Source organism: Blautia sp. HCP3S3_B11, assembly GCF_052064435.1.
Taxonomy (GTDB): Bacteria; Bacillota; Clostridia; order Lachnospirales; family Lachnospiraceae; genus Blautia_A.
In genome coordinates this window covers 1-57,671 of record NZ_JBQHVP010000008.1, presented here as the reverse complement: position 1 = coordinate 57,671, position 57,671 = coordinate 1, and the positions used below count along the sequence as shown (strand labels likewise).

Sequence of the window (57,671 nt, the reverse complement as noted above, 5' to 3'; positions counted from 1 at the left end):
TGGTGTGGATATAGCGGTGCCCACAGGGACAACCGTGCTGGCAGCGATGGATGGAACGGTTACAACAGCAACCTATGATGCTTCTTATGGTAATTATGTTGTGATAGAGGACAGCAATGGTTACTGCACCAAGTATGCACACATGGATACATTAAGTGTCAGTGCCGGACAGACTGTTACACACGGAACAACCATAGGAACAACGGGAAATACGGGAAGCAGTACCGGAAGCCACCTTCATATCGAGTGTTTGTATAACGGGGAGTATTATAACCCGTTATTTTACTTTGATGTGGGTGAGGAAACTCTTTATGGAGAAAGTCCGGGTGGTGGCGGTTCGCCGGGAAATGTCATACCACCTGATTCCTATGATGATGCAACAGTACAGGCACTAATGGAGGAAGCAGCAAGATATCTTGGCTATCCGTATGTTTGGGGCGGTTCTTCTCCGTCCACAAGTTTTGACTGTTCCGGCTTTGTATGCTGGGTATTTACCAACAGCGGCGTACATAACCTGCCAAGAACCACGGCACAGGGCATATATGACCAGTGTACTCCGGTGTCAGCGGCAGATGCCAAGGCTGGGGACATTATATTTTTTACAGGTACTTACAATTCGCCGGGACCTGTCAGCCATGTGGGTATCTATTGCGGAAACGGTGTGATGATACACTGCGGTGACCCAATCAAATATGCTTCTATCAATACACCATACTGGCAGAGCCATTTCTACAGTTTTGGAAGATTAAATTAAAAGCAGGAAGTGAGGATAAATGACAAAGGAAAGAATTGAAAAAGAGCTTCTGAAAGTCCGGGAGCAGCTTGCAGGATTGCAGGCAAGGCAGAAGGACTTGGAGGAGCAGTTACAGATGGCAGAGGATGCGGAGAAGATGAAATTCATTGAGAAAAATAAAATCTCTCTGGAACGGCTGATTTTACTGAATAAAGTCAGTGAGGAAGAAATTCTGCATCTGTTAAAGAAAAAGGAACAGGAAGAACAGACACAACAATCAGAAAAGGAGGCAGTAAGCCATGAAAAAAATGAAACTATCATCTAAGGCGGTGTTATCGCTTGTTTTATCAGCAGTTTTGTTCTGTATGCCCGCTTTGGGATTTGCCATGAACGGGAATTATGCAGTGAGTGTTCATGCGGAGGATACAGAGCCGGAAAGTGGTTCTGAGGAAAACAGAACCGAGAATGATACAGAGCCGGAAACAGAAAGCGGTTCTGAAGAAAACAGCACGGAAGAGCATATGGTATCCGGTGGTGATGTAAAAGAACCGGAGTGTACCTGTGAGGATAAATGTGGTGCGTATGAATACGACCATAATTGCGAAGTATGCGTGAAAGATTATAAGCTCTGTGCATATAAAAAGCCGAATGTCACAATCCAGATCAATCAGCCGGATGGGTGGCATAATGACAAAGCAACCGTGACATTTACGGTTGCGGATGTGGCACACACAGGAAATTTTGAAATTGCCAAGATTCAGGCGAAGGTAGGACAGAATGGAAGCTGGACGGATGTGACAGAGGACAGAAAGCTGGAGGTTTCTGAAAACTGTACGGTGTATGTGCAGGTCACTGACCAGAAGGATCATACCTATGAGAGAAGCCGTGCAATCAAATGTTTTGACACCACAAAGCCTACGCTTAATGCTGCGGTCAGTGACGGACTTCTGAGTGTACAGGTACATGATACGGATTCCGGAGCGAAAGCAGTCTATGTTAACGGATATGAATTTACAGACCTTACAAACGGAACTTTGAATATCCGCCTGCAGCAATTTGATGCGGGGTATGAGTATTTTACCATTTCTGCAATGGACAATGCCGGAAATATGTCGGAGGTCTACAAGACGAAAAATCCATACTACAAAGACCCGGCAGATGAGAGTGATGACAATCCGGCAGAACAGCTTCCGGTCAATGCAGAAGCTACAAAGCCGGGAAGTGCCACAGGAACCGTAACGGAGCATACCAAGACAGACAGTAATGGGAATACCACTTCACAGACAAATCCTGCGGAGCAGAAGAAACAGGCAATGGCGGAAGCGGATGCTTCGGAGAAAGCAGAGAATGAGGATAAGGAGAGTAAGCAGTCCGAGCAGGGCAAGGAATTTTATACCATTCAGACAGCGTCGGACAAGGTGTTTTATCTGATTATCGACAGGGATGGAGAGGAAGAAATGGTCTACTTCCTGACAGAGATTACGGAAAATGACTTGCTGAATACCACATCTGATAACAACGAAACCTTACCGAAAAACTCTGCCGCATTAGAGTCTGCAATCCCGACTTCTGAAAGTGCATTGCCAAATAATAATGCAGAACAGGAAAATAAGGAGGAGGAAGCTGCGGAAGATACAGAGGGAACCGAAGAAGATACAGAAAGCACCGAGGAACCGGAAGAAACGGAGGTTAAAGAGCAGGCAAATCCTATGATTTCCTATATCCTTATGGGAGGTCTTGCAGTGGCAGTAATCGGAGGTGCGTATTATTTTAAAGTGGTACGCAAAAAGAAAGAGGATTTCATCGAGGATGAAGATGAGGACGAGGAAGATAACGAAGAATATGAGAACGAAGATGAGGAATCAGAGGGAAGTTCGGATGATGATTTCTTTGAGGAACAGGAGGAAGAATAATGCAGTTAGTGATAGCGGAAAAGCCAAGTGTGGCACAGTCAATTGCCAAGGTGCTTGGTGCAGATGAAAGAAAAGACGGATACATGGAGGGAAACGGTTCTATCGTTTCATGGTGCGTGGGGCATCTGGTTGAGTTGGCACAGCCGGATGCCTATTCTGATGCATGGAAAAAGTGGACTTACGACAGCCTGCCTATGATACCGGAGCATTGGCAGCATGAGGTCAAGAAAGACACGGTTGCACAGTTCAGGGTATTAAAGGAGCTGATGCATGATACTAAAGTAGACAGCGTGGTATGTGCCACGGATGCAGGACGGGAAGGAGAGCTTATCTTCCGTCTGGTGTATGAACAGGCGGGATGCAGCAAACCGATGAAACGCTTATGGATTTCATCTATGGAGGAAAGTGCCATAAGAGAAGGATTTGAGAACTTAAAGCCGGGAAGTGACTATGATCACTTATACCATTCCGCACTGTGCAGACAGGAAGCGGACTGGCTTGTGGGTATCAATGGGACAAGGCTTTTTACCGTTTTATATGGCGGCAAGGTGTTAAAGGTGGGCAGAGTACAGACACCTACCCTTGCAATGCTTGTAGAACGTGAAGCAAAGATTATGAATTTCAAGAAAGAGCAGTATTTTATGGCTCATATTCTCTGTGGCGGCGTGGATGCGGTCACAGAGAGGATTGACAGTAAAACAGAAGCAGAAAATGTTGCAGGAGCTTGTCTGAACGGACAGGCTCTTGTTACGTCTGTGGCAAAGGAAGAAAAGACGGTGGCACCGCCGAAACTTTATGACCTTACCACACTCCAGAGGGATGCCAACCGTCTATTCGGTTTTACAGCAAAGCAGACCTTAGAGTACACCCAGAGCCTTTATGAAAAGAAGCTGTGTACCTATCCGAGAACGGACAGTCAGTATTTGTCTGATGATATGGAGCAGACAGCCGGAAATGTTATTGAAGCAATTTTTGGTTCCATATTGTTTGAGGAAAATAGGATGTTCAATCCGGATATTAAGCGTGTGTTAAACAGCAAAAAGGTCACAGACCACCATGCGATTATCCCCACAATGGAGATTGCCAAAGCTGACCTTGCAGCCCTGCCGGAAACGGAGCGAAAGATTTTATCCCTTGTGGCCAACAGGCTGCTGTGCGCTATGGGGGAGAAACATCTTTATGAAACAGTCAAGGCAGAGTTTTCCTGTGGCGGTTACACCTTTGCCACTTCCGGCAAGTCGGTCTTAAAAAACGGGTGGAAAGATTTTGAAGATGCTTTTAAGCGTTCTTTTAGGACAACGGAAGATAAAGAGCAGGAGGATAAGAAACTGCCAGAGCTTTCAAAGGGGCAGACCTTTGACGGGGTACAGACGAAGATCAGCGAGCATTATACAAATCCCCCAAAGCACTTTACGGAAGATTCCCTTTTGTCTGCAATGGAGCGAGCCGGAAGTGAAGAAATGGGAGATGATGTGGAACGTAAAGGACTTGGCACACCTGCCACCAGAGCAGACATCATTGAGAAGCTGGTCAAGGACGGTTTTGTGAAGCGTGAGAAAAAGCAGATGATTCCCACAGAGGACGGAATGAAACTGATTACGGTGCTTCCGGATGTGGTAAAGTCCCCGAAACTTACCGCTGACTGGGAAAATGCCCTTACCCTTGTTGCAAAGGGAGAGTATTCCATGCAGGAATTTATGGATGGCATTGCGGATATGGTAAAGAACCTTGTGCAGACTTATCACAGCATTAGTGACGAGCAGAAATCCATGTTTGGAGGAAATCAGAGCGCACAGGAAGCCCTTGGAAAATGCCCGAAATGTGGCGGTGATGTGGTAAAGGGAAAATATGGAGCCTACTGCAAAAATAAGTGTGGTATGAATGTCGGCAAGGCTATGGGGACTGTACTTTCCGATACGCAGATTAAGAGTATGCTGGAGGGAAAAAAGACTTTCGTCAAAGGATTAAAGGGAAAGAAGGGAAGCTATGATGCCTACCTTATCCCGGAAGGAATTGAGGATTATTCCTATACCAAAGATGGTAAGGAAATCAAAGGCTCACAGTATAAGGTCAAGCTGGAGTTTCAAAAAAGCAAGAAATAATAGCAATTAACAGCGTAAAGGCGTGTGAAGTGTAACAGTTTCATACGCCTTGTTTTCGTAGGATAAGGGACACTTCGTTGTGGTTGAAAAGGATAAATGTTATAATCTCAGTGTTGCAGAGAGTGATAAATTGCAATTTAAAGGAGAGATTGTAAATGGCTATGAAGGATGAGGAATATTTGAAGCGAAACATTTTAGCAGTTTATTATAAACATGAACCTCAATACACGAACCTACCATATTACCGTTTCATGGGACAAAAGGAACTTGAAACATTATTTTTTAATAAGGTGATGTATTTTACAGACCCGGTTGAATGGAAAAAATCAAGTACTGGAGATGCGAACGAAACTTATTTTGAGGATTGGTTTAGAGATAAAGACAATATATATAAGGCATATAGATTGATTAAAGAATCATCGGAAAAGAGGTTAGGGCAATATTGCACACAACAATACATAATGGGTGTATATAGTGACTTTGTGGCAGCGGCAGCATTGTTGCAACAACGAACCTTTTGTTATTGTGTATCAAATAAATATGCAGATGCAAAAATGGTTCAGGAATACCATAAGAAATACGGAAGAAATTTTATTATAAAATACAAAAATGATTTTTATAAAAAACTTTCAATTCTTGATCAAGGAAATTATGTCCCAATGGGTATTTATCTGTTTGCAGATATTATGCCGATGGTATATATAAATTGCTTTGAAGATTATATCGAAAAGTATATTTGTGAAAGCCATACTTTGGATCAGGTTGCGAAAAATGCGTTTGATTTTGGTGCGTTTTTAAAGCATAGTAGTTTTAGTTATGAACACGAGATAAGAGTTAAATTAAGAATACATTTAGATGAATATTATAATTTGCAAACTTTATCAAATGAATTTTATAGAGTAGTATTTGCTTTGCAAAATGATGATGAGATAGTAAGTAAGAGCATGGCATTTATTGATTTTGTTGAAGATAAGGTAAATTATATATTTGATGATGTTCGTGATAAGATTAAAGATATTGCTGGTAAACAATGCTTTGAATTAAAGTTAAGTGCTGAAATCAGCATAAATGATATAGTTGATAGTATTGTATTACATGACAAAGCCAGTACTGAAGAAAAAAGCTTAGCATATAAGTTGAGGGATTCCAGTGGAATATCAATCATAGAAACAGATTTTGATAAATTTGCAAATGGATTTCGATTGACATGATATTGTATGGTCTATAAAACTAAATAACAGTCACAAAAGTAATGGTGACATAACAAGCGGTAAGACTTTCCAGTTTTGCCGCTTTTTATGTGATAAAAAAGGAGGACAAAATAATGAATGAAGAAATGAAAAATGTAACTGTAAACAATGCCGAGGTGCAGGATGCAGAGCCTGCAGCAAAAGCAAATGAAACTAAAGCAGAGAAATTTATCCGTCTTGGAGAATACCGCATGAATAAAGCGATTGATGCGCTTGGAAGGTTGGAACACCTTGCCAACAGGTCTGCTTATGAATATACAGCAGAGCAGGTAGAGGCTATGTTTGGTGCTTTGGAAAATAAGGTAGCAGATGTAAAAGCAAAATTTAATACAAAGAAACAGGATAATACATCTTTTTCTTTTGGAACACATGCAGAGTAAGGAGGAAACCAGGAATGAAACAGTTAGAAAAAGAAGTCACAGAAACAAACAAGCAGAGCATGATGAAACGTTATCAGCTATATGGAACGAAAGCATCAAAGCTGACAGACAAATCACAGAAGAATACCGGGAAGGGAGAGAGAAAGTAATGGAATATAAGGATTTTGTAGAACAGGTAAAAGAGCAGATACAGGATTTTTTACCGGAAAAATTTGCAGATGCAACGGTTTCTGTTCATCAGGTAGTAAAGAATAATGATTGTATTTTGGATGGTCTGACAATCCGGACAGAGGAAAGCAATATTTCTCCAACCGTGTATCTGAATCCGTATTTTGAACAGATACAGGATGGAGCTGAGATGGATGATGTGCTTGGGCAGATTGCAGCCACATATCAGGCACATTATATTGACCATGATATGGATGTATCTGCAGTTACTGATTTTGATAACGTAAAAGACAAGATTGTGTGCAAGCTCATCAATGAAGAAGCCAACAGGCAGTTCCTTGAGGACAAACCATACACCAAGGTGGAAGATCTGGCAGCTGTGTATCAGATTTTAATGGACAAAAATGCGGAAGGCACTGCAACCATAACGATTACAGATAATCTGATGGACAGGTATGGGATTACTCTTGAGGATTTGCATGAACAGGCTCTTTTGAACATGGATGTTTTACAGCCATACAGCTTCAAGGGAATGAGCGAGACCATTATTGAAATGATGGCTGGGGACATTGCAAGGGATACTGGCATGGACATATCAGAGGCAAGAGAAATGGCGTCCCAGATGATACCGGATGTTCCTGATACAATGTTTGTACTGACAAATGACACGAAGGTAAATGGAGCTGCCGCTATATTAAATGATGATACCAGACAGGAAATTGCAGACAAGGTTGGAGACTTCTATGTACTGCCTTCATCTGTGCATGAAACGCTGATTATCCCGAAAGATGCCGGAATGGAGTTAAGAGACCTTGAACAGATGGTGCAGGAAGTGAACCAGACACAGGTAGCACCAGAGGAACGACTTTCGGATCATGTGTATGAGTATGATGCAAAAGAACATGAGCTGTTCCGCAGTGACCGTGCCGAGGAACGTGCAAAGCAGAAAGAGGAAAAGCGTGATGAGAAGAAAGAACGTCCTTCACTAAAAGAGAGACTTGCAGAAAAGAAAAATGATGTAATTAAGATGGATGCTGACAGGAAACAGCCGACAGCAGATAAAAAGAAAGAAGCGGTGATTTAGCCACTTTATACATAAAACACAGGAAGGCAGCCACTTTGGGCTGCTTTTCTGCTATTAGGACAAAATGAATCGAAAGGAGTATCTATGGCAGGAAAATATCATTATATATCTGCACTGGCAGAAATGACAGCAGGAGATATTGTTAAAAACGAAAATGAATGGACCAGATTTCTGACCACGGCTGCAAGGCTGTATAAATATCCCTTTAACGAGCAGATGTTAATATACGCTCAAAGACCGGATGCAACAGCCTGTGCTTCTCTGGAAACGTGGAATGAAAAGATGAATTGCTGGGTCAACCGTGGAGCAAAGGGAATTGCCTTGATTGATACGGATAGCGAACGTCCGAGATTAAAATATGTCTTTGATGTATCAGATGTGCATAAGGCAAGGAGAATCGGGCGTGATCCTTATCTGTGGGAACTTAAGGAGGAACATAAGGCTCCTGTGCTTGCACAGCTTGAAAAGACTTATGGTGGAACCGATGTAAATATGCCTTTTGAAGAGAGGATTATGGAGATAGCTGACAGGATTGCCAAGGATTATTATGAGGAACTTTTACCGGAGCTAAACTATGTGAAAGAGGGCAGTTTCCTTGGTGATCTGGATGAACTGAATCTTGGAATCAGGTTGAGGGAAACGCTGGCTTCCAGTATCTCCTTTACCCTGCTATCCCGATGCGGTGCCGATATGGATTTGTGGAAAGATGACATGAATTTTGAATATATCCACGAATTTAATAATACAAAGTCATTAGCTGTCATTGGAAATGCAACTACGGAAATGTGTAAGCCCCTGCTTATGGAAATTGGAAGGACAATAGGGGCATACGAGCGTCAGATTGCAAGGCAGAATGCCTCAAATAAGGCAAGAGAAAAAGCGGCTGGGGAGTATATTGGAAGCCATGAGGAAAATGTTGAAAAAGGACTTGCAAATGCACCAGAAGCAGACTATAATGCTTTAAAGCGTGAAAGCGAAACAACTATAGAAAAACCAAGGGAAACTGAAAATTATACAGAAATGGAGGGCATTGCCAATGAAACTGACATACGAAAAGAACGGGGATTATCTGATTCCGAACCTGACAGCGAACGAGGAGCCGGAACAGGCACTGACCAAGTACGGACTGATGAGGAAGAACTTTCTGAAGGAACACAGGAGAGGGATTTATCAGGGAATGATACTGACAGGGGAACTGAAAGCACATTGTCTGCAGGTACAGGAGCAGGCAGAACAGAGAATGGAACTTCTGACCGGACAGATGGCGAAGTCGGAGGGAGTGAACGAGGAACTGAAAGCAGCCGATCAGATGGGCTGGGTAGCGAAGATGAACAACATCAGACACTCAGCGGAGGAAATCGTGCTGACAGAACTGATCTACATTTAAGCAGTGAGGAACAAGCTAATATTACCATGCAGGAGCCGGATAGTGACAGCAATTCATTATCCGGTTCTTTTTCGGATAAAACCGAAGATTTCACAGAGCTTCAAAAGGGAATCTTATGTTTTGATAATCACCTTATCCATAAAAGACCGGAGATTGCGGGATATTTCCAGTCAGAGCAGGATGCGGTTTTACAGACGGAGTATCTGAAAAATTCTTTCCGTATGGAGGAATTTACAGAGCTGTATATTGGGGATGTAAGAGCCGGGTATCGAGCTGATGAGGACGGGCTTACCATGTGGAAAGGCAATTATCTGACCCGTGAAGCAGAGAGCAGGTTGTCATGGGAAGATGCAAGATACTGGGTCGATTCTTATATCGAGGATGGTGTCTATTTACTTCCGGGGGAAGTAGCAGAGCAGATTGATACAGACGGAATGTTCAAACAGCTTGATCTTTTTACCATGTTTTCGGAGCAGGTCGGCAACATTGCCATGAAGCAGGCAGAAGAAAAAAGTGTTATGCCGACAGGCTTTGTACTGCCGGAGAAACAGATTGATGATATTTTAAGAAGCGGCGGAGGCAGGGATGACAGCCGCAAGCGTATTTATGCCAAGTACCAACAGAGAAAGACGGCGGAAGAAATGACTGCCTTTCTGAAAAAAGAGTATGGAACCACCGGAAAAGGCTTTGAGTTTGACGGAAAGCAGATAGCCGTATGGTTTGATGAAGGCGGCATGCGTGTTGGATACGGTACGTCAGCAACGGAGCATCCGATACTCACGATGGAATGGAAAGAGATTGAGCAGAATATCCGCAGGCAGGTAGAGAATGGCACATATATGGGTGCAAATGAAGCTTATCTTGTGGATGAGGTGGAGCGTAGCAGGATTGCAAACCATTTATTTTTCTTTTTCCGTGACGGTATGGGAGAAATGCCGGAAGAATTGGAATTAAAGGCGGGCAATTACCCGGATGCCCATGCAAGACTGGTGGAACTTCTTTCTACACCGGAAGAGGTGGAGAGGATAGCTGCCCACATGGATCATGCTCTGCATCAGTTGGAAACCGGAGAAAAAAGCCTGCGTTTCCGTTCTGTTATGCCAAAAGAGGAGCTTCGTGCCGAACTCGATAACCTTCTGGTAGACAGGCTGACATTTCCAGCTGCTGAACATGTGGAAATTAAACACGAGGATTTTATCACGCAGGATGAGATTGACCACAGGCTTGGCAGGGGAAGTGGTTTTTCAAATGGGTCTTTTCGTATTTATGATTATTTTAAGGAAGGGCATGACAGCAAAGAAGCAGCTAATTTCTTAAAGAATGAATATGGAACAGGCGGCAGTAGCCATGCACTTGCCGGAGCTGACCACAGCTATGAGGATCATGATGCAAAAGGAATAAAGCTGAAAAAGGGAAATATCGGAAAACCATACGCAGAAGTGCTGTTGTCCTGGAAGGTTGTGGAGAAACGTATCCGAAAGCTCATTGAAGAAGATAAGTATTTATCTACGGAAGGAAAAGAAGCCTATGTACAGTACAGAGTGGAGCAGGAGCAGAAGGCTTTGGAGCAGGCACAGGCAAAGATGGAGCATGAAACCAAGGTAGCCTGTAAGAATGCCATTGAAAAGGCAATCGCTGAGAAGTTTGACGGGTATCGTCTGCCAAAGGATACAGCGGAGGGAGTCATTCAGGAATATGGCTCTGAACGGGTAAGCTATGTGCTTGCCAATTCTGTCATGCACAAAAGGCAGGATGGACGGTTTTCTCCGGAGAATAAGGAGTGGGCAAAAGCTATTGAGCCTTATGCCATGGTGAAAAATGAGGATATGGTTGTGGATTCCCACCCGGCTGTATTAAATGGCTTTATCAACCAGACAAGACGGTATATCGAGCAGGAGAAAGAGCTTGCGGCACAGGCGGCTGAGAAAATCACGATTGATGGACAGGAGTGCATCAAAGTCGATGAATGGGGGACTGAGGAAGAAACCTATGTGCTTGGAAATTCCGTAACAGATAATCAATTTTTTTATGCAGAGGTAAATGGTGTTGCCTTTGAGTACGATTATCAGCCACAGCGGGGAGAAGTCGAGGAAGATTATCTCAACGAGATGACGGAAAGGGATATAGACCGTCACGAAACAGAGGTGTTTACACAGATTGAAGGAAGCGAAGATTATCCTGAAGGTGTTGAGGAATCACCATTAACGGCAGAGGATGTGCAAAATCTGGTTCTGATTAACAGGGAGTATTCTGCAGGGACCAGAACCACGGTTTATGATTTTGGGTGCGATATTCGTGGAGAACATGACACATTGCAATATACCTTAGAGCATCACGATGATGGGGAAGGTTTTACCATTCATACGCAGAAGGATGATATTTGGGAACGGATGTCTGAGCCGGAACTTGAGCGTCTTGAGGGCATTATCAGCCGTGAAGCTTTGTATTTTAAATACCATGATAAAATAGCAGATGCAAAAAGCGTAGAGGATATGGAGGAGATTCAGTTCAGTATTATGGAAGATGAGTCTCCTTATTTTTCGGCAGTTTCAGATAGGGTATGGAAAGAATTTAGCCAGAAGGAAAAAGAGCTGTCTGGAGAAAATAGGGAAACTTCCGGACAGGATGTCCAAAAGCCGGAGGAAGTGTCAGACACACCATTAGAGCCGGATATCAAAGTACCCGTGAAGCAGGCAGAACCGCAGATTGATAAGACCGGAGCTGTCAATTTCCGTATCACGGATGATGCTTTAGGAATTGGTACTGCAAAGGAAAAATTCCGCAGAAATGTGGAAGCCATACGCACGTTAGAGAAAATAGAAAGCGAGAACCGTATCGCAACACCGGAGGAACAGGAGATTTTATCTCAGTATGTTGGCTGGGGCGGGCTTGCGGATGCCTTTGATGAAAGCAAGAGTGCCTGGGCAAATGAATATCAGGAATTAAAGGGACTGTTATCGGAACAGGAGTATTCTTCGGCAAGGGAGAGTACCTTAAATGCCCATTATACAAGCCCTGCCATAATCCGCAGTATCTATGATGCCTTGGAAAAAATGGGATTTGAAAAAGGAAATGTGCTGGAGCCGGCAATGGGTATCGGAAATTTCTTCGGAATGCTACCGGAGAAGATGCAGGAGAGCAGACTATACGGTGTGGAGCTTGACGGCATTACGGGGAGGATTGCAAAGCAGCTATATCCGAATGCCGACATTAAAATCACAGGCTTTGAAAAGACAGATTATCCGAACGATTTCTTTGATGTGGCAATCGGAAATGTGCCATTCGGACAGTATAAGGTGGCGGATAAGCAGTATGACAAGCAGAATTTTTTAATCCATGACTATTTCTTTGCAAAGACCCTGGATAAGGTTCGTCCCGGCGGTGTGGTTGCCTTTGTTACCAGCAAGGGAACGATGGACAAGAAAAGTCCGGAGGTCAGAAAATATCTTGCACAGAGAGCAGAGCTTCTTGGTGCGGTCAGACTGCCCAACACAGCATTTAAGGAGAATGCCGGAACAGAGGTCACTTCTGATATTTTGTTCTTAAAGAAGCGTGACCGTGTGATGGATTTGGAGCCGGACTGGGTGCATCTGTCAGAGGATGGGAACGGCATTGCCATGAACAGCTATTTTGCCGAACACCCGGAAATGATCGTGGGAAAAATGGAAATGGTCAGCGGACCGTATGGCATGGAAAGTACCTGTATGCCCGATACTACAAGACCATTTGCACAGCAGCTGCAGGAAGCAGTCAGCCATATTGATGGAGAGATAGAAGCGGTGGAACTGGATGAGCTGGCAGATGAGCTTGCGGATACAACTATTCCAGCGGATCCGGATGTCAAGAATTACAGCTATACTCTTGTGGATGACAAGGTGTATTATCGTGAAAATTCCATTATGAAGCCTGTGGATATGTCCGATTCCATGCAGGAACGTATCAAGGGCATGGTGGGTATCCGAAACTGTACGCAGGAGCTTATCAATCTGCAATTAGAGGAATATCCGGATACAGTAATCAAGGAAAAGCAGGCGGAGTTAAACAGCTTATATGATGCTTTTTCCAAGAAACACGGTCTGATCAACTCGCAGACCAACAAAAGAGCATTTAATCAGGACAGCAGCTATTGTCTGTTGTGTTCTCTTGAAAAATTGGACGATGAGGGCAATTTCAAGGGCAAAGCGGATATGTTCACGAAGCGTACCATTAAAAAGGCAGAGGTTGTCACAAGTGTGGATACGGCAAGTGAAGCATTGGCAGTATCCTTGTCGGAAAAAGCAAGGGTTGATCTCGATTACATGGCAGAGCTGACCGGAAAAGATGTGGATACGGTAAAGGAGGAGCTGACAGGAATTATATTTCAGAACCCATTGACGGATAAATGGGAAACAGCGGATGAGTATCTGAGTGGAAATGTCCGTGACAAACTGGAAACAGCAAAGGTCTATGCAGAGAGCCACCCGGAATACGCCGTGAATGTGCAGGCACTTACACAGGTACAGCCGAAGGAACTGGATGCCAGCGAGATTGAGGTGCGTATCGGTGCCACATGGATTGACCCGAAGTATATTGAGGATTTTATGGGGGAGACCTTTGAAACGCCGCAGCATTTGTTAGACAGGAATGTCGTAGGAGTCCAGTATTCCGATGTGACAGGACAGTGGAACATAAAGGGCAAAAATGCGGACTATGGAAATTCCCTTGTAAATATGACCTACGGTACAAGCCGGAGAAATGCCTATACCATTCTGGAGGATTCCCTTAATTTAAAGGACAGCCGTGTTTACGATACCATAGAGGAGGACGGCAAGGAAAAGAGAGTCTTAAATAAAAAGGAAACCACCATTGCATCACAGAAGCAGGAAGCCATAAGGGAAGCATTTAAGGACTGGGTGTTCCGTGATCCGGAACGCAGACAGGTACTTGTGGCAAAATACAACCAGCTTTTCAATTCCACAAGACCAAGGGAATATGACGGTTCACATCTGAAATTCCCCGGCATGACACCGGATATTGAGTTAAAGCCTCACCAGAAAAATGCGGTGGCTCATGTACTTTACGGAGATAATACCCTGCTTGCCCATTGTGTGGGAGCCGGAAAGACTTTTGAAATGACAGCGGCAGCCATGGAGAGCAAGCGTCTAGGATTATGTCAAAAGAGCCTGTTTGTGGTTCCGAACCATTTGACGGAGCAGTGGGCAAGTGATTTTTTGCGGTTATATCCCGGAGCCAATATCCTTGCTGCAACAAAGAAAGACTTTGAGCCTGCCAACCGTAAGAAATTCTGTTCCAGAATAGCCACGGGAGATTATGATGCGGTTATTATCGGGCATAGTCAGTTTGAGAAAATTCCGCTTTCACAGGAAAGACAGGTAGCCATTATTGAAAGGCAGATTGATGAGATAGAGCTTGCCATTGCACAGGCAAAAGCCGACAACGGAGAACGCTACACCATTAAGCAGATGGAGAAATCAAGAAAATCACTTCTTACAAGGCTTGAAAAGCTGAATGATGCATCAAGGAAAGATAATGTAGTGACCTTTGAGCAGCTTGGCGTGGACAGGCTTTTCGTGGATGAGAGCCATAATTACAAAAATCTGTTTCTTTATACCAAGATGCGAAATGTGGCGGGAATCGCACAGTCAGAGGCACAGAAATCCTCGGATATGTTTGCAAAGTGTCAGTATCTTGATGAATTGACAGGCGGTAAGGGTGTAACTTTTGCGACAGGTACGCCGATTTCAAACAGTATGACAGAGCTTTATACCAATATGCGTTACCTTCAGTATGGTACGCTTCAGAAGCTGGGACTGGGACATTTTGACAGTTGGGCATCCTCTTTTGGAGAAACGCAGACAGCCATAGAGCTTGCACCGGAGGGAACCGGATACCGGGCAAAGACAAGGTTTGCAAAGTTCTTTAATCTCCCGGAGCTGATTGCACTTTTTAAGGAGAGTGCGGATATTCAGACACCGGATATGCTAAATCTTCCTGTGCCGGAAGCAGAGTATGAAAATGTGGTGCTAAAGCCAAGTGAATATCAAAAGGACATGGTGGCATCTTTGGCAGAAAGGGCAGAAGCCGTGCGTGACAGACAGGTACAGCCTTATGAGGACAATATGCTAAAGATTACCAATGACGGAAGAAAGCTGGCATTAGACCAGAGACTTATCAATGATATGTTGCCGGATGATGAAAATTCAAAGGCAAGCAACTGTGTGGAAAAGGCATTTGAAATATGGGAGCAGACAAAGGAGCAGAAATCAACGCAGCTTATTTTCTGTGACCTGTCAACACCGAAAGGAGATGGTACATTTAATGTTTATGAGGACATCCGAAACAAGCTGATAGAAAAGGGTGTCCCACCGGAAGAAATCGCATTTATACATGAAGCAAATACGGAGCTTAGGAAAGCGGAGCTGTTCGGAAAAGTAAGAAGCGGACAGGTCCGTTTTTTGCTTGGTTCCACACAGAAGATGGGAGCCGGAACCAATGTGCAGGACAGACTTATCGCACTGCACCACCTTGATGTGCCTTGGCGTCCTTCTGATATTGAACAGCAGGAAGGGCGTATTTTGCGACAGGGCAATCTTAATCCAAAGGTCAAGATTTTCCGCTATGTGACGGAAGGAACCTTTGATAGTTATTCGTGGCAGCTCATTGAGAACAAGCAGAAATTCATCGGTCAGATCATGACAAGCAAATCTCCGGTACGTTCCTGTGAGGATGTGGATGAAGCAGCACTTACTTATGCGGAGGTCAAGGCTCTGGCAACAGGAAATCCTTACATCAAGGAGAAGATGGACCTCGATATTCAGGTTTCAAAACTGAAACTTATGAAAGCAAACCATACCAGTCAGAAATACCGACTGGAGGACAACATCGCAAAGCATTATCCCCAGCAGATTACAATTTTAAAGGAGCGTATCAGCGGGATGCAGGCAGACATTCAGGCTGCGAAAGCAAACCTTCCGGTGGATAAAGAGCAGTTTTCTATGAAAGTGGGGGACAAGCTCTATACGGATAAAAAAGAAGCCGGAACAGCCCCTGTGGAGATGTGCAAAGAAATAAAAACAGTCAATGCCCCTGCGGTCATTGGCGAATATGCAGGTTTTAAGATGGCAGTATCTTTTGATGCGTTCAACCACAAATTTGTGATGAACCTGAAAGGTCAGCTTTCCCACAATCTGGAAGTCGGTTCAGACCCGATTGGAAATATTGCCCGTATCAACCATGCACTGGAATCCATGCCAAAGCAACTCATGGAAGCACAGACAAAACTTGAAACTGTGGAGCATCAGCTTGAAACCGCAAAGGTGGAGGTAACCAAGCCTTTTGCGCAGGAAGCGGAGCTTGCAGAGAAGTTGGAGCGTCTGTCTGCATTAAATGCCCTGCTTAACATGGATGAAAAGGGCAATGATGGGATTGATATGGATGATGAGCCGGAAGCTCCAAAGAGCGAAAAAGAGGTTGCAGACTGTCCGGCGAAGAATATTCCGATTGCAGAGAAAGCAGTGGGTACAGAGCAGGATAAGGGCATCAGACAGTATGCGGATGCACCTGCAGAAAGAGTGTCCCTGAAGGCGAAGTTGGAGGTGATGAAAGCAAAGGTTGCCGGAGCTGAAAAGCCGGGCAAACAGATGGACAAAGGAAAAGAGGTGACTATATAACTGAAAAGCATACTACAAAAAATTCACAAAAATTTTGTTGCAAAAGCTGGGATAACATCATAAAATATAGTTGAAGAAGTATGAATAAGAGAAGATAAGCCACACTAATAAAGGAGGTGTTTTTATGGCAACTTCAAGTATCACTAAGAATTTTATCATATCCGGTCAGAAACAGGTGGAGATGTTTGCTGATGCGATTGAAGCATCTGCCAAAAACCGTCCTGTACGTGTTCCGGTATCCGCAAGGGAAATAACGGAAGAAGCGGAATTGATAGAATTTATGGAAAAATGGGAGAAGGCAAATGTTGGAAACAAATAAATTTTCTGTTATCAACATACGGCGATATCTCAATAGTGATAACCCAAAACTCGGAGAGAGCAGGCTTCTTCAAGTTCTCTCCGGTTTTTCTTGTCCGAAGAACCCGGATGTTGAACGCTTTCTAAAGAAAAGCTCCATAGAATTTACAAAAAAGAACCAGTCTGTTACATATCTTGTCTTTGATGTAAGCAGCATGGAATTGGTAGGATATTTTACCATAGCATTGAAGCCGCTGACAGTCAGAGGTGAAACAGTAAGTAATACAGTTAAAAAGAAGCTGATGCGTGTCAGTGAGCTGGACGAACAGTCACAAACATATACAATGTCAGCATATTTAATTGCGCAGCTTGGAAAGAATTTCAAAAATGGAGCAGAAAAAAAGATTACTGGTGAGGAATTGCTTGAACTTGCTTGGGACATTGTTGAAAAGATGCAGTACATGGGTGGTGGAATGGTAACCTTTCTGGAAGCAGAGAACAGTGAGAGGTTGCTGTCATTCTATCAGGCGAACCGTTTCCAGACATTTGATACCCGGCAGACCGCAACGGATTCGGAAGAACCTCATGAGCTTGTGCAGCTTTTAAGGTTGCTCTAAAAGCAAACTAAATATTAACCATAAAGGTGTATGGAAAAAGAGAAATCAAGTCCATACACTTTTTTTAATTTTGAGATACCGTCTTGTGAATTTACAGGGCGGTATTTTTGCGTTTGAAAAGGAGAAAAATTATGGCAGACGAAAGAACAGAAAAACAAAAAGTACAGGAAATCACAGACAAGCTGGAGGAAGGGTTAAAGGAACTATTTGAGAGCGAAAAGTACAAGACTTATCTTTCCACCATGTCAAAATTTCATAATTACAGCTTTAACAACACTTTACTTATCGCCATGCAAAAGCCGGAAGCAACGCTTGTAGCTGGATATAAAGCATGGCAGAAAAATTTTGAAAGACACGTCAATAAAGGAGAAAAGGCAATCCGTATTCTTGCCCCGGCTCCTTATAAAATCAAAGAGGAACGGGATAAATTAGACCCTGTGACGGGAGAGATGATGTTTGACGAAAACGGTATGCCTCAAAAGGAGCAGGTAGAGGTCACGATTCCGGCGTTTCGTGCTGTGTCTGTATTTGATGTATCGCAGACAGACGGAAAGCCAATTCCGGAACTGGAAGCACAGGAGTTGTTATCTACAGTGGAGGGATATGAGGACTTTGTGCAGGCACTTATGAATGTTGCCCCGGTTCCTATTGGCTTTGAGGATATTCCAGGCGATTCCAAAGGATATTTCCATACAGAGGAAAAGCGGATTGCGGTGCAGGAGAATATGAGCGAGAGCCAGACTTTAAAGACAATGGTTCATGAGGTAGCTCATTCCATGCTACATAATAAGGAAATCAATCGGGATGATTTGATGGAAGTACCTGCAAAAGACAGAAATACAAAAGAAGTAGAAGCAGAAAGCGTTGCCTATACGGTATGCCAGCATTTTGGCATAGATACCTCTGATTATTCCTTTGGTTATATTGCAGGGTGGAGCAGTGGCAAGGATATGAAGGAACTGAAATCTTCCCTGGACACCATACGAAAGACAGCATCGGAGCTTATTACAGGAATTGAAGGAGCGTTACAGGAATTGCAGCTAAATCGTGCCATAGAGAAGGAACAGAGTAAAGAGTGTATCCTGCTGATACAGAATGAGGATTTGACGGAGTTCAGCCTTGTCAATGTCCGTGGAATGGATACGCAGGAGCTTGTGGCTGCTCTTACTAACATGAGTGAGGATGATAAACTCAGTATACAGGCATACTTGGAAAGTAAAGGTGCATGGACTACAGAGCTTGGCAATGAGAAATCAAGAGAATTTGAGGAATACCACCTTGATGTTCGTTACAATTTTGATACGGATGAGATTACTGATGTAAAAGCAAAAATGACTGAACAGATTGACAGTAACCTTTCTGTGATGGGACAGGCAGAGAAGCTTATCAATCAGTTGGAAGCGGAGAAAACCATATTTACATCAGATGAGAGTAACTTGATTGTAAATTATGCTTATAAGCTCGATGATATGAATAAGACAAGGGAGCTTGCAGAAAAACTGGCATATCAGCTTGAGTATGCACAGCAGGATGTGGGTCTGACTATCATAGATGCACAGGCAGAGATTGATGCACTTCCAGACCCGATGATTGGTTTGTCTGAAATGCGTGAGTACGGTTATACATGGAATGAAATGCTACCACTGACGCAGGAGAAAGCATTGGAATTGTTTGACCATGATTTGCCCGTGTATCTGTTACACAATGATGGTTCGGAAACCACGGTAGAAGATAGAAAACAGATTACGGAGCATGAAGGAATTTTTGGCATTGAAAAAGGTGATTGGGAAAATGAAAGAAAACTTCGTTCTATGCAGGCTGAACTTTCGGACAATGAAATAAATAAAGAAGCAAAGCTTTTGTACGGCAGTTCTGACAAGTACGGTATTTATCAGTTGAAGCATAATCCGGAATTAGATCATTTGCGGTTTGAGGGCACAGAGTCTTTAAAGCGTATGGGTATTACAAAGGACAATTTTGATGCTATCAAGCCAGAAAATTATGAACTGATTTATGTAGGAAATCTGTCTGAACTGCAAGAGCAGACAGAGGGCGAAATGCTGGAAGCAATCTATGAGAAATTCAATATAGACCACCCGGAAGATTACAGAGGGCATTCCCTGTCTGTCAGTGATATTGTGGTCCTGCATCAGAATGGGAAAAACAGTGCTCATTTTGTGGATTCCTTTGGATTTACCGGACTTTCTGATTTTATGCAGACTTTGGAGGGAGTAAAAGAGCAGGAAGCGGAGATTGACACCTCTGGACAGGATGTCCAGAAGTCAGAGCCGGAGAAACAGGAGCTGGAGACTTCGGACAACACGTTGGAAGATGGGGATGAAATCATTGACCTTGGTGATGAAAAGGAACAGGTGCTTGCAGATATGAAGAAATCCTTGGAGATTGGGGAAGAAACCGAGCTTGCCTTTCAGATTGCAGACCGCTATATCAGTATCCAAGAGGTGGATGGAGGCTATGATTATTCCATTATGGGAGCCGATTATAAGGAGATTGACGGTGGAGTTTATGACAATCCGGATGTGACAATTAGGGAGGCACTGACAGACATCATAGATGATTTGAAATCCGCTCCAGACCATAACGGAGCGAAAGGGAGTATTAAGGAAAAGGATGAGCTGATACCGATTGATTATGATGGATTGATGGAAAAGGTTGAGGAAGCCAATGAAGTTGTACCAAAAAATCAAGAGAGCAGCATCATAGCAGATTTCAGGGCAAAGACCAATGAAATGTTCCATGACATTAGTGAAATGAATCCGGCAGAAATAGAAGAAACGATAAAATGCCATGTACAGGCAAAGATTGATGAGTATGATATTGATGCCACAATCATTGATGCTGTTGTTGTAGGAAGCAGGTGTAGAGGTTTGGAGAAGGACAGCTCTGATCTTGATGTGGTAGTGGAACTTTCTACGAATGAGAGAGAGGATGACTTATTCAATGCGTTTAATGAGGACGGGTTACATATCGGTGAGGTAAAGGTTGACATCAATCCGATTACTGCCCAACGTACCGGGACACTGGAAACGTATCTGCCACAGGCTGAGAAGTATCTGGAGAGCATCCGGCAGGAAAGGGAGCAGGAGCTGACACAACAGATGCATACACAGGGCGAAATGAAGAAAGAAGAGGTTGAAGTAACATTGATGGTATCCGAGTGTGGAGAATTTCATAATTTGGGAGAATTTTATGAGAATATTCCCACAGTAGAGGAGGCAATCGCTATCTGGAAACAGATACCGCCAGAACAAATGCATGGCATTCCTGCAATCGGCATCAATGTTCACAGACCGGGAGAAGAAAACTATATGGATGACGAAGTTGACCTGTTATCGGGTAACCGGATTGATCTGGAGATATTAGAACATATCCCAAGTATAACCGGTGAACCGAAGGCTATGGAAGTCATTGCAGAGCTTGTAGCAAAGCTGCCTGAAATGGAGATAGATGGTGTCATGTCTGAAGATATGGAAGCAAAGGTATGGGAGAAACGTATGCCGGATTTGACACCTGCAGAACAGCTTGCTGTGGAAATTGACCGTTTCAGCCATGATTATGATATTTATTCCTACCGCAACAACAACCCAAATATGACGGAAAGCGTGTCAGAGATTTCCGAGATGATAGTTCAAGGGAATACGGAGCCTATTACAGACTGGTTGAACGAGGTTATTTCCGAGGGAGCTTTGCCAGACGAAATGCAAAGGGCAAAAGTATTGCTGGAAAAATTGGCTGAATACAAGCCTCTTGCCAAGATTGAAGAAATGGAAGAACAAAATTATAACATGATTGACAATGTGCTGAATAATGGTGCAGAGAAAGCACAGAGGGAAGCAAACAAGAAGAATCAGGAACAATCTGCGGTAAAAGTTTCCTTAAAAGCTAGATTGGCTGAGAAAAAAGCACAGGTGGAAGGTTGTGGACAGGAACATGAAGTACAGGAAAATACAAAGAAAAATCAGAGGGAGATATAAGCGATGAATAATAAATTTACAGTAGAAGAAGTTAATTTAATCTGCATTTTTGAGTGTAAGAGCAGGACAAAGGTTATAAGTGATATTAAAAAAGCGATTAAGCATTTGGATGATGGTGAAATGGTAGAATTGTCAAATCGGGTAGTTGCCAAGTTGAATAATATGACAGATAAAGAATTCGCAGTGATGGAGTTTGTAGTAACGGAATAGAAATAGTTTTGCTGGCAGAGCATGGAAATGCATGTGTTTTGCCAGCATAAATTATATTAGCTTGACACAAAAATATTACGGGTGTAATATTTAACACGAGAGAATTTTTTTTAGTTTAAAATCTTACAAGTGTAATATTAAAGGTGAGTAGGAAATATATTTTGTAAAGAACGGAGGTTAGACAAAGGTGAAGCGTAGAGTAAGAAGGAAAAAGAAACAAAGAACGACAATTTGTTTGAAGGTATTTGTGTTGGGAATAACGTTTATTGGAGCTATTGTATGTATTGGCATTTTGTATAGAAAGCAAAATACATTGGTTTCTCCAGAAGAACTTTTAGTTGAATATATGAATCATATTCCAAAGCAGGAGTATGAAGAAATGTATGCGATGTTAAACATTGAAGCATCAAGAAATATAAGTCAGGATGATTTTGTAAAGCGAAATTCGGCTATTTATGAAGGTATTGAAGTGGACAATATGGAGATTGAAGTTACAGCATATGATGAGGAACGAAAAGCAGTAACTTATCAAACTTCTTTTGATACGGTAGCAGGTAATATCAGTTTTGAAAATGAGGCAATTTTTCAGAAGGACGAAGAGGGATATGAGTTGGTATGGGACGATTCACTGATCTTTCCGAAATTAGGTTCAACAGACAAGGTAAAGATTTCTACCACGCAGGCAAATCGAGGGGATATTTTGGATAGAAATGGGCGGGTTCTTGCCGGAAAAGGCGTTGCATCTTCGGTTGGAATTGTACCGGGAAAATTGGAAGATAGAGATGAAGCTATTCAGCAAATAGCAGAGTTGTTGGAAATTGAACCAGAAGTGATTGAAAAGATACTGTCTGCAAAGTGGGTAAAAGAAGATTCCTTTGTACCAATTAAAACGATTCCTAAAGTGGCAGAAATTGAGTTAATGAAAATCGAGCCGGATGAAGAGGTGTTGAAAGAGAATGAAAGACAAAAAAAATTGCTTGAAATTCCGGGAGTGATGATATCTGACACTGAGGTGCGAGAGTATCCATTAGGTGAGGCAGCTGCGCATTTAGTAGGTTATGTACAGAGTGTTACCGCAGAAGATTTAGAGAACCATGCGGGAGAGGGATATACAGCCAATAGCGTAATGGGTAAAAGCGGAATGGAAGGTTTATTTGAAAAAGAACTGAAAGGACAAAACGGCTGCGACATTTATATTGTAGATTCTAATGGGAACAAGAAAGCGGAACTTGCGAGCATATTTGTACAGGATGGAAAGGACATACAACTAACTATAGATGCTGAACTTCAGAGGTCATTATATGAGCAGTTTAAAGAAGATAAAAGTTGTTCTGTAGCGATGAACCCGTATACAGGAGAAGTTTTGGCTTTGGTCAGTACACCGTCCTATGATAATAATGATTTCATCATGGGGTTATCTAATGAACAGTGGACTGCACTGAACGAGGACGAGAATAAGCCGATGTATAATCGCTTTCGACAGGTATGGTGTCCTGGATCGACTTTCAAACCGATAATTGCAGCAATTGGGTTGGAATCAGAAGCAATTGATCCGATGGAGGACTATGGAAATGAAGGGTTAAGTTGGCAAAAAGATTCTTCATGGGGGTCTTATTGTGTGACTACACTTCATACATATGAACCTGTCATTTTAGAGAATGCATTAATTTATTCAGATAATATTTATTTTGCAAAAGCTGCATTAAAAATTGGTACAGAAGAGATGGAAAGCTCATTGACGGAACTGGGATTTAATGAAGAGATTCCATTTGATATTAAGATGGCAAAATCACAATACTCTAATACAGAAAACATTGAAACGGAAATACAATTAGCAGACAGTGGTTATGGACAAGGACAGGTTTTGGTAAATCCTTTGCATATGGCATGTATCTATTCTGCTTTCTGTAATGAGGGAAATATCATTAAACCTTATTTGGTTTATCAGAATGAAGCAGCTGTCACGTATTGGATGCCGGGAGCATTTTCTAAGGAAACAGCAAACCGGGTATTAGAAGGAACAAAAAGAGTTGTGAATGATTCTCATGGAACCGGATATGCAGCCCATCGGGATGATATTGTTTTGGCTGGAAAGACAGGTACCGCAGAGATTAAGGCATCGAAGGATGATACTTCGGGGACGGAACTGGGATGGTTTGCTATTTATACGACAGATAATACAGTGGAACACCCTATATTGATTATCAGCATGGTAGAGGATGTAAAAGGAAGAGGAGGAAGTGGCTATGTCGTTAAAAAGGATAGTGCAGTTTTGGAGGAGTGGTTTCATAGTAATTAGCATTATGACGTTGCTTAGCGTTTCTGGGTGTAGTGATATATCTTCGGAAGAAGTACCTTTTGTAGATAGTGAAGATGAGGTACAAGTTCAACAGCAGAATACGAAGGAAAATGAAGAGGAGATTATAAATACTTGTTTGCATCTTTATGAAAATGCAGCAGAGGAAAACAAGATTGCTGATTTAGAAGTGGTTCGCAGTATTGTAAATCAGTTTGGGGAAAATGGGTATTCCGCTGTTGACAGTAAAAACCAAGTTGATATGACCCAAGCGGATCAGGTAGTAGAATTTTGTGAGATTGTAGAGACACAGGGAGAAGCTGAAATAACAATTATTGAAGTTGGTTATTCAGGGGGATTTGTCAAATATGATTTGAATACAAAAGATGGAAAAGTCAATGTGGTCAATACCTGTTATAAATATGAAAACGGAAATATGCAAAGAGAGGCTACAATAAGCTATCAGGCTGAAAATTGGAGCTATACAAAAGAAGGATATCTTATGTTTTCAGGGGTCTGGTTCTCAGAAGAATTATATCTTCTTACATTAAGTGGAGCAGAGGAGCATACCGCATTACGAGTTCAGCCATTGGATGAAACATACCGGGAGTTGAGTCGGAAATATCTTCTTTCAATCGGATTTGAACAGAATAATATGTTTCTTGTAGATTGGAGTGAGGATGATTTTGGAGAATTGAATTTCTACGATATGTTTGACCTGCTCTATCCAAAAGTTTATGGGACAAATATTCCTTATGTTGCAGATGACAATTTGGGAGTTGGCGCTGTTTATCAAATACCCAAGGATGATTTTGAGCGTGTTATCCTGCCCTATTTCAATATTGATAGTGAAACATTGCAATCCAAAACCATCTATAATGCAGAGGATAAAACATATGAATATAAACCGAGAGGATTTGAGGAAGTAGAGTATCCGGAATACCCATATTCAGAGGTAATCGGATTCACAGAAAACGGTGATGGAACACTTACTCTGACAGCCAATGTGGTGTTTCCGTATGTGGGGGATTCTAAAGTATATGCACATGAGGTTGTAGTTCGTCCTTTAGAGAATGGAGGAGTACAGTATGTGTCTAACCGAATTATACCATCAGAGGATAATTGTGAGGAAACATGGCATACACCTCGCCTGACAGCGAAGGAATGGGATGAAATATATGGAGGTAAATGATGGAAGATGTGAAATGGCTGTTTAGAAAGTGCGGATTTCCAATTTTGATATTCTTGTTTGTTGTTATAGTTGGTACGGTCTGTTGGGAAAAATTGAAAACGGAGAAACCTCAAAATGTAGCAGAGGAAGTATGGGAACCTCCTGTAGAAATCGAGAACAGCGAAGAGGTATCGGTAGAGGAAGCAGATACGGAATCTTCTATGGAGTCTGTATATTGGTTCGTGCCTCAATCTGAGGAGTGTTTAATTACAGATGAGGAAAAGAAAGAATTACAAAGTATGGTATTATCAGCAGCTGAATCAGTCAGTGAAATATATGTGGATATAGTAATTTCAGATGCACCAAACTATTCTTCTGGTATTAGTGACTTCACTGGCGAACAGCGAAAAGTTGTTGTAGAACACTTGGGCAGTAAAGGATTGGTGAGTGTAGAAGAAGATACTTATATGCAAAATTCAGAACTAATTGAGAATTTTTATTCAGATTATTTGAATGGTCAAGATTCGATGATTACAGTGTTTGAGGTAGAGAAAGATGGATTGATTGGAGCAGTAACCTTTATTTATCGGAAAGGAAAGTTACAGAACTATTATATTGGGGTTCGATGGAAGCAAGGCGGAGTGCCCGAAATACAAGGAACTTCTGTAAGTGATGTGGCTGAAATAAAACTGACAGAAAAAGGATATTTTATCTATGCCTATAAAGAAGTTATGGCTCATGCAAGTCTAAGGCAGTATTGGAGGATAAAACCTCTTTCCGAAAGATGCAGAGAACTAACTGAGAAATACATTTCGGGATTAAGCTATGTAAATTATAATATGCTCGTTGTAAACTGGGATAGCAGCAATGTGGAAGACATATTGATGCCATGTATGTTTGAAGATATTTATCGTATTCACACGGGTGAAAATTTAAAAACTGAAGATTGGAAGATTCCAGCAAAAGAATATGAGAATATAATGACCATTTATTTTCCGGTATCTGTAGAACAATTAAGGAAAAATTGTAAATATGACGAGAGTAGTAATAGCTATGAGTATGAAATGATTTACGCCAGTCCATATCCACCTTTCGGGGAAGTTGTTGACTATACGGAAAATGCGGATGGAACGATTACACTTATCGTGGACGGAGTATGGCCGGATTACAATTCTGACCTTGCTTTTAGAAATAAGATTGTAGTTCAGCCTTTTGGAGATGGGACTTTCAGATATCTTTCTAATTCTATAGAGCAAATAGAATTGGAACTACCACCTATAGCAAGAAGGAAAGGGTGACATTATGGAATTAAGCAAAAAATACTTTATAGTGCTTATAATATTTATAATCGGGTACTTCATATGTGCATGTGGAAAAGAAGATAATAATGCAAGTGAATCACTTGTAGAAGATACAAAAGAATCAGCTTATATTGAGAAAACAAAAGGGGCTGAGGAAGAAGCGGCAGAGCAATGGTCAAAAGGCTATGACCTTCCTGTGGATGAACAGGAAGCGAAAGAAGCTGAGAATGATTGCATAGCGATGATTGAACTTATCTCTGATATTTATGAAGGGGCAGATAAAGGTTCGGCATCCAATGTTGTATTGAGTGATAAGATAGTCTTTGAAATGCAAAAAAAACTGGCAGAGACGAAATGTTCAATTACAACATTGATAACATACTCAAATATGGAAAATTATGAAAATGTGGACGATTTTCTTACTGAGAGTATGGAAGGAAAACGTGGTTCTGTAGTAGTTTATGAGATACATAGTGATGGTGGAATAGGTAGAATAAAATACATTTATGATGGAACGGATATGTATGTTGTAAGTGCAAGATGTGGGTGGGATGATAATAACAAGCCGGGAATGTACTATATATCTTACACCAGAATAAAAGAGTGGAAATATACAGATAAAGGATGGTTCTGCTATGAGTTATGTGTGCCAGAACCGCCAGAGGTCAGTGAAATTATGGATGGAAGCTGCCTAGTCAGAGTAAAGCCAATGACAGAGGAACAGCGTGAAATGTCTGAAAAATGTGTGAGAGGTCTTGGTTATCAAGGCAATAACGTTTTATGCTCTAATTGGGATTATAATCATATGGAGAAATTAGATTACAACGGAATGTATGAATATCTGTATGCAATGAAATATCAGAAAGCGTTTAATTCAGAGGATTATCCGGATGGAATACCAAAAGAGGAATTTGAGAGTTTGATTATGGAGTATCTCCCTGTAACAGCAGAGCAGATACGGGAGTACGCAGAATTTGATGATGAAAACCAGACATATTATTGGGTGCGACTTGGATGTTTTAATTATGCACCTACTTTCTTTGGAACTTCCCTTCCGGAGGTTGTCGATATCAAAGATAACGAAGATGGGACAGTCACGTTAACTGTGGAGGCGGTTTGTGATATGGTTATTTGCGATGATGCGGTCATAACCCATGAACTTACGGTAAGGTTTGCAGAGGATGGCAGTTTTCAGTATTTAGGGAATCAAATTCTGAATGATGGAATTAAGCAGATTCCAGATTATCAATATCGTATCAATGTGAATTAAGGAGGCAGAGTATGAAAAAAACAAAAATAGCGGGGATATGCTTGATTGTTTTGATACTTGCAGCATTTGTATCGGTTCCTGTTTACAATAATTACTGTGCATATAATGTAGAGAAAATGTTGTGTGAAACACCTTTGCCAGAACAGACAGAATTGATAGAAGCTATATCAAAGGCAGGAAAGCTGACGGGAAACGGAAATGGGATGCAATATTTCGGGGCAATTCTAATCAAGAGTGAATTGTCTTTGGAAGAATTGGATGCTTACTATTCAGAGTACAGGAGTAATGGATGGGAATATCTTGTGGAAGTTCAGGAAGGGCAGTCTGTTGAGATGCTTGAACACGGTGGACTACAATTTTCAGAAGAAATAAAGGGCAACAGTTATTATATTGTATATTCGTGGGGAAGTGGAAATTCTTTATTGAGGGAATTGGATATACGTGGACACTAAAATGGATTGGAGATGATACTGATTATGAAGAAATATTTCAAAGTTATTATTTGTTTTATAGGTTTAGTTTGTGCGATGATTTTAATTTTGGGGATATCCTTTTCTTATATTACAAATTATAAGAAGATAACTATTGATACCTCGAATTCGCCAGATAGAAAATACGAATTGACACTTCAGGCAGTCGGAGAACCAGACTGGCCTTTTGGTTCAGCAAGTGGACGATTAGTCCTTATGGAAAGCAAAGATAAGATATCTCAAACAGATTTTGAATTGGACAATGACGGTGGAAGCATCACCAGTAGTTGTTGGAAAGTTACATGGTATGAGGACTATGTAGAAGTAATCCTGTCAGGCGAAGAACAATTTGATGAGCAAGTCATTTTATATTTTGATGGTACGGTAGATATGAAACAGTTGCCTAATACAGAAGTTGCAGAGCAAGAAAATGATACATCTGTTGAATATACCACGAAGCCTGATAGCATTGATCTGGGAGAATCAAATCAAAAAAATATTACAGAGCAGGTAGATAAAGCGAAAAAAGCAGAAAGCTGGACAATGGATGAAAGTAATGGAACCATGTATTTCTTTTTGGATGAACAGAATGGATGGCGTTTAGTGGTAGTAGATGCGGCTGCTGGAAGTAGATTTTACGTTATGGAACGGACTGCTGATGGCGGTGATACTTGGGAGCGAATTAACGAAGATCCTTTTGATAATCAAGCAGGCGTTGCTGAAGGGGTGATGTTTTTGGATGATAATTTTGGAATTGCAGGACTTGCAGGTGCATCTCAGTCTGATTCTACACTATATATTACAAAAGATGGAGGAAGATCATTTGGTGAGATAAAATTGCCAATGAGTACGGTTACTGAATTACCAGAATCTGCAAAAGAATATGGATTTACAGTAGAGGATTATGATTATTTAAATATGCCTCAAATAGGTGCTACAACATTGATAATAATGGTTACAACAGATAAAGTGGAGAACGATGGAATTGTATTTGAATCAGAAGATGGTGGAGACACATGGAAATATAGAGGGGTAACTCAAAATTAGTAGTATTATTATAAATTGGGTAAAGGTTCAGTGGTATTGGCCTTTACCCAATTTTTTCCATGATAATAGAAAGTTAGCTGTACAGGAGATACTTTATTGTGTCCAGATATTCATGTCAGATAATATAGACATGGTTATTTCAGCAGCATTACTTCCGGTAGCGTTGTTATCGGCTCCAATATTAGTAGCAAAAAAGTATGTATTATTTACGATTTCGATATAGCCGATAAACCAGCCATTCACATCTTGTCCACCTACACGTCCGGTTCCTGTTTTTCCGTAGAATTTTCCAGTATTGGAAGAGGAAAGGCAGATGGAGTCTTTTACAGCATTGATATTTTCAGAAGAAAAACCTAAGCTATTGTTTTGCAGTTTCATCAAAAGTTCAACTTGCTCCACTGGGGAAATCTTTAAGGAGGATTCCAGCCAATAAGTGGAGAGATCGCCACTCACATTTTCATTTCCATATCCGATTTGCTGAATATAGTTGTAAATGTTAGTGGATGCAAGTTGTTCGTCTATTGATTGGAAATACCAGTTAACAGAGGATGTCATCGCAGACTGTAAGGTCTGATCAGCGTTCCATGCTTCAAACGGATAGCTTTCTCCATTCCATGCAATAAAGGAATCTTCTGGTGTAATGACACCTTCTTCCAATCCAAATAAAGCATCATATATCTTGTAAGTGGAATCCGGCGCAACTCGTAGCGTAGCATGTTCTATATCATGTATGCTCCAGGCATCATTTCCCAGATCGTATAAAACAAAGCTTCCTTCGTATTTTCCAAAGTATTTAGAAAAATCTACATATGAAATATTTTCTGAGGAAGATTTCCATTGGTAGTGACTTTCGTCCGCTGCATATGTAGAAATAAAAGGTGTAAGTCCCATTATTAGAACTGTGGTCAGTATAAAAGCAGTCATGCCTTTTAACTTCTTGTAAAACGTTGGTTTCTCATAAGAAGCGATGTTGATAATGCGACGCTTTATTTGTTTCATGTTTCCGCTAAGGTTGGCGGCAAATGGAAAAGGAGAAAAGGAGACCTTTTCTATAAAGTTGATCAGCGTATTTCCGTAATCCTCATAATCGTCCTCTTCAAGCATTTTTAGAACAGAAGTGTCACAGGCAACTTCTCTGTCATTACGCATTTCTCTTAGTGCAAACCAGACAAAGGGGTTAAACCAATAAAGCACTCCGGCAAAGTTCATAAGATAATTGGCAATAGCATCTTTGTGCTTATAGTGCTGCAGTTCGTGTAACAGTATGTACCGCATATCGGATTCGTTGTAATCAGAGATCAGATGAATCGGCAGATAAATACATGGTTTCAAAAGTCCCACAATAATCGGAGATTTCAAAAATGCAGTACTGTAGATAGGGATATTTCTGTGAATTCCCATTTCCTCCAAACATCGATAATATAGTCTGCGTACTTCTGGGTTCTGAAGGGGAAGTGCAGATTTCTCCAAATTGCGTAGGCGGAGTGAGGATTTGATTACTAATATGATCATTGCAAAAATGCCTACAATCCATATCCCCAATAATATGTATCCGGCAATGGATGGTGTCTCGCTATTTACAGAAAGTGCGAAATCATTCATCCAGTCTGTATTTCCGATTGGATGAATTCCGACAGCTTCTCCCATAGCAGTTGCGGCACTAGAAGCAGGAGAGCTTCTTAAGCTACCAAGCCACGAGAAGATTTGTGGAAATCCGATGAGACGGAACGGTATAAAGGGAACTGCCAGCAACCCAAGAAGCAGGAACCACAGATTATACTGCATCCGGCTGGACAGGTTGTTTCTAAATACCCATTTGGCTATCAAAAGAATTCCAACGATACCGCTGATAAATACATTGCATAATAAAAAGCGTATCATGAAATTAGCCATGTTAATCGCCTCCTTTTTTCCCTCTCTTGGAAAGAAGAGAGCGAAGCGTTTCTATCTCTGTTTCGGATAATTTGTCATTTTCAATGTAGGCAGACAACATAGCAGTGATATCCCCATCATAATAGCGATTCAGGAAGGAATTACTTTCCTGACTAATGTATTCACTTTCTTTTACTACTGGGGTGTAAACGAAAACACGACTCTGTTTTTCATAAGTGAGTACACCTTTGGTAACAAGACGCTTAATGAGTGTCTGTATCGTTTTAGGACTCCAATTTGTGGTCTGTAGTAGTCTGTCTGTGATTTCGTTGGTACTGATTGGAGCATGTTTCCATACGATTTTCATGACTTCAAATTCTGCTTCGGAAATCTGTGGTAAATCGCCCATCTAATATCCCTCCTTAAATCTTACGAATGTAATAAAATTATTATAAATGTTAGTATTCATACTGTCAATTCAAATAAATAGGTTGATTTTAAATCTTACTTATGTAATAATTAAAATATTACATAAGTAAGATTATTGAAAGGAGATAATAAGTACAAAAAATTGGAAATAAGAAACCCAATAGTTTCGCACAGCTACTATTGGGTTTATCAATAAGTAGGATTATCTTGTTTTCGCAGTAATTCAAGCAAATAGCGAACCATAGGTAATAAATCATTAGCTTCCTGTTCCGTGCAATCATTTAATAAGGTAAGGAGCTTCTGTAGATTTGGCTTCTGGTCGTTGCAATCCGGGTAGAAAATCTTGTCAGCTGGTATCTTCAAATATGTAATCAATGGATACAGCTTCTCAAATTTTGGGTTACCACGTCCGGCTTCTATGTTCAGTATGGTACGTTGATCCAGATTAAGAATTTCTGCCAGCTTTTCCTGTGAAAGACCGAGTTCTGTGCGGTATTCACGTACTGCGTTGGCAAGATTTTGTTTTATATCCTGCATTGTAATTCACCTCGATTGTAGTTTACATTACACATCGGCATGAGTGAATTGCATTGGAATACAGAGTGAATATGGAGTACAGTACATGATAAAACATAAGTGGAAAATACGAGAAAAAAGAATATCAGTAGAAAAAGTAGCAAGAACTTACTACACACATCAAGGTGTATCGTAATGAAGTTAAAAACTTCAATTCGATACACCTTTTTTGATGGGCAAAATCAGAGAGTAGTTTGGTTCTTTTCCGGTTTTCTGTCATTAGTCCGCTGAACTGACGAACTGCGGTTAAGATATTGATTCAGATTATCTAATTTTCTGTTGAGAGCATTGATTTCTTTCTCAGCAGATTTATAGGTTTTCTGTAAGGTCTCTTTCTTGGAATACAAAGAATTGTATTCGTTACGGAGCTTTTCAATATCTAGAGTTTTAGGGTTCATTCCAAGGCGTTTTAACATATTTTCTGCACCGTCATGGAGTATAAGTTCTGTTTCGTGACTTCGCAGGTAAGCATCCGGATTTTTGGATTTTTGATATCGGACATGATAGATATGATTGGTCTGATATTGCTCAGCATATTTCAAAATCTGTCCTAAATCCTTTAACTGATGCTCGGTTTCAACAAGACTGTTTCGTGCAGTTTTGGCAAGAACCGACTTAGCTGCAAGCTGTTTTTCCAACTCGGCAATGGAGCCTGTTTCACTGTAACTGCTGGCAGCAATTTTAAGGTTTTGGATGTACGCCCAGTGCTTCAGACCGGGACTTTGTTCAAACTTTTCTTCCGAGGTGTCAATGAGCTTTTTGGAAGAATAATCTTTGACAAGTTGCTTCTTTCTTGTAGGAAATGGAATACGCTTTTTAGGCTGTATCAATGCCTTTTCTTCGATCCGTTCCTTAATTCGTTCTTTGGTGTATTCCGAACCTAAAGAGTTGGCTCTGCCACGGATAAAATGCTCACAGTCAAGTGGTCGGAATGAGATATATTTTAAAGATTTTTCATCAAAGGTTTCGCCTTTTATCTCGTATCCTTTGGCACGGATAAGGTCAAGAAAGTCCTCATAAGTATCAGCAGTTTGGATGGCTTCGTCAATGTCATTTTTGAGCCTGGTTTTCCATGAGGAATTGTTTTTATTAGAGAGCCATTCCTTGTATGTTTTTCCACGCTGGTCAGATGGTGGCAGGACGGATAACTGATGCTCGGAACACAGCTCATCATTCAGATGCCGGATGTGATAGTAGGTCTTTTTACAGTCATGGTATTTCTCATGATTGATGTTATCTGCAGCACAGAAAATGATGTGGTTATGAACGTGTCCTTTGTCAATGTGGGTAGCCACAATGTAAGAGTATTTTCCTTCCAGTAGTTTGTCGGCAAGCTCTATGCCGATTTGATGAGCTTCCTTATAAGATACTTCTCCGGGCATAAATGACTGTATTAGATGAAAGGCTTTGTTTGGGTCTGCCTGATTGGTTTTTGACAGGGCAAACTTGAAATCAAAAGCAGCAGTTTCCGGACTGCATCCAAAGGAAGAAATGAGAATGCTTTCATCTGTCTTTGCAGGGTTGCAGATGTAATCTACTGCTTTATTGACGGTTGCTTGGATAGCATGGATTTTTGTGATTGCCATACCTGTTTCATCAGCTCCTTTACTTCTTTTACATCGGCTTCATAGACGTTGCCCGTGGCGTTCATACGCTTGGCAATCTGGTTTAAATTGTTCCCGATGCGAGAGAGGATTGTGTTGTATTCACGTAGGTGTTCATAGTTTACATCATAGACATATCCGTACAAAATCAGATGTCGGATAAAGACGGATTTGCTTTTCATATTGGAGGCTTTCCACTTCTGTTCTAGGATGTACTGTTCATCATCGCTAAGATATATTTTCAATTCATTTTGTCTTTCTCTTTTTGCCATTGCTTTGTCCTTTCCCTTCCTTATTTATGAAGAAGATTTTGTAATATGCCGTATCCGGCAGTGTGCTTTTTGAACGTAAAAATTCAGAAATTCCCGTGGAGTTATTACTGAGTTTTTGAGTGCAAAGGGGGTCAGGGGGATATGCCCCATGCAAGCCAATTTTCTCAAGTTTCTACTTGGAAGAAATTTGGGGAAATGGTGCCTGTGAGGGAACACAGGCAGTGCTTGCTATCTTTGGCAAATTGCCCGCAGGGAATTTGCGAGTTTTAGGCTGCATAGGCAGCCTGTCCAAAACTCATACGGGCGATACCGCCCATTTATGGACAGCGTCCGGCTGTCCGGCTTCGGAGAACGGCATAGGTAATAAAAAAACTGCCACGGTTCACAGCAGGCATCAGATGCCTGTGAAGTTCCATAGCAGTTTGTGTGTCTTTTTATGAATTTGTGATTTTATCCATAAAAGATTTTAGCAACCAGAAGCTGCAAAGTCAATAAGAGAAAGCAGGAGAGAAAAGAGTATTTATTTTGGGATAAGTTGAGTTGATTGTATCAAAAACGGTTGTGGAAAAAAGCCTGTTTTAATATGAAAGGTTTTTTCCGGTTCGTTTTTTACAATGAGATTGGAGAATTTACAGAAAGGAGGTAAAGCATGAATACGGCAGATCGCAGAGCTGAAATAATAAATATTCTGCTTGTCAGACGTCGCATTACGGCGAAAGAACTGGCAGACGAATTTAGTGTTACGGTTCGCACAATACAAAATGATATTCAGGCTTTATCTCTTGGTTTTCCAATCTATACGAAACAGGGAGGCGATGGTGGAATTTTTGTGGGAGAGAATTATAAGCCATACATGAATACGCTGACTCCTCTTGAACTGAAAGTTTTACAGGAAATGTATGAACTGGCAGAGGGGATACATAAGAAAGTTTTATTTCAGGTTATCTGCAAGTATGGACCGGATAAGCTGGAACTCTAATCTTGTCATTCCGCTAAAGCACATAATTTTTACAACACCGTTCATAGCAGACGGAAGTGTGCTTATGTGCTTTTTGGACTGATAAGTCCAGAGTTGATTTTATCCCAAATGCAGGCAGAAGCCTGTGAATGTACCTTGACAATTTCATATACAAATGCGTACAGGACGTGTGGAATATGTGGAGCCACTATGCGGACACGCCAAGAGATACCTGCTTTCTTTTATAGAGAAGGTTCATACGAAGGAATACTGAAATCTGGTATTGAAGTTAAGGTAAGTAGCGAGGGATGTCTGGCAAAATGTGTAGCAGTTGCACGGGGCAAAGATACATATTTTTGATAATGATACTTCCGGAGAAATCCGGTCAATTTGGATGACGGTGCGATACCGATGTGGGCAGAGTAATGAACTGCCACCTGTATGGATTTTTTGTTATCTGTTGATGAGAGATAGGAGCATGGGTTCCTGTTTGTCATGGGCAGATAAAGTGCTGCCTATTTTATTAGGAAAGAGGTGATAGTTGTGGAGCGAATGAAAAATGGAAAGAGGTTTGTTCGCTACAAAGAGGGAGCAGAAATGTATAGTATGTGCCAAAGCAAGTTTGAGCAGATGGCAAAGGATGCAAAGGCAATCTATAAGGTAGACAAGCTGGTGCTTGTAAACTGCGATATTTTTGAGGAATATTTGGAAACCTTCAGATTGTATGTGTGATGATTTTTATTCAAGAGATTTTGCAGTAGAAAACACTTGACTTTTCGTATACGAAAAGTATAATGGTATATAGAAGTGATTGGAGGTGCATACGGATGGCTAAAATGGGTAGACCAAAATCTGATGCCCCAAAGCTGAATACATTAAGTGTAAGGGTAACAGATAGCGAGCTGCAAAAGCTAAAGGAATATGCGGACAGTCACGGAATGACCATAACTCAATTATTGCATACAGGTGTTGATTTATTACTTAGGACACCGGATGCAGAGGTGCAAAATCTCTTTCCTTGAAGAAAGGAGTAGAGATGGCAAAAGCAAGAAAAGACAACAAAGGCAGAGCATTACGGAAGGGGGAATCCCAGAGAACGGATAATACATATGTATATACTTACACTGATCCGTTCAAGAAACGCAGATTTGTATATGCCAAAGATTTGCAGACACTAAGACAAAAAGAAGCAGATTTGATAAAAAATCAGCTTGATGGATTAGATGTTTATGTAGCTGGTAGTGCGACTTTGAATTTTGTATTTGACAGGTATATGTCAACGAAGTATGACTTACGCAAGACAACACGTTCCAATTACAATTATATGTATGACCATTTTGTAAGGGACGGATTTGGACAGAGAAAAATCGGAGAGATAAAGTATTCCGATGTAATGTATTTTTATTACTATCTGTTGAATGAGAAAGACTTGCAGGCAAATACAGTCGATACGATTCATACGGTGCTTCACCCTACATTTCAGTTGGCAGTGCGTGACGGAATAATCCGCACAAATCCTTCTGATGGTGTCATGGCAGAAATCAAAAGAAAAGCAGGGAAGAACAAAGGCATTAGACACGCTTTGACGGTAGAGCAGCAGAGGGCTTTTATGAATTATACCGCAAACAATCCAATCTTTTATCATTGGCATCCATTATTCACAGTTTTATTGGGAACCGGATGCAGAATTGGAGAAGTGATTGGTTTAAGGTGGGAAGATTTGGACTTTGAAAACCGTCTTATCAATATCAATCATAGCGTGACCTATTATGCCAGAGAGGGCAGTAAAACACGCAAGTCAGAATTTGCGGTGTCACTTCCAAAGACAGAAGCGGGTATCCGGACTGTTCCGATGATGGATGCGGTTTACAATGCATTCAAAGAGGAATATGAGGTGCAGAAAGAAAATGGTTTCAACAGTACCGTGATTGATGGTATGACAGGCTTCATTTTTTGTAACCGCTTCGGTAATATTCATAATCCACAGACTGTTAATCGGACGATTAAGAGGATCTTGGAGAACTATAATGCTGAGGAAGTAGTCAATGCCAAAAAGGAGAGACGGCAGCCTGTTATTATCCCACATTTTTCCTGCCACCATTTACGGCATACCTTTTGTACGAGGTTCTGCGAAAAGGAAACAAACATAAAAGTCATTCAGGCTGTCATGGGACACGCTAACATCGAAACAACGATGGATATTTATGCGGAGGTCACAGACGCAAAGAAAAAAGAAGCAATAGAAAACTTATCACACAATCTTGATATATTTTAGGGAAGAGTCCTTAAAATTGAATGTGTGAATTACAACTACAAAATCATTGATTTACTACTTAGTTACTACGAATTTTGCTTGCATGGTACTGAATAATATATGATAATACGTTGCAGAGAGTTAGCAAATACGTGGTAATACTTCATAATAGGGAACAATACCTCTTCTTCTTGGGTATTCCCGACAATGAAGAGTCTTGACTCTGACAAAAAAGCAGGAAAATCCGGAGCAGTAGAAGAAGCAACTGCAAACGACAACAACGGATTCTTCAAAGACAACGCGAAGATTGACTTCTCCAACGTAAAGGTTGAGCCTTTATTTGAAGAAGAGGTTGATTTCGATACATTCAGCAAATCTGATTTCCGTGCCGTAAAGGTTAAAGAGTGTGTAGCAGTTCCGAAGAGCAAGAAGCTCCTTCAGTTCACACTGGATGACGGAACAGGTACAGACCGCACGATCTTAAGCGGAATCCACTCTTACTATGAGCCGGAAGAATTAGTTGGTAAGACACTGATCGCAATCACCAACCTTCCGCCAAGAAAGATGATGGGAATCGAGTCTTGCGGTATGCTGCTTTCAGCAGTGAATAACCTGAAGGATTCAGAGGATGAAGAACTGCATCTTCTGATGGTTGATAACCATATTCCGGCAGGTGCTAAGCTGTACTAATCCAGAAAAAAGAGTTCGGTTTGGTAGTCATAGACGTCCAATCAGGAAAAGTGGTTCCACGGATTGACATGGAGCTACATGAAACGGCCTGGAGCTGTATAGATTGAAAAGGGAAAGAAGAAATGAAAATAACGGCAGGTTCAGATAAAACTTTTGTGAAATTTTCCTGTTTTGTTGCTGATTTACTTAAATTATGGTATAGTAAAGCTATATTGAGCAAATATATACAAAAAAATATAAAAAAATATGGCAGGAGTGGTCAAAATGTATCAGGAAGAATACAAACGTTGGTTAGCAGCAGATCTGGAAGATGCAGATCTTAACCCGGAATTATCCAGAATTGAAGGAAACGATGAAGAAATCAAAGATCGTTTCGCAGTGGCTCTGAAGTTTGGAACAGCCGGACTTCGTGGGGTTCTGGGTGTTGGAACAAACCGTATGAATATTTACGTAGTACGTCAGGCAACACAGGGACTTGCCAACTGGGTAAAGACACAGGGCGGAAATCAGACAGTAGCGATCAGCTATGACAGCCGTCTTAAGAGCGATGTATTTGCAAAGAACGCAGCAGGTGTACTGGCTGCAAACGGAATCAAAGTAAGAATTTACGATGCACTGATGCCTGTACCGGCACTTTCTTTTGCAACACGTTACTATGAATGCAACGCAGGTATTATGGTAACAGCATCTCACAACCCGGCTAAGTACAATGGATATAAAGCATACGGTCCGGACGGATGCCAGATGACAGATGATGCAGCAGCAATCGTATATGATGAAATTCAGAAAACAGACGTACTTACCGGTGCGAAATATATGTCTTTCGCAGAAGGTGTAGAAGAAGGTCTGATTCGTTTCGTAGGAGATGACTGCAAACAGGCTCTCTATGAAGCAATCGAATCCCGCCAGGTTCGTCCGGGTCTTTGCAAAACAGCAGGCCTGAAACTGGTTTACAGTCCATTAAACGGTTCCGGCCTTGTACCTGTAACTCAGGTATTAAAAGATATCGGAATCACAGACATTACTATCGTTCCGGAACAGGAATATCCGAACGGATACTTCACAACCTGCAGCTATCCGAACCCGGAGATCTTTGCAGCTCTGGAACTGGGATTAAATCTTGCAAAAGAAACAGGTGCAGACTTAATGCTTGCAACTGACCCGGATGCAGACCGTGTCGGTATCGCAATGAAATGCCCGGATGGTTCTTATGAACTGGTAACAGGTAATGAGGTAGGTGTACTCCTTCTTGATTATATCTGTGCAGGCCGCATTGAAAAAGGCACAATGCCAAAGAACCCGGTAGCAGTGAAATCCATCGTTTCCACACCGCTTGCAGACGCAGTAGCAGAGCATTATGGTGTAGAACTCAGAAGTGTACTTACAGGATTCAAGTGGATCGGAGACCAGATCGCACAGCTTGAGGCAGCAGGTGAAGTAGACAGATTTATCTTCGGATTTGAAGAGAGCTATGGATACCTCGCAGGACCATACGTACGTGATAAAGATGCTGTCATTGGATCTATGCTGATCTGTGAAATGGCTGCATACTACAGAAGCATTGGAAGTTCTCTGAAACAGAGAATGGAAGAAATCTATGCACAGTACGGACGTTATCTGAACAAGGTAGACAGCTTCGAGTTCCCGGGATTAAGCGGAATGGACAAGATGGCAGCTCTGATGCAGGGACTTCGCGACAAACCTCTCACGGAGATCGCCGGTCATCAGATTGTCAAAGTAACAGACTATCAGAAACCAGAAGAAACAGGACTTCCGGCAGCAGACGTACTCATCTACAAACTGGACAATGGCGAGACAGTAGTAGTTCGTCCATCCGGAACAGAACCTAAGATCAAAATCTATTACACAACTCTTGGCAAGAATCTGGAAGAAGCAGAAGCTGAGAAAGAGAAACTGGCTGAAGCACTGAAACCTATCATGGCATAAGTACAGGATTTTACCTGGAATCAATGCGTTGATATGAATCGGAAGAACCTGTCAGGTTTGATAAAAACAAATGAATAAAACTAAATGAATAAAATCAAAAAGGCTGTGTTTATGAAAGCATGGCCTTTTTATATGCCGGAGATTTTGGGAATTCACGAAATTGTAGTGTGTGCATTCCAGAGTACATTTGAAAATTTATTCGTGCAATCTGCACGCCCTGTTTTGTTGTATCTTTTGCATTCATTCGGTTGACGTAGCATAAACAGACGTAGCATGTTTTGATATTTATTTTGACTAAATGGATATGCTTTGCTACAATGATTGATAATGAGATTTTATCCAGAAAGGTTTTGAAAATATGAGCGAGAATACGAAGTAGTCAGCATTCCGATTTCCGATGGTACAGAGCGGGACTTCGCAATCATGGATACCTTCGAAGTGGAAGGACAGAACTATATGGCCGTATCGCTGATAGAAGAGGATGAGATACAGGAAGGCGTTTACATTTACCGTTATCAGAACGCGGAAGATGGAGACGTAATTGTAGAGAAAATCACAGCACCTGCAGAATATAAAAAAGTATCAAAATTCTATGAGTGTATGTAAGTTCTCTGAATTTAACCGAATTATCAAATGGCGATTCGGTTATAAACAAACAGGATAATCCTGGTTTTTCAGATTTGATAATTAAGGAGGAAACGACAGATGGAAAAATCAACAGTTTATTTCACAGATTTTCGATGCCCGGTCGGAACAAGCCAGCTTGATAAGCTGAAAAAACTTTGTATCGCAGCCGGAATCAAAGACATTGATATGGATGGCAAATTCGTAGCAATCAAGATGCACTTTGGAGAGCTTGGAAACATGGCGTTCCTGCGTCCGAACTATGCAAAAGTAGTTGCTGACCTTTGCAAGGAGCAGGGTGGACTTCCATTCCTCACAGACTGTAACACTCTTTATCCGGGAAGCCGTAAGAATGCACTGGAACATCTTGACTGCGCAAATACGAATGGCTTTAATACCATCACAACAGGATGCCAGATTATTATCGGTGATGGCCTTCGTGGTACAGACGAAGTAGAAGTACCGGTAGTAAACGGAGAGTACTGCAAGACTGCACTCATCGGCCATGCAATCATGGATGCCGATATCTTTATCAGCTTAAGTCATTTCAAAGGTCACGAAGCAACAGGTTTTGGCGGTGCGCTGAAGAATATCGGAATGGGCTGCGGAAGCCGTGCAGGTAAGATGAAACAGCATGCCAGTGGAAAACCGGCAGTAAACGAAGAACTTTGCCGTGGCTGCCGTCGTTGTGCGAAGGAATGCGGAAGTGACGCGATTACATATCCAGACAAAAAAGCAGTCATCGATTATGACAAATGTAAAGGCTGCGGCCGTTGTATCGGAGCATGTAGTTTTGATGCTGTATACAATCCAAACAGCAGCGCAAACGAACTTCTGGATCGTAAGATGGCAGAGTATGCACAGGCTGTCTGTCATGGCCGTCCACACTTCCATGTAGCACTGGTTCAGGACATCAGCCCGAACTGTGACTGCCATGGAGAGAATGATGCACCGATCCTTCCGGATATCGGAATGTTCGCAAGTTTTGACCCGGTTGCTCTGGATCAGGCCTGCGCAGATGCCTGTCTGAAAGCGACACCAATCGAGAACAGCCAGCTTGGTGAACACCTTGCACAGCCTGACTGGCACTGCCATCACGACCATTTCAAAGATTCCAACCCGAATATTGAATGGCAGGCAACACTGGATCAGGCCGAGAAGATTGGATTGGGTACAAGACAGTATGAATTGAAGGTTGTAAAATAATAACAGTTCATTTCTGAGATGATCTTAGACTATAGCGTGCAGATTGCGGGAATGATTTTTCAAACACGCTCTAGGGCGCTTTGTTAAGAAATCATGAAGCTGTGATTTGTATGTACAGAATATTGCTATATGAGAGTATAGAGTATAAGGAGACTCGCAAGATGAATATTTGCATTTATGGCGCAGCCAGCCCACAGCTGGATCAGATTTATTATGAGAAAACCGAAGAACTTGGCAGACTGATGGCCAGACGTGGACATGGACTGGTATTCGGAGGTGGAGAGACAGGACTTATGGGAGCTGTGGCCAGAGGTGTGGACGCAGAAGGCGGTTATCTCCTGGGAATTGCACCACGGTTCTTTGATGAACCGGGGATCTTGTATCAGCATTGTACGGAATTTATCATGACGGAGACGATGCGGGAGAGAAAACATCTCCTGGAAGAGAAGTCACAGGCGACAATTGTAGTTCCGGGAGGTATCGGAACTTACGAAGAATTTTTTGAGATTCTTACACTTAAGAGTCTGAACAGACTGGATCGCGCGATTGTTTTCTATAATATTAATGGCTACTATGATCTGATGAGACAGCTTCTGGAACATACTGCAAAAGAAAAGTTCATGGAACCGGCGACTTTGGATATGTGTAAATTTATGGACAAGCCGGAAGAAATTCTTGATTACATAGAGCAATATTTTGCAAAGAAATAATTTCGACGCGATAATCTTTCATTTCCCCTCGGAAGTACGAAAAAACACTTCCGGGGGGTTTGTATTTCTCAAGTGAAGGGTAACTCACACGATGTATTCAGATGTTTACAGTAAATTTTCTCTCTGCTATACTATAAATCAAATGCCGGGTGCTGGCAAAAGGGATAAAGGTATTTACAAATTATAATGAAAAGGGGACAAAAAACTATGGAAAAAAGAAAAATTATTATGGACTGCGATCCTGGAATTGATGACGCTATCGCACTTGCTTACGCAGCAGCTCACCCGGAAGCATTTGAACTTCTGGCAGTGACAACCGTAGCCGGGAACCAGACCATTGACATCGTAACAAGAAATGCTCTGGACCTGTCAGCGCTTTATAAATTGAATGTGCCGGTAGCTGCCGGAATGGTAGAACCAATCATCAGAGAACATCACACAGCATCTGAATTTCATGGAAAAAACGGACTTGGTGACTGCACGATTCCGAGAGCCGATGCAGAACCGGAAAAAGAGATGGCAGTCTTTTACATTAAGAGACTTCTCACCGAACTCCCGGAAGGAGAGAAAGTAACTCTGATCTGTACAGCACCGTTGACAAATATCGGTTTACTTCTTAAAATTTATCCGGAAGTAAAATCAAAAATCCAGGAGATCATTCTCATGGGTGGCGCAGTGGCAGGTGGAAATGTAACCGCATCCGCAGAGTTTAATATTTATGTAGATCCGGAAGCTGCAAAAATCGTATTTAAATCAGGCCTTCCAATTGTAATGTGCGGCCTGGACGTTACGGAGAAATGTGCCCTGACACGTTCCCAGATCCAGAAACTCAGCCAGTCTCAGAATAATCAGATTGCGAAGATTTGTGGAGATATGGCGGGCTACAGCCTGGCAAACGGAAATAAATTCAGGGGACAGGTAAGTATCCATGATGCGGTTCCATATATGTATCTGACACATCCGGAAATCTTCAAAGTCCAGAAGGTGGTACTGGACGTAGACTGCTCTGATGGTGAATCTGCAGGAAGAACCATCGCAGATTTCCGCTGGTGGATGCATGAAGAAGAGGAAGAGAACACTGCAGTTATGGATGCAGACGCTTCCAAATTCCAGGAATACCTCATAGAGGCAATCTATGAACTGGGAGAGAAAGTAAAATAGAATCATTACTGTTCACACTGCTTTGTGATCGGTAATCGCAGAATTTCATTGTAGCCTGCATCGAGGAACGTTACAACAGGATAGCAATAGCTATTGCAGAATTGTTTTTATAAAGAAATTTATTATAGAGAAACTCGTATAGAGGCAGGCAAAAAAAGGAATGGATAAATGAACTATATAGTTTTTGACTTGGAATGGAATCAGAATCCAGCGGGAAAGAAAACTCGCAACGACAAACTTCCATTCGAGATTATCGAGATCGGAGCTGTAAAAGTAAACAGCAAAAAAGAAATAACGGACAGTTTTCACAGACTGATTAAACCACAGGTTTATAACTGGATCCATAACAGCATTCATGAGGTGATTCATGTGGATTATAAAGACCTTATGAGCGGTGTGCCGTTTGAACAGGCTGCCAGAGAATTTCTTGACTGGTGCGGAGAAGACTGGTATTTTTTTACCTGGGGAAATCAGGATGTGATGGAACTTCAGAGAAATATGAAGTTCTATGGAATACTTGACCTTCTCCCAGGACCGGTGACTTACTATGATGTGCAGAAACTGTTCAGCATCAGTTATGATGACGGTACGCGCAGATGTGCACTGGAGCATGCAATCGATGAGCTGAAAATAGAGAAGTCCCGGGGATTTCACAGAGCACTTGCGGATGCCTGGTATACTGCTGAGGTTTTAAAGAAGATAAATAACATCATAATCGTGAATCACCCGTCACTGGACGTATATCAGAATCCGAAGAAGAAAAAGGAAGAGATACACATTTCCTATCCGGATCATGACAAATACGTATCCAGAGAATTCAGCACGAGAGAGCGTGTTATGAAAGACCGCGAAGTAACAAGTACCAGATGTCCGATCTGTCATTTGCCTGCCAAGCGGAAACTTCGCTGGTTTATGAACAATCCGAAGGTTTATTACAGCGTTTCTGTATGTGAGGAACACGGACTGGTAAAAGGAAAGATCCGTATCCGGAAAACAGAAGATGAGAAATATTTTGCAGTGAAAACATTGCGTTTCACAGATACAGAAGAAGCGGAGGAACTTCGTGAAAGAAAAGAAGTCCTCCGCCTCAGGCGAAAACTAAAAAGAAGTGTTGAGAAGGAGGTCTGAAAGGATCTCCTTTTCATATTGTATTCCATATCCGACCATATGATCATTAAAATAATATTTGCTCTTGATACGTTTCGGTCCTACAGAATTATTAAGAAGCCACTGTTTCCTGACAAGCCGGCTCACATCTGTTCCTGTGGGAACTGTCACATACACATGTCTCATATAATAGAAAGAACAGAGATCTCCGCTATTTTTTAAGAGATGCTTCTCACATGGAAGAAATGTTGCCGGAACCGGATTCGTGTCTATATTCATATCTACTTTTTCAAAATTGTCAAAGCCATAGTCCAGCAGAGAGGTTGTATCCGGGAAAGCACCGTTTGTAGAATTCAGTACAACTGCAATCAGGATGGAATTGCCTCTCTTCGCATAAGTTACGAGGGTATTTCCGGCCACGTTTGTATAACCGGTCTTACCTCCGAGAACTCCGTCGTAAGCGTAGGACTGACCGGACATCATTCTGTGGTGATTGAGAAGGTAACGGGTTTCTGACTGTTTGTTTGTCGGCGGAATCTCATAAGTCTGCGTAGTGACAAATTTACGAAACTCCGGATTATACCAGGCAGCTTTTGCAATCTTCATCATATCACTTGCAGTGGTGTAGTGAGTCTCATCCGGCAGGCCGTTTGGATTATTGAAATGTGTATTCTTACATCCAAGCTGTGCTGCCCTCTGATTCATCAGTTCCACAAACTTCTTAACAGAACCGCTTGTCTTTTCGGCAATGGCAAGAGCCATCTCATTGGCGGATTCCAGCATCAGCGCCATCAACGCCTGCTCTACAGTAAAAACTTCGCCGGTTTCTGCGTAGATCGTGGAGCTTCCGGCCTCGATTCCGTAAGCCGCCTCCTGTGACATCGTGATCGTATCATTCATGTCGAGATTCTCACATGCCAAGAGTGCGGTCATGATCTTAGTGATACTGGCTGGATAGAGTCTGTCATCAGGATTCTTGGAATAAAGAACGGTATCAGTTACCGCATCCATTAATACAGCGGACTGTCCTTCAATACTTGGCCCGGCAGGCCATCCTTTGATGGAGTCAGTATCAGCAGCCTGGGAATAAGTCGCCGAATGACCGGCTTCGGGAGTTGCAGTGGCACTCGCCTCAGCAGCATAAATAGCAGCCGGCTGAGTAACCAGCAGCCCGGCACAAAGCATTCCGGCAAGAGAACGCTTTATCATTGTATGAAATTTTCTCTTAAACATTTAAAATTACCCTTCATTAATAAATGCGCATAGAAAATTATTAACTATGCAGATTAGTTGTTCAGATATTGCTGTCCATGCGTTAATGAGAACGGAGAGAACAGTAACGCTTAGATAACTCCTGACGACGATTTATTCTACCCTATTATATCATTAATTACAATGGCTGTGTAAAATTTATATCCTTATATATTCTCACAAAGTTATCCTGTTACTGTTCACACACCACTATTCCGCGAGGTGTTTTGGCATGAATATGCCAAAATCCCGAGACATACAAGCCAAAATTCCATTGCCGCAGGCAATCTGGAATGAATTTTGGTAACGTTACTGCGAACGGAGTGAACAGTAACGTTATCCTGAGGTTAGCATAACCTTAAATAATCCAAAAAATACTTGACACAGGGAATTTCGTGACCTTATAATGAATCCGCATAGTGTTTTAAATATAAACCACAAAAACGTTGATGGAGACAGTAATTGCAGTTGAACGCAGACAGCGAGTCAGGGAGGGTGTGAGCCTGATGGCAAGTAAATGCAGTGAAAATCACTCCGGAGTTGCAACTCTGAAGGCGATATGCAGATAGGAGCTGACGGAAATCCCCGTTAAAGGATTCATGTATCGGCAAAGATGCCCGTACAATGTAACAGGTGGTATAACGAACGTAAATAAACCTTCGTCCTTTTACAAAAAAGGGCGATTTTTTTGTTTTATCCTGGAATGAAATGAGACTCTCATTTATGGGAATCTGATTTCGTTCCAGGATACCATTGATGTATCATAACAAACTTCTTATAAAACAAAAAAGATTACAGGATTGTTTTCGTTCTTAAAAGATGCGGACAAATGAGATGACAGGACTATCCGGCATACTTTTGTGGCATCTTATACAATAATAAAAACAGGAGGTAATTTACTGTGTACCAGAAAGTTGATACGAACTTAAATTTTGTAGACCGTGAGAAAAAAGTAGAAGAATTCTGGAAAGAAAACCATATCTTTGAGAAAAGTATGGAAAACAGAAAAGAAGGAGAAACCTATACTTTCTACGATGGACCGCCAACCGCCAACGGTAAACCGCACATTGGCCATGTGCTTACCCGTGTAATCAAGGATATGATTCCGAGATACCGCACAATGAAGGGTTACATGGTTCCGCGTAAAGCAGGATGGGATACCCACGGACTTCCGGTAGAGCTGGAAGTAGAGAAGAAACTGGGACTGGATGGCAAAGAACAGATTGAAGAATACGGTATGGAGCCATTCATCAAACAGTGTAAAGAAAGTGTCTGGAAATACAAAGGAATGTGGGAGGATTTCTCCTCAACAGTTGGTTTCTGGGCTGATATGGAGCATCCATATGTAACTTACTATGATGACTATATCGAATCCGAGTGGTGGGCACTCAAAGAAATCTGGAACAAGAAGCTTCTGTACAAAGGCTTCAAGATTGTTCCTTACTGTCCGAGATGTGGTACTCCGCTTTCCGCACAGGAAGTATCCCAGGGATATAAAACCGTCAAAGAACGTTCCGCAGTTGTAAGATTCAAAGTTATCGGTGAAGATGCATACTTCCTTGCATGGACAACAACACCATGGACACTTCCGTCCAACGTTGCACTCTGCGTAAACCCGGATGAGACTTACTGCAAAGTAAAAGCAGCAGACGGATACACATATTACATGGCAGAAGCACTTCTGGACAAAGTCCTCGGCAAACTTGCAAAAGAGGAAGGTGAAAAAGCATACGAAGTTCTGGAAACCTACAAAGGAACAGATCTGGAACACAAAGAGTATGAGCCACTTTTTGCATGTGCAGGAGAAGCAGCAGCAAAACAGAAAAAGAAAGCTCATTTCGTAACATGTGACACATACGTTACTATGAGCGATGGTACAGGTATCGTTCATATCGCACCTGCATTTGGTGAAGACGACAGCAGAATCGGACGTAACTATGACCTTCCATTCGTACAGTTCGTAGACGGACAGGGTAACCTGACAAAAGAGACTCCATACGCTGGCGTTTTCGTAAAGAAAGCAGACCCGATGGTTCTCACAGACCTGGACAAAGAAGGCAAACTCTTCGATGCTCCGAAATTCGAGCATGAATATCCACACTGCTGGAGATGCGACACACCACTGATCTACTATGCAAGAGAATCCTGGTTTATCAAGATGACAGCAGTCAAAGATGACCTGATCAGAAATAACAACACAATCAACTGGATTCCGGAGAGCATCGGTAAAGGACGTTTCGGCGACTGGCTGGAGAATGTTCAGGACTGGGGTATCAGCCGTAACCGTTACTGGGGAACACCGCTGAACATCTGGCAGTGCGAATGCGGACATATGCATTCCGTTGGAAGCCGTCAGGAATTATTTGAGATGAGCGGTGATGAGAGAGCCAAGACAGTAGAGCTTCATCGTCCATACATTGATGAGATCACACTGAAGTGTCCGGAATGTGGTGGAGAAATGCACCGTGTACCGGAAGTTATCGACTGCTGGTTCGACTCAGGAGCAATGCCTTTCGCACAGCACCACTATCCATTTGAAAACAAAGAATTATTTGAGCAGCAGTTCCCTGCAAACTTTATCTCCGAGGCAGTAGACCAGACTCGTGGATGGTTCTACTCACTCCTTGCAGAATCCACACTGCTCTTCAACAAAGCACCATATAAGAACGTAATCGTTCTGGGACATGTCCAGGATGAGAACGGACAGAAGATGAGTAAGTCCAAGGGAAATGCAGTTGACCCATTTGACGCACTGAACAAATACGGCGCAGATGCGATCCGCTGGTATTTCTACATCAACAGTGCACCATGGCTTCCAAACCGTTTCCATGGCAAAGCCGTTGTAGAAGGACAGCGTAAATTCATGAGCACACTCTGGAACACATACGCGTTCTTCGTATTATATGCAAACATCGACAACTTCGATCCAACTAAATACAATCTGGAATATGATCAGCTCCCTGTAATGGATAAATGGCTGCTCAGCAGATTAAACACAACTGTACAGGCAGTAGACAATGACCTGGCAAACTACAAGATTCCGGAAGCAGCAAGAGCACTCCAGGAATTCGTAGATGAGATGAGTAACTGGTATGTAAGAAGAAGCCGTGAACGTTTCTGGGCAAAAGGAATGGAGCAGGATAAGATTAATGCTTACATGACTCTGTACAACGCACTGGTAACAATCGCCAAGACAGCAGCTCCGATGATTCCGTTCATGACAGAAGATATGTATCAGAACCTTGTAAGAAACGTAGACAAAGATGCTCCGGAAAGTATCCACCTCTGCGACTTCCCGACTGTAAACGAAGCATGGATCGACAAAGACCTCGAAGCAGACATGAAAGAGCTTCTCGAGATCGTAGTTCTCGGACGTGCATGCAGAAATACAGCAAACATCAAGAACCGTCAGCCGATCGGAACCATGTATGTAAAAGCTGAGAAGAAGATGGGTGAGTTTTACACAGACATTATCGCAGACGAGCTGAATGTCAAAGAAGTAAAATTCGCAGATGATGTAGAATCCTTTATCTCCTACAGCTTCAAACCACAGCTTCGTACAGTAGGACCGAAATACGGTAAACTCCTTGGAGGAATCAGACAGGCTCTCACAGACATCAATGGAACAGCAGCAATGAACGAGCTGAGAACCAACGGTGTTCTGAAACTGGATATCAACGGAAACGATGTAGAACTCACAGAAGAAGACCTTATTATTGAAACAGCACAGACAGAAGGCTATGTATCCGAATCCGACGGCGAAACATCCGTAGTTCTCGATACAAACCTGACACCTGAACTGATCGAAGAGGGATTCGTACGTGAGATCATCAGCAAGATCCAGACCATGCGTAAGGAAGCCGGCTTCGAAGTTATGGACAAGATCGTAGTATACGCTCACGGAAACGACAAGATCCAGGATGTCATGAAAGCACACGAAGATGAGATCAAGTCAGAAGTACTTGCAGACGAAATGGTGCTTGGCGAGACCGATGGTTATGTGAAAGAGTGGAACATCAACAAAGAAGCAGTAACTATGGGTGTTAAGAAACTGTAATTTAGTACTTTCACAATGCACAGTAACAAAAAAATATTACAAATTTCGGCAATTATACACATGACAGACTGTCGAAAAAAGAGTATCATTAGTCTTGACAGTCTGATTTCAGAGAGGAAATTGGAGGCGGAGATTCTTTGCCCCCAATTTCTCTGATATGAGAAAACAGAAGAGTTGACGGAATGAAGAGGTTCACCGGCAATATCCGCAAGGTGTATTGCTGAGAATAAAGTGAACAGTGAAACCATTATGGGAGGTATGAAATGACAAACGAAATGTTCAAGAAAGAGGCATTCAAGAAAAGCGTAAAAGACAACGTAAAATTCCTCTATCGAAAAACAATTGAAGAAGCTACACAGGAGCAGATTTTCCAGGCAGTAAGCTACACAGTAAAAGACGTTATCATCGATAACTGGCTTGAAACACAGAAAGCATACGACGAACAGGATCCAAAGACTGTATACTACATGTCCATGGAATTCCTGATGGGACGTGCCCTTGGAAACAACCTGATCAACCTTTGTGCATATGGCGAAGTAAAAGAAGCTCTTGATGAGCTGGGATTCGACATCAACTGCATCGAAGACCAGGAACCAGACCCGGCTCTTGGAAACGGTGGTCTGGGAAGACTTGCTGCATGCTTCCTTGATTCTCTCGCAACATTAAACTACTCTGCATATGGATGCGGAATCCGTTATCACTACGGAATGTTCAAACAGAAAATCGAGAACGGTTACCAGATCGAAGTACCGGATAACTGGTTAAAGAACGGCTACCCATTCGAACTTCGCCGTCCGGAATATGCCAAAGAAGTACACTTCGGCGGATATGTAAGAGTAGAATACGATCCTGAAAAGGGCGGAAACAAATTCATTCATGAAGGATATCAGGCAGTAAAAGCTATCCCTTATGATATGCCGATCACAGGCTATGACAATGATGTAGTAAACACACTTCGTATCTGGGATGCAGAACCAATCGTAGACTTCGAGCTTGATTCCTTTGACAAAGGTGATTACAAGAAAGCAGTAGAGCAGGAGAACCTTGCCCGCAACATCGTAGAGGTCCTTTACCCGAACGACAACCACTATGCCGGTAAAGAGCTGAGACTGAAACAGCAGTACTTCTTCGTATCTGCAAGTTTACAGGCAGCAATCGATAAATATAAGAAGAAACACAGCGACATTAAGAAATTATATGAGAAAGTAACCTTCCAGATGAACGATACCCATCCAACTGTAGCAGTAGCAGAGTTAATGCGTATCCTCATGGACGAAGAAGGACTTGGCTGGGACGAAGCATGGGAAGTAACAACCAAATCCGTTGCTTACACAAATCATACCATCATGTCTGAAGCACTTGAGAAATGGCCGATCGAGCTCTTCTCCAGACTGCTTCCACGTGTATACCAGATCATCGAAGAAATCAACCGTCGTTTCATTCTCGAAATCCAGGCAAAATACCCGGGAAACTACGAGAAGATCAAAAAGATGGCAATCATCTACGACGGACAGGTTAAGATGGCTCACCTTGCAATCGCAGCAGGCTACTCTGTAAACGGTGTTGCACGCCTTCATACAGAGATCCTGAAGAACCAGGAATTAAAAGACTTCTATGAAATGATGCCACAGAAATTCAACAACAAGACCAACGGTATCACTCAGAGACGTTTCCTGCTTCACGCAAATCCACTCCTTGCAGACTGGATCACAGAGCATATCGGACCGGACTGGATCACAGACCTTCCGCAGTTAAAGAAACTGGCAGTTTACGCAGATGATGACAAAGCACTCCAGGAATTCATGAACATCAAGTTTAAGAACAAAGAGCGTCTTGCAAAATACATCCTCGAGCACAACGGCGTAGAAGTAGATCCGCACTCCATCTTCGATGTACAGGTTAAGAGACTTCACGAGTACAAACGTCAGCTCCTGAATATCCTGCATGTTATCTATCTGTACAACCAGATCAAGATGCATCCGGAAATGGAATTCTACCCAAGAACATTCATCTTCGGTGCCAAAGCATCCGCAGGTTATGCAACAGCCAAGAAGATCATCAAACTCATCAACTCCGTAGCAGATGTAGTAAACAACGACGCTTCCATCAACGGCAAGATCAAAGTTGTATTCATCGAAAACTACAGAGTATCCAACGCTGAGTGGATCTTCGCAGCAGCAGACGTATCCGAGCAGATCTCCACAGCAAGTAAAGAAGCATCCGGAACAGGTAACATGAAATTCATGCTCAACGGTGCTCCTACACTTGGAACCATGGATGGTGCTAACGTAGAGATCGTAGAAGAAGTTGGCGCAGAAAACGCATTCATCTTCGGTTTAAGCTCCGACGAAGTCATCAACTACGAAAACAACGGCGGATACGATCCAAACGTAATCTACAACACAGACGAAGAAATCCGTCAGGTACTGATGCAGCTCATCAACGGAACCTTCTCCAATGATACAGAACTCTTCCGTGACCTGTACGATTCACTTCTCAACACAAAGAACACAGACAGAGCAGACCGCTACTTCATCCTCGCAGACTTCCGCTCCTATGCAGACGCACAGAAACGCGTAGAAGCAGCATACAGAGATGAAAAAGGCTGGGCTAAGAAAGCACTCCTCAACACAGCATGCAGCGGTAAATTCACATCCGACAGAACTATCCAGGAATATGTGGACGATATCTGGCATCTGGATAAGGTTATTGTTAGAAAGAAATAATATGCTTAATTAGAAGACAGGATTCTATATTATAATAGAAGAAATAGATTCTATGTAAGTTAGGGAAGCCTCTGGCAATACAGTTGTAAAATGTATAGGCAGAGGCTTTTTTATAAAAGAATGTAGAACAAATAGTTCTTTTACGGAAAATGAAAAATTCAGAGATACAAAGAAAGGGGTTGATCAAGTTATGGGCGGAAAAGTATTGGAATTGGAAACGGATAAATTTATAAAGAAAATAAGAGATAAGTATAAAGATGAGCTAGAAGCAGAAGCAAAAGATGAGGTAAAAACAGAAGTAGCAATTCGTATGCTTAAGAGAGGTAATTGTAGTTTGGAAGAAATTGCGAACGATACACAGTTATCGTTGGAACAGATAAAAAAGATAAAAGAAGAACTGTAGTTGTAAAATGAATAAATGGCAGAGAATCAGATAAGGTTCTCTGCTATTTTTGGATGATAAGACAGATAATACATCATCTTGTGATATAGAAGAAAAACTCACCATATTTGTAACAAATTATAGAATTCAAACATGAAAAATCAAGGAAAATAAATGCTTTTGAAGTGCGTGAAATTTAAAAAAATCGTAAAATTCTTGAGCATTACACTTGACAAAAACTGGCTAAAGCACTATTATTAACCATAACAGACAGATTATGTCTAGGAATCTTTACCCAAAAAGAAATAGTTATATTAAGGAAAGGGGAACTATAATCATGACAAAGATTAAAAACACAAAGAAGGGCATGGCAAAGAAGACATTAAGTATGTCACTTGTTGTTGCAATGCTTGCTACTTCTAATGTGCCGGTATGGGCTGCTGAGTTCAGTGATGGCAGTGACGTAAATGTTGCATCTGAAGCAGAAGCACCTGTTGCAGAATCAGCAGATGAATTCACTGATGACGCTGCTGCAACTGCAGACACAGCAGAAGCTCCGGTTGTAGATGATGGAACTGAGGCTGATGTTGCTACTGCTTCTTCTCTGGTATATGATGACTCTAAACTTGAGAATTTCAAACTTGCCACTGCTGGTACGGTTAAACTGGATGTGAATGGTACGGTTGATTCTACTAATGGTGAGTGGGGAAAGAAAATCAAACTCCCAGAAGATGGAATTACATTTAAAGAAGACAACACAATTATAGATAATGTTGTTTTATACTATTATTGGACATATAATGGAAAACAGATTAAAAACTCATTGGGAACTTCAACAGTACAAACATGGGAAGATATTAATTTAGATCTTCAGCAGAATACAATTGAACCTACTAAAGAACAGTGCATTGAAGGTGGATCTTTTGGATTAAGAATACAGCTTCTTGTAAATGGCGAAAAGAACTTCGACAAGACATATGATTTCGGTGCTGCACGTGCAGTAGATCTTACAAATACACTGAAAAACAATGACGCTGCTTCTAGAGTAAAATTTGAAGATCAGACATACAACGCAAAAGAGCAGAAACCAGCTCCTGAACTTAACGGCGTTAACTATATTTATAAAGTACAACGTAACGGTGATGAGTTAGGTGTAAATGATTTTGCATGGGATTATGTACGTACTATTGATGCAACTGGTAAAAACGACCTGATTAGCGCTGATGCAAATGTAGGTGGTCAGAAAGTATCTGTAACAGCCAAAGTCACAAAGCCAGGATATACAGGTTCATTTGTAATTGATGGTGTCAACAACAAAACCTTTGATATCAATCAGAAAGAATTAACAGATGAGTCTTTAAATGTTAATTTCACAAAAACATCTTATGAGTTTACAGGAGACACAATTTATCCAAAAACATCTGAGATCAGTGTGGTTGACAAAGACACAAATGATGATTTATCTTCTTTCGTAGCATCAGTAATTGATGCATCTGACGGATGGACTGGTAAAAATAAAACAGCTAACATCACATTAGATATAGCTAAAAAAGGTGTTATCGGAAACTATACATTAGGAAGGGCAGCAAAAAAATTCAAAGCTGATAATACTTTTGAAGTCGTAAAACGCGACCTGAGCAAATGCTCTATTAAATTAGATGGTGATTATCAGGCCGGCGAGCTTGATAACATGATCGCTGAAAACAAGAGCTTTACATGGGGAAATCAGATTTTCCTCTATGATGCAGATGGAAAAGAATTAAAGAAGCCAGTTCTTATAGGCTTATTATCCAACAAAGTTGTTAAAAACAGCAACAATACATATTCTGTTGTTGTTTCTGGAAACGGTACAACTGGTACTTACGGAGCAGTTGAAAATGTAGCCAATACATTAACTCAGAATATTTCTTCTCCTGATTTAACACTCAGAGATTATAAAGTATACTTAAATGTTAACGGTAAACGTGGCCCAGAAATCAATGTAACAAACAATAATTATGAATACACAGAAGTACCGGTTAACTTTACAGAAAAAGACATCATCCTCTGGGATCAGAAAGCTGACCGTCAGTTAACTGGAGATTCCAAACTCTTTAAAGTTGAGTGCGATTCTTCTACAGATGCCGGAGAACATCGGATTAAAATCGTTGGACAGGGAAGCTATGCCGGAAGTACTTTAACTGCTTACTATCACGTAAAACAGGCTAAATATTCCAAAACTACATGCAATGATACAGTAGTTGTAAACGAAGCTTATACAAAAGCTGAAGACTATGCAAAAGAAATCGGTTTAACTGTTACTGCTGTAAACGGAGAATCAACTCCAAAAACATTCACCCTTACAGACAAGGATATGAAAGTTGAATACACATTCGGCGACACAGCAGATAAAAACGGAAACAAGAATATCGCGCATAATACAATCACTGTAGAAGCTACTATTACTAACAATAACTTCCTTGGTGATGGATTCTCTACAGCTGATGCAAAAAGAAACACAGATGGAACAATTACAATTACTAAAGTAGTTGAAATCGTTCATCCAAGCATTGCAGATGCAACTGTTGAGATTAAGAATCCAGACAGCTATGTATTCACAGGTGAGAAGATTCTTCCAGATGTAACTGTTACAGCATCAAACGGAACAGTTCTTAAAGAAGGTGTTGATTATCGTTTAGATGTTAAACATGGTCTTCATGCAGGAACAGCTGAAGTAGTTATTACAGCAGTAAAAGAGTGCTCTGGAGCAAAAGCAGATCCTACAGTATTATATGAAACAAATACTGTAAATAGTGGAAATTACTTCACAATTAAACCTGCAGATATTAATGATGTAAAAGCTACTAATTCTTTTGTATATAAAGGAGAAGCTCAGACTCCTACAGTCGCTCAGTTGGGACTGAAACTTGGTAAATTTGATGTAACAAACTACTTTAAAGGAACAGGTTATGCAAAAGACTATCAGAACAATGTTAATGCCGGAACAGCTACTGTTGCTCTTACTGTAAATGACGAATGGAAGAATGACTTCACTGCATCTTCAGCAGATATTGCATTTGCAATCACACCAGTTGTTCTTACTGAGAATCAGGTTAACGTTGGTAAATTCACTGTATATGCTGAAAATGGTCACATCCTCAACTTCCAGGCATTTGAAGGATTCCAGTATGATGGAACAGCTAAAACATTCAAAGATGCTGATTATGAAAACTCTACAATCAAATTAAACAATAAAGCATATAACCTTGTTAACGGTAAAGATTATACTATCGAATATGCTGATAACGTTAATCCAGACCAGAGTGGAAAAGATGGAAAGACTGCTCGTGTTTATGTAAAATTAAGCCAGAATTTTACTATCGACAAAGCTGTTGAAGGAACATCCATCACAACTCAGGATGGCACAGTTATCAAAGATGTACTTAGAAGCGAAAGCTATCGTATTGCAAAGGCATCCGTAGAAAACGCAGCTGTATCCGTAACAAACCCAGTATACGATGGCGGAAACAAAGTAGCTCCAACAGTTAAGGTTACTGTAGATGGTAAAGAGTTAGTTGAAGGTACAGATTACGTATTAGTATACGATAAAGATGAAACATACAATGCAACAAAAGAAGCTTCCAAACTTGTTACTGTAAAAGGTATCAACGGATATGTAGCATCTTCCAAGACAGTTAAGTGGGGAATCGATGCCAAAGACATCGCATCTGACTCCGTAAAAGTAACCCTTGACAAGAAATCATACAAAGTTAATGAGAAGCCGGAAGTAACTGTAGCAGACGGAAAGACAATCCTTGATGCAGACGAGTATAGCGTAGCTTACACAGATATGGAAAACGGTGTACTGACCATTACAGGTGCAGGCAAGAACTACACAGGAACAAAAGAAGTTAAGTATGAAGTAGCTGCACGTTCCGATCTTGCAGATGCTACAATCAAAGGCGTAGAAGATGTATATGTAACAGGTGAACAGATCAAACCGGAAATTACTGTTGTATATGGCAAGAAGATTCTTACAGAGGGAACAGACTACACAGTAACTTATGGTGAAAATACAGCAATCGGTGAAGGTACTGTTACCATTACTGCTGTAGAAGGAAGCGTTGATTATAAGGGAACACAGACAGTAACTTTCCAGATTAAAGATTATGACCGTGCAGACCTTGCTGACGCTACTATCAAAGGTGTAGACAAAGCATACTATGTAACAGGCGAGCAGATTAAACCTGAGATTACTGTTGTAAGCGAAAACGAAATCCTCAAAGAGAATGAAGACTATACAGTAACCTACGGCGAGAACACAGAAATCGGTGAAGGTACTGTTACTATCACAGCAGTTGAAGGAAGCAAAAAATTCACAGGAAGCCAGACAGTAACTTTCCAGATTAAAGACTATGACCGTGCAGACCTTGCTGACGCTACTATCAAAGGTGTAGACAAAGCATACTATGTAACAGGCGAGCAGATTAAACCTGAGATTACTG

The 57,671-nt window shown here is 41.5% G+C and carries 41 protein-coding genes, 1 pseudogene and 1 other annotated feature (1 of these 43 running past the window's edge); of the genes and pseudogenes, 35 read left to right on the top strand and 7 right to left on the bottom strand.

Features of this window, described 5'->3' with window-relative positions:
- From ACTNC0_RS07610 to ACTNC0_RS07520, 19 genes are all read left to right on the top strand, one after another.
- A protein-coding gene (locus ACTNC0_RS07610; RefSeq protein WP_441044388.1) for a CD1108 family mobile element protein crosses the window boundary here: on the top strand, nucleotides 1-754 show its final stretch. The gene continues 1,916 nt to the left of window position 1, outside the view; only the last 754 of its 2,670 coding nucleotides appear in the window; the start codon falls outside the window, past its left edge; it ends in the stop codon at nucleotides 752-754.
- 19 nt (nucleotides 755-773) lie between these two features.
- Nucleotides 774-1,058, top strand: coding sequence for a cell envelope biogenesis protein TolA (locus ACTNC0_RS07605; RefSeq protein ID WP_066548945.1), 285 nt, complete (start codon nucleotides 774-776; stop codon nucleotides 1,056-1,058).
- On the top strand, nucleotides 1,033-2,646 hold the full coding sequence (locus tag ACTNC0_RS07600; RefSeq protein WP_441044387.1) for a CD1107 family mobile element protein: 1,614 nt from the start codon (nucleotides 1,033-1,035) through the stop codon (nucleotides 2,644-2,646). The genes ACTNC0_RS07605 and ACTNC0_RS07600 overlap by 26 nt, the downstream gene beginning before the upstream one ends.
- Complete coding sequence (locus tag ACTNC0_RS07595; RefSeq protein WP_441086919.1) at nucleotides 2,646-4,748, top strand: DNA topoisomerase 3; 2,103 nt, start codon at nucleotides 2,646-2,648, stop codon at nucleotides 4,746-4,748. Before ACTNC0_RS07600 ends, ACTNC0_RS07595 begins: the two co-directional genes overlap by 1 nt.
- Before the next feature lie 155 nt (nucleotides 4,749-4,903).
- Nucleotides 4,904-5,959: a hypothetical protein gene (locus ACTNC0_RS07590; protein WP_441044385.1), complete on the top strand. Its 1,056-nt coding sequence runs from the start codon at nucleotides 4,904-4,906 to the stop codon at nucleotides 5,957-5,959.
- Nucleotides 5,960-6,072: 113 nt separating this feature from the next.
- Entirely contained in the window at nucleotides 6,073-6,378 is a 306-nt protein-coding gene (locus tag ACTNC0_RS07585) for a hypothetical protein (RefSeq protein ID WP_441044384.1), read from the top strand.
- Nucleotides 6,379-6,392: 14 nt separating this feature from the next.
- Nucleotides 6,393-6,527, top strand: a complete 135-nt coding sequence (locus ACTNC0_RS07580; protein WP_263870208.1) for a hypothetical protein — start codon at nucleotides 6,393-6,395, stop codon at nucleotides 6,525-6,527.
- Complete coding sequence (locus ACTNC0_RS07575) at nucleotides 6,527-7,630, top strand: DUF5688 family protein (protein WP_112483097.1); 1,104 nt, start codon at nucleotides 6,527-6,529, stop codon at nucleotides 7,628-7,630. The genes ACTNC0_RS07580 and ACTNC0_RS07575 overlap by 1 nt, the downstream gene beginning before the upstream one ends.
- An 84-nt stretch (nucleotides 7,631-7,714) precedes the next feature.
- A complete protein-coding gene (locus ACTNC0_RS07570) occupies nucleotides 7,715-16,687 on the top strand; it encodes a DUF3849 domain-containing protein (protein WP_441086918.1) in 8,973 nt (2,990 codons plus the stop codon).
- Between the two features lie 124 nt (nucleotides 16,688-16,811).
- The gene (locus ACTNC0_RS07565; protein ID WP_002582171.1) at nucleotides 16,812-17,006 is read left to right on the top strand and encodes a hypothetical protein; all 195 of its coding nucleotides are present in this window, start codon (nucleotides 16,812-16,814) and stop codon (nucleotides 17,004-17,006) included.
- Nucleotides 16,990-17,601 (top strand): hypothetical protein, encoded by a 612-nt coding sequence (locus tag ACTNC0_RS07560; protein WP_002582170.1) that lies wholly within the window; start codon nucleotides 16,990-16,992, stop codon nucleotides 17,599-17,601. The genes ACTNC0_RS07565 and ACTNC0_RS07560 overlap by 17 nt, the downstream gene beginning before the upstream one ends.
- Nucleotides 17,602-17,732: 131 nt before the next feature.
- Nucleotides 17,733-21,596 (top strand): YodL domain-containing protein, encoded by a 3,864-nt coding sequence (locus tag ACTNC0_RS07555; protein WP_112483092.1) that lies wholly within the window; start codon nucleotides 17,733-17,735, stop codon nucleotides 21,594-21,596.
- A 3-nt stretch (nucleotides 21,597-21,599) separates the two neighbouring features.
- Entirely contained in the window at nucleotides 21,600-21,806 is a 207-nt protein-coding gene (locus ACTNC0_RS07550) for a transposon-transfer assisting family protein (protein ID WP_112483090.1), read from the top strand.
- A 187-nt stretch (nucleotides 21,807-21,993) separates the two neighbouring features.
- Nucleotides 21,994-24,105, top strand: coding sequence for a penicillin-binding transpeptidase domain-containing protein (locus ACTNC0_RS07545; RefSeq protein WP_441086917.1), 2,112 nt, complete (start codon nucleotides 21,994-21,996; stop codon nucleotides 24,103-24,105).
- Nucleotides 24,053-25,294: a DUF6070 family protein gene (locus ACTNC0_RS07540; protein WP_112483086.1), complete on the top strand. Its 1,242-nt coding sequence runs from the start codon at nucleotides 24,053-24,055 to the stop codon at nucleotides 25,292-25,294. Before ACTNC0_RS07545 ends, ACTNC0_RS07540 begins: the two co-directional genes overlap by 53 nt.
- Nucleotides 25,294-26,571, top strand: coding sequence for a DUF6070 family protein (locus ACTNC0_RS07535; RefSeq protein WP_441086916.1), 1,278 nt, complete (start codon nucleotides 25,294-25,296; stop codon nucleotides 26,569-26,571). The genes ACTNC0_RS07540 and ACTNC0_RS07535 overlap by 1 nt, the downstream gene beginning before the upstream one ends.
- A 4-nt stretch (nucleotides 26,572-26,575) precedes the next feature.
- Complete coding sequence (locus tag ACTNC0_RS07530; RefSeq protein WP_441086915.1) at nucleotides 26,576-27,844, top strand: DUF6070 family protein; 1,269 nt, start codon at nucleotides 26,576-26,578, stop codon at nucleotides 27,842-27,844.
- 11 nt (nucleotides 27,845-27,855) lie between these two features.
- Nucleotides 27,856-28,296, top strand: coding sequence for a hypothetical protein (locus ACTNC0_RS07525; RefSeq protein WP_112483082.1), 441 nt, complete (start codon nucleotides 27,856-27,858; stop codon nucleotides 28,294-28,296).
- A 24-nt stretch (nucleotides 28,297-28,320) separates the two neighbouring features.
- A complete protein-coding gene (locus ACTNC0_RS07520; RefSeq protein WP_441044372.1) occupies nucleotides 28,321-29,361 on the top strand; it encodes a WD40/YVTN/BNR-like repeat-containing protein in 1,041 nt (346 codons plus the stop codon).
- A gap of 93 nt (nucleotides 29,362-29,454) precedes the next feature.
- Here the strand turns inward: ACTNC0_RS07520 and ACTNC0_RS07515 are convergent, their stop codons facing one another.
- The 5 genes from ACTNC0_RS07515 to ACTNC0_RS07495 all read right to left on the bottom strand — a co-directional run bounded on the left by ACTNC0_RS07515 (nucleotide 29,455) and on the right by ACTNC0_RS07495 (nucleotide 34,114).
- On the bottom strand, nucleotides 29,455-31,254 hold the full coding sequence (locus tag ACTNC0_RS07515) for a BlaR1 family beta-lactam sensor/signal transducer (protein WP_441086914.1): 1,800 nt from the start codon (nucleotides 31,252-31,254) through the stop codon (nucleotides 29,455-29,457).
- A gap of 1 nt (nucleotide 31,255) precedes the next feature.
- Nucleotides 31,256-31,642 carry a BlaI/MecI/CopY family transcriptional regulator gene (locus ACTNC0_RS07510; RefSeq protein ID WP_112483080.1) on the bottom strand — a complete coding sequence of 129 codons (387 nt, stop codon included), beginning with the start codon at nucleotides 31,640-31,642 and terminating at the stop codon, nucleotides 31,256-31,258.
- A gap of 209 nt (nucleotides 31,643-31,851) precedes the next feature.
- Nucleotides 31,852-32,199: a helix-turn-helix transcriptional regulator gene (locus ACTNC0_RS07505; RefSeq protein WP_112483078.1), complete on the bottom strand. Its 348-nt coding sequence runs from the start codon at nucleotides 32,197-32,199 to the stop codon at nucleotides 31,852-31,854.
- A 221-nt stretch (nucleotides 32,200-32,420) separates the two neighbouring features.
- Nucleotides 32,421-33,824, bottom strand: a complete 1,404-nt coding sequence (locus ACTNC0_RS07500; RefSeq protein ID WP_441086913.1) for a relaxase/mobilization nuclease domain-containing protein — start codon at nucleotides 33,822-33,824, stop codon at nucleotides 32,421-32,423.
- The gene (locus ACTNC0_RS07495) at nucleotides 33,773-34,114 is read right to left on the bottom strand and encodes a MobC family plasmid mobilization relaxosome protein (RefSeq protein WP_112483074.1); all 342 of its coding nucleotides are present in this window, start codon (nucleotides 34,112-34,114) and stop codon (nucleotides 33,773-33,775) included. Before ACTNC0_RS07495 ends, ACTNC0_RS07500 begins: the two co-directional genes overlap by 52 nt.
- 649 nt (nucleotides 34,115-34,763) lie before the next feature.
- Between ACTNC0_RS07495 and ACTNC0_RS07490 the strand changes: the two genes are divergently transcribed.
- The 6 genes and pseudogenes from ACTNC0_RS07490 to ACTNC0_RS07465 all read left to right on the top strand — a co-directional run bounded on the left by ACTNC0_RS07490 (nucleotide 34,764) and on the right by ACTNC0_RS07465 (nucleotide 39,963).
- Nucleotides 34,764-35,093, top strand: a complete 330-nt coding sequence (locus ACTNC0_RS07490) for a helix-turn-helix transcriptional regulator (protein ID WP_002582156.1) — start codon at nucleotides 34,764-34,766, stop codon at nucleotides 35,091-35,093.
- Nucleotides 35,094-35,624: 531 nt separating this feature from the next.
- Nucleotides 35,625-35,804 carry a DUF6462 family protein gene (locus ACTNC0_RS07485; RefSeq protein WP_096807433.1) on the top strand — a complete coding sequence of 60 codons (180 nt, stop codon included), beginning with the start codon at nucleotides 35,625-35,627 and terminating at the stop codon, nucleotides 35,802-35,804.
- A 95-nt stretch (nucleotides 35,805-35,899) separates the two neighbouring features.
- Complete coding sequence (locus tag ACTNC0_RS07480; RefSeq protein WP_066548902.1) at nucleotides 35,900-36,094, top strand: CopG family transcriptional regulator; 195 nt, start codon at nucleotides 35,900-35,902, stop codon at nucleotides 36,092-36,094.
- 14 nt (nucleotides 36,095-36,108) lie between these two features.
- The gene (locus ACTNC0_RS07475; protein WP_112483068.1) at nucleotides 36,109-37,347 is read left to right on the top strand and encodes a tyrosine-type recombinase/integrase; all 1,239 of its coding nucleotides are present in this window, start codon (nucleotides 36,109-36,111) and stop codon (nucleotides 37,345-37,347) included.
- Between the two features lie 174 nt (nucleotides 37,348-37,521).
- Nucleotides 37,522-38,016 (top strand): annotated as a pseudogene (locus ACTNC0_RS07470) (lysine--tRNA ligase); the annotation flags it as partial.
- A 264-nt stretch (nucleotides 38,017-38,280) separates the two neighbouring features.
- Nucleotides 38,281-39,963 carry a phospho-sugar mutase gene (locus tag ACTNC0_RS07465; RefSeq protein WP_441086912.1) on the top strand — a complete coding sequence of 561 codons (1,683 nt, stop codon included), beginning with the start codon at nucleotides 38,281-38,283 and terminating at the stop codon, nucleotides 39,961-39,963.
- A 109-nt stretch (nucleotides 39,964-40,072) separates the two neighbouring features.
- Here the strand turns inward: ACTNC0_RS07465 and ACTNC0_RS07460 are convergent, their stop codons facing one another.
- Nucleotides 40,073-40,246, bottom strand: a complete 174-nt coding sequence (locus ACTNC0_RS07460; protein WP_441087004.1) for a DUF6783 domain-containing protein — start codon at nucleotides 40,244-40,246, stop codon at nucleotides 40,073-40,075.
- 101 nt (nucleotides 40,247-40,347) lie between these two features.
- Here ACTNC0_RS07460 and ACTNC0_RS07455 point away from each other — a divergent pair, with 101 nt between their 5' ends.
- The 6 genes from ACTNC0_RS07455 to ACTNC0_RS07430 all read left to right on the top strand — a co-directional run bounded on the left by ACTNC0_RS07455 (nucleotide 40,348) and on the right by ACTNC0_RS07430 (nucleotide 44,792).
- A complete protein-coding gene (locus tag ACTNC0_RS07455) occupies nucleotides 40,348-40,569 on the top strand; it encodes a DUF1292 domain-containing protein (protein WP_117846226.1) in 222 nt (73 codons plus the stop codon).
- A gap of 99 nt (nucleotides 40,570-40,668) precedes the next feature.
- Complete coding sequence (locus ACTNC0_RS07450; RefSeq protein WP_118247633.1) at nucleotides 40,669-41,793, top strand: DUF362 domain-containing protein; 1,125 nt, start codon at nucleotides 40,669-40,671, stop codon at nucleotides 41,791-41,793.
- Between the two features lie 18 nt (nucleotides 41,794-41,811).
- Nucleotides 41,812-41,880, top strand: coding sequence for a DUF6783 domain-containing protein (locus ACTNC0_RS07445; RefSeq protein WP_441087003.1), 69 nt, complete (start codon nucleotides 41,812-41,814; stop codon nucleotides 41,878-41,880).
- 74 nt (nucleotides 41,881-41,954) lie between these two features.
- Nucleotides 41,955-42,503 carry a TIGR00730 family Rossman fold protein gene (locus ACTNC0_RS07440; RefSeq protein ID WP_441086910.1) on the top strand — a complete coding sequence of 183 codons (549 nt, stop codon included), beginning with the start codon at nucleotides 41,955-41,957 and terminating at the stop codon, nucleotides 42,501-42,503.
- A 207-nt stretch (nucleotides 42,504-42,710) separates the two neighbouring features.
- Nucleotides 42,711-43,664, top strand: coding sequence for a nucleoside hydrolase (locus tag ACTNC0_RS07435; RefSeq protein ID WP_441086909.1), 954 nt, complete (start codon nucleotides 42,711-42,713; stop codon nucleotides 43,662-43,664).
- 168 nt (nucleotides 43,665-43,832) lie between these two features.
- Entirely contained in the window at nucleotides 43,833-44,792 is a 960-nt protein-coding gene (locus tag ACTNC0_RS07430; RefSeq protein ID WP_441086908.1) for an exonuclease domain-containing protein, read from the top strand.
- On the opposite strand, the gene ACTNC0_RS07425 is transcribed toward ACTNC0_RS07430, so the two are convergent.
- On the bottom strand, nucleotides 44,763-46,004 hold the full coding sequence (locus ACTNC0_RS07425) for a D-alanyl-D-alanine carboxypeptidase family protein (protein WP_441086907.1): 1,242 nt from the start codon (nucleotides 46,002-46,004) through the stop codon (nucleotides 44,763-44,765). The genes ACTNC0_RS07430 and ACTNC0_RS07425 overlap by 30 nt on opposite strands.
- Nucleotides 46,005-46,459: 455 nt before the next feature.
- Nucleotides 46,460-46,692 (top strand) — a binding site (T-box leader).
- A 231-nt stretch (nucleotides 46,693-46,923) separates the two neighbouring features.
- On the opposite strand from ACTNC0_RS07425, the gene ileS reads away from it, so the two are divergent.
- The 4 genes from ileS to ACTNC0_RS07405 form a co-directional block, all read left to right on the top strand.
- Entirely contained in the window at nucleotides 46,924-50,079 is a 3,156-nt protein-coding gene (gene ileS / locus ACTNC0_RS07420) for an isoleucine--tRNA ligase (RefSeq protein ID WP_441086906.1), read from the top strand.
- A 263-nt stretch (nucleotides 50,080-50,342) separates the two neighbouring features.
- A complete protein-coding gene (locus tag ACTNC0_RS07415; RefSeq protein ID WP_441039490.1) occupies nucleotides 50,343-52,805 on the top strand; it encodes a glycogen/starch/alpha-glucan phosphorylase in 2,463 nt (820 codons plus the stop codon).
- A 190-nt stretch (nucleotides 52,806-52,995) separates the two neighbouring features.
- Nucleotides 52,996-53,208, top strand: coding sequence for a hypothetical protein (locus tag ACTNC0_RS07410; protein ID WP_118137464.1), 213 nt, complete (start codon nucleotides 52,996-52,998; stop codon nucleotides 53,206-53,208).
- Between the two features lie 316 nt (nucleotides 53,209-53,524).
- The coding region (locus tag ACTNC0_RS07405) for a hypothetical protein (RefSeq protein ID WP_441086905.1) at nucleotides 53,525-57,671 on the top strand (4,147 nt) is incomplete at its 3' end.

Coding starts and splice junctions, on each gene's coding strand:
- ACTNC0_RS07605 (WP_066548945.1), top strand. CDS start 774: ATGACAAAGGAAAGAATTGAAAAAGAGCTTCTGAAAGTCCGGGAGCAG.
- ACTNC0_RS07600 (WP_441044387.1), top strand. CDS start 1,033: ATGAAAAAAATGAAACTATCATCTAAGGCGGTGTTATCGCTTGTTTTA.
- ACTNC0_RS07595 (WP_441086919.1), top strand. CDS start 2,646: ATGCAGTTAGTGATAGCGGAAAAGCCAAGTGTGGCACAGTCAATTGCC.
- ACTNC0_RS07590 (WP_441044385.1), top strand. CDS start 4,904: ATGGCTATGAAGGATGAGGAATATTTGAAGCGAAACATTTTAGCAGTT.
- ACTNC0_RS07585 (WP_441044384.1), top strand. CDS start 6,073: ATGAATGAAGAAATGAAAAATGTAACTGTAAACAATGCCGAGGTGCAG.
- ACTNC0_RS07580 (WP_263870208.1), top strand. CDS start 6,393: ATGAAACAGTTAGAAAAAGAAGTCACAGAAACAAACAAGCAGAGCATG.
- ACTNC0_RS07575 (WP_112483097.1), top strand. CDS start 6,527: ATGGAATATAAGGATTTTGTAGAACAGGTAAAAGAGCAGATACAGGAT.
- ACTNC0_RS07570 (WP_441086918.1), top strand. CDS start 7,715: ATGGCAGGAAAATATCATTATATATCTGCACTGGCAGAAATGACAGCA.
- ACTNC0_RS07565 (WP_002582171.1), top strand. CDS start 16,812: ATGGCAACTTCAAGTATCACTAAGAATTTTATCATATCCGGTCAGAAA.
- ACTNC0_RS07560 (WP_002582170.1), top strand. CDS start 16,990: ATGTTGGAAACAAATAAATTTTCTGTTATCAACATACGGCGATATCTC.
- ACTNC0_RS07555 (WP_112483092.1), top strand. CDS start 17,733: ATGGCAGACGAAAGAACAGAAAAACAAAAAGTACAGGAAATCACAGAC.
- ACTNC0_RS07550 (WP_112483090.1), top strand. CDS start 21,600: ATGAATAATAAATTTACAGTAGAAGAAGTTAATTTAATCTGCATTTTT.
- ACTNC0_RS07540 (WP_112483086.1), top strand. CDS start 24,053: ATGTCGTTAAAAAGGATAGTGCAGTTTTGGAGGAGTGGTTTCATAGTA.
- ACTNC0_RS07535 (WP_441086916.1), top strand. CDS start 25,294: ATGGAAGATGTGAAATGGCTGTTTAGAAAGTGCGGATTTCCAATTTTG.
- ACTNC0_RS07530 (WP_441086915.1), top strand. CDS start 26,576: ATGGAATTAAGCAAAAAATACTTTATAGTGCTTATAATATTTATAATC.
- ACTNC0_RS07525 (WP_112483082.1), top strand. CDS start 27,856: ATGAAAAAAACAAAAATAGCGGGGATATGCTTGATTGTTTTGATACTT.
- ACTNC0_RS07520 (WP_441044372.1), top strand. CDS start 28,321: ATGAAGAAATATTTCAAAGTTATTATTTGTTTTATAGGTTTAGTTTGT.
- ACTNC0_RS07515 (WP_441086914.1), bottom strand. CDS start 31,254: ATGGCTAATTTCATGATACGCTTTTTATTATGCAATGTATTTATCAGC.
- ACTNC0_RS07510 (WP_112483080.1), bottom strand. CDS start 31,642: ATGGGCGATTTACCACAGATTTCCGAAGCAGAATTTGAAGTCATGAAA.
- ACTNC0_RS07505 (WP_112483078.1), bottom strand. CDS start 32,199: ATGCAGGATATAAAACAAAATCTTGCCAACGCAGTACGTGAATACCGC.
- ACTNC0_RS07500 (WP_441086913.1), bottom strand. CDS start 33,824: ATGGCAATCACAAAAATCCATGCTATCCAAGCAACCGTCAATAAAGCA.
- ACTNC0_RS07495 (WP_112483074.1), bottom strand. CDS start 34,114: ATGGCAAAAAGAGAAAGACAAAATGAATTGAAAATATATCTTAGCGAT.
- ACTNC0_RS07490 (WP_002582156.1), top strand. CDS start 34,764: ATGAATACGGCAGATCGCAGAGCTGAAATAATAAATATTCTGCTTGTC.
- ACTNC0_RS07485 (WP_096807433.1), top strand. CDS start 35,625: ATGAAAAATGGAAAGAGGTTTGTTCGCTACAAAGAGGGAGCAGAAATG.
- ACTNC0_RS07480 (WP_066548902.1), top strand. CDS start 35,900: ATGGCTAAAATGGGTAGACCAAAATCTGATGCCCCAAAGCTGAATACA.
- ACTNC0_RS07475 (WP_112483068.1), top strand. CDS start 36,109: ATGGCAAAAGCAAGAAAAGACAACAAAGGCAGAGCATTACGGAAGGGG.
- ACTNC0_RS07465 (WP_441086912.1), top strand. CDS start 38,281: ATGTATCAGGAAGAATACAAACGTTGGTTAGCAGCAGATCTGGAAGAT.
- ACTNC0_RS07450 (WP_118247633.1), top strand. CDS start 40,669: ATGGAAAAATCAACAGTTTATTTCACAGATTTTCGATGCCCGGTCGGA.
- ACTNC0_RS07440 (WP_441086910.1), top strand. CDS start 41,955: ATGAATATTTGCATTTATGGCGCAGCCAGCCCACAGCTGGATCAGATT.
- ACTNC0_RS07435 (WP_441086909.1), top strand. CDS start 42,711: ATGGAAAAAAGAAAAATTATTATGGACTGCGATCCTGGAATTGATGAC.
- ACTNC0_RS07430 (WP_441086908.1), top strand. CDS start 43,833: ATGAACTATATAGTTTTTGACTTGGAATGGAATCAGAATCCAGCGGGA.
- ACTNC0_RS07425 (WP_441086907.1), bottom strand. CDS start 46,004: ATGTTTAAGAGAAAATTTCATACAATGATAAAGCGTTCTCTTGCCGGA.
- ACTNC0_RS07415 (WP_441039490.1), top strand. CDS start 50,343: ATGACAAACGAAATGTTCAAGAAAGAGGCATTCAAGAAAAGCGTAAAA.
- ACTNC0_RS07410 (WP_118137464.1), top strand. CDS start 52,996: ATGGGCGGAAAAGTATTGGAATTGGAAACGGATAAATTTATAAAGAAA.